Origin of the sequence: Natrinema pallidum DSM 3751 (assembly GCF_000337615.1) — an archaeon.
Lineage (GTDB): Archaea > Halobacteriota > Halobacteria > Halobacteriales > Natrialbaceae > Natrinema > Natrinema pallidum.
The window spans coordinates 1-56,562 of record NZ_AOII01000038.1 but is presented as its reverse complement, the minus strand read 5'-3'; the positions used below and the strand labels follow the sequence as shown (position 1 = coordinate 56,562).

Here is a 56,562-nt window from a genome sequence, read left to right as displayed (position 1 = left end):
ACGACATCCGTGGGGAGGTCCGCTGGAGGGGTCGGTGGCTTGTAGGACATGGGCCGATCTGTGTTAACCAACACAGAGGCAAGAGGCATAGTTTTGTTGGTTAAATCCGTAACCAACCGCTCACAACGGTCCTTCAGCAGCGGTAACACTACTCGAAACTCTGTATTAATGAGTTTCGTCTGATGTTACAGCCCTTCGAGTGTCCTCGAACTCTGGACGATTCTACGAGTTAGAGGGGAGTCGACCATCAGGTCGTGGGACCCGCCCCTGCTTGATCTCCTGATCGACTCGCCGGAGGTGTTTACAGCCCCCCTCGGGCGTACGCTTCCGCCAGTCTGGACACGTACACGACTCGCTGATCACGTCGACTTCGTACCAGTTTCCGGACGCCGATCGGACCTCATAGCGGCCACCCTTTTCAAGCAGCGAGACGGCCATCGATTCGTCGACGGCACGGCTGGTTCGCGGCTCGAGGTCGTCGTACTGGGGCGAGTGCTCCGTGACGACCATCCGATCGCGCACGTCGCCGGAGCGGCCGCCGTCTGAGGCAACCGCAGCTTCGGGATCCTGGAGCCGATTCGCAAGCAGGGCCTCGACCGGATGCCCCTCCGGCCACAGATAGTGGACTTCCCGCCGCTCGCGATGGTCGTAGGAGCCACAGGCGGCAGCGCTCCCGTTCCAGACGCGCCACGCCCCGAGTGCTGTCATCACGTCGACGATGACTCGCGGAACAGCGTCGTACTCGTCGGGGTAGAACACCCGGAATCGAGTACAAGCCTCCTGCGGCGGAACCGTCTCCCACCACTCAACGTCGTCGTCCCAACTGTTGCACATCGCGTCGTCCTCTCCGTAGCCGACAGTCACGCCGTCAATCTGCGGTATCTCCACAGATGTCTCGTCAGCCGCGCCTTCGAGCAGCCGAAGGACGGCGTACCGAAGATACTCGTGTTCCGGATGGTCCGAAGATTGGGCGACCTGCTCGTGGTGCTCTGCGACTCGCCCTGCCTCGTCGAGAACAGTCGTTAGATATCGGTCGGTCATAGTTCGTGGAGACCGGACTGCGCCTCCGCCCCTCGGCGGGCGCTGATAGACTTAACCAACGAATAGCGATCCATCGTATCCTCTGTTGGTTAATTCATCTCTGCTCAAATTCTAAGCCGGATCGGATTACCGGAGCCAAGAATAGTATATCTGTATAGAGATAACTCTATAGGGAATATGGGGGACAAGACTAATACCGTTAGATGCGATACCGATAACTAACGATGATGGAATACGTCGACGAGACCGCGGCGAAGATCATGGTCGCGGCCCGGCCGGGCGACTCGATCCGTCGGATCGCCCAGAAGATCGACGGCTCCTACTCGTGGGTCTACGACTGGATCGAGCGGTTGGAGGACGCAGGCTTCATCCGACGTGAGGACGGCGTCTACATCGAGAAGTACGCTGTCAGGGATCGCTACTACGATCTCGTCGCGGCCATTTCCCGCGCTGTTCCCCCCTCGATCGACGACGGCTACGTCATTCCACACTTCGCCGGGATGCCCTTTGCGTACACGAAAATCGACGGCGTCTACGTCTGGACCCACGGCGGCTATCAGATCGCCCGCGGCCACGACGACTACCCGATCTTCATCCAGGTCGCCGACCAGGATGTCGACCAGTGGACGGCGTTCTTTGATGAGTTCGGGGTTCCGAGCCGGATCGAAGAGCGGCCGGATGCAACCGACTACGATGCGACTGTCTCGTACGTGTTGTTCCCGACGAGTGGGGACATCACCCGTGAGTGGGTCGACGGCAATCCGGTCATTCCGTTGGATGAGGCAATCGAGCACATGTTGGAGTACCGAGTGAACTACGAGCCGGCGTTGGAGATGATCGCCGATGAGTACGACCGCGATATCGACGCATCCCACGAGGATCCGCGTCTCAATGCATGAGCCTCGGTGAACGCGAAGATGAATTGCTGGACACCCTGGAGGCCGTCATTGATGCTGATCTGCCGTACGTGCTCGTCGGTGGGTGGGCGATTGCGGCGTTCAATCAGCGCTTCACGACGGATGTCGACGTCGTCATTCCGGCACAAGCGTCGGCGACTACACCGAGCTTCTCACCGACCGCGGCTACGAGAAAACGGCCGATGTCGAGCGAAATGAGCTCTACGAGGGCCGTACCATCCGGTTTGAGAAGGACATCGGGAATCCGGTTCGATTCGACGCGATGGTCGACGCGCTGGGCTGTCGCCAGACGGAAGCTGAATGGTCGTATCGCTATCTGGCCCAGCACTCTGTCACTCAGGAACTGCGAACCGGGCGTCCGGTAAGAGCCCGGATTCCGGAACGGGAGTTGCTGTTTGCCGTGAAACTTCACAGTGGTCGCAAGGCAGACTCCCGGGATCTGGTGGTGCTGGCTGCTGGCGCGGATTTCGACCGGATCGCGACTCATCTGCATCGCGGGGAGTCCGAGAAGCTCGCTGGTCGCATCGAGACTGTCCTCGACCGACTCACGTCGGAGGATTTTGCGGACGCGTTCAAAGGGGTCTTCGAACAGCAAACGGTTCCCGAACAGGATATCGATGCAGTCGTTGAGTTCCTTCGTGACCAGCAGCGCCGAATCGATTCTGAACTATAACATCGACTGCCGGTGGGTATGTCTTGGGACCGATCGAAACACGCAGGAGCGGACGCCGAACGAATTAACCAACAGAGTGGACAAGATACCCCCAAGGCGTTGGTTAACAGCCGGGGAAGGCGTGTTCAGCTCTCGGCGACCGTCCCGATGATCTCCTGCGCGGTCGAACTGATCCGGCCGAGTCGCTCCTGAATGCTCTCCGCATCGTCGTCCTGCCACGCGGCAAGATAGAACGCTGACCCGCTCGTATCCAGGTTGAAATACCGCCCGACGATGTACGCAACGGCTTCCGCTTCGACCTCGCGTTTTGCGCGCTCGGGCTCGTCGTCGCCATCGAAATGAAGCAGCGCGTGGGCGTACTCGTGAACCAATGTCACCGCGAGATCGGCCTGATTTGAGCGGGCTTTCGCTTCGACGACGGGCTGGCCCTCGTGGAGAGTCCGGTGTTTGCAGACGCCTTTCGCGTCGCCATGCTCCCACTCGGCAGCGTCGACGACACGGACGTCGACATCGAGAGTAGCTGCCGCATCAAGGAGCGCTGGCACCAGGTCGTCGGCGTCACCAGCTGCCTCGGTTTCCAGCTCGGGTAGCGGTTCGCCCTCGGTTTGAGACACATCGAAGACTGCCGTTGGTTTGAATCCAACCAGTCCTTTCGACCACTCCTCGGGCGGTGTCTCGTCGTAGTCACAGTCGCTTTGCTCGTGGTAGCTCGGTGAGTTCTCGCACTCCGGGCACTGCTTCGTAATAATGGGTGCCCAGATCCAGATCGCCTGTTCGCCCTCTTGGACATGCCGGTCGAACTCCGATCTCCACGTATTGTAGCCCGCCACGCGGGTCGCCTCGGGATACTGGAGTTTGATCAGGAGGGTGTTGCGATGTGAGTAGTCATGGAATCGGGACTGGACATCGAGCCACTCCTGGAACTGTTGGCTGGCTTTTGCCTCGTCGACGTCTGCGACGAGCTCGTCGATCCAGTCTTCGATCGTACTGTGCATCTCGTCGTGTCGGGTGTCGGTTTCCTCGAACGAGACTCCCGACTCACTAGCTGTCATCATGGATTGCATCACATCGAGTACGACGACGTCTCCGAGAAGTCAGGACGCGCCGCACCCCTCGGGGGCGCACAATAAACATCGGCGCGACTTCGGGGGGTTTAGATCGGGGCTGCTATCGGAGCGCTGCTTTCTCGTCAGCGAAGCCGACCGTGACGAGGTACTCAAGGAACGCGTCGAACTGGTCGACATCGCTCGGCGTGTCCGTCGCGAGGTGTCGTGCCCACTCGATCGCCCACTGGAACGCGGGATCGGTCCCACCCTTGCCATGTATATACCACCAGCGGGCGGCCTTCAGGACGACGAGCGGATTCGTCGGCGGTTGCTCGCTTGCGAGTCCACGAGTGATCGATCGGATTTCCTCGGGTACCTCAGCGGGATCGACCTCGCCTGATTGGGTGTTCGATACGTCGACTGGAATATCGTCGATCGAGACGTCGTTCGGACGCTGTTGTTGACTCACGGAAAATCACCTTCTCGGAGGACTTTCTGGATCAAGCCCTCGCCCTCTCCGGGGCGCGAAAAACCACTCGTGGCGTCACGCCGGCGGAATGTACACGCTCTGCTCGCCGGCGATCTCCTCAAGGTTGTTCTGGTGGCGATGCGAGAAGTAGCACTCGTAGCTGCAGTAGCCACAGAGCATGCCGGTATCATATTCAGCGACGAAGGGACCGCGCCGAGTCGTCCAGACGTTCGCTCCGCATTCGGTACACGCAGCACTATCGAGGTCGGCTGGTGACGGGCCCTCGTACTCGATCTCGAAGGAGTTGTCCTGTGGTGTCGAGTCAGGCCAGACACCGTGAGACTGCCAGAAGGCCTTGATCCGGGCGAGACTGTGTCGGACTGTCTTCCGAACTGTGACGTGGTCGGTGTCGCGACCACTGTCGTTCCACCCGTCAGCTGTCCAGAATTCCCCGAACTGCGCGCCGCGATGTAGCCCGTTCCAGTCGAGGCCGACGATGTCGGCCGGTGGGTCGTCTGTGAGTGTCGGTTGGGTCAACTGCTGGATGACGTCCCACTGTTTCAGTGGGCTCCCCCCGAGAATGTGCACACGGCGGCCACGCCAGTCGGTCGGCTCGGAGAACTCGTGCGCCAACCGGTCGGCGTACCCCCGCGAGTAACCGAGCACAAGATCGTTCGGGATCGCGTCGATTAGCTCCCGGCACTTGGGGACGATGACGAGTTCCGTATCGGGGTAGCTCGCCTGAATCTTACGGGCGACGGCCACGTATTCGTCGACGTCGTCCTCCTCGTATGCATCTCCGATGACGCCGACCTCGGGTTCGTGCTCGAAAAACCGGGCGACGTATCGGTCCAGATCGGGATTCCGAAAGTCGTTATCCAACATCCCGACGGGGATGTCCAGGTTCTGATACTGGGTCTGCTGGTACCCACAGTCTTCTCGGAACCCGGGCAAGAATCCGAGCCGATACGCATCCAGAGCGAACGGCGCTCGATGGAGGAACGCCACGACGTCGGCTTGTCTGGCAGCGGCGATGTCGCGTTCAATGCTGCTGCTGCTGGAGTTGATTTTGAGCGACATGAATACGGGCTGTGAGGGCGAATCCAGCCGCCCTGCACCCTCTTGGAGAGGAAATAAACGGAGCCGCAGTCCGCTATTAACCAACACCAGTCTCCAGAACCCCCATATCGTTGGTTAATATAGAGACGACGTAGCCACCGTGTCCGCTCAGCGGAGTCAAGTCTTCAATCGAGTCGATGGGGAACGACACGATGCCCGCACGGCGCGACCGCTGCTTCACTCGACCCCGACGATCGTCACGCTCGCGATTCGGCGATCACAGATGGGACACTGCTGGTGGGCGTTCTCGTTTGCCATATGGAAACGCGAAAACGGATGACCGCGCTAGTTCGTCACCTGCTGGAACCGCTCGCGAAGCGCCTCTTCACGCGCTTCGAACTGCTCGACGTTGTCCTGCAGGTCCTCGTTCACACGCTCGATGCACGCGAGCGCCCGCTCGCCGGCGAGCGACGCCTGCGACCCGTCCTCGCCGTCAGCTTCCAGCTGCTCCTCGTAGGCTCGTTCGACGCGCTCGATGGTGCCTTCCGGGTTGAACAGGATGTCGTTTGCAACGCGGACGTACTGGTCGAGGGACGTGCCCTCTTTCCCTTGGAAGAAGTGGGTGAGCGCGTACGTCGCGCCGGAGTGCAGCGTCCACATATCGATCTCGAACGGCGACGTAGCGTTCGCCTCGGCATCCTCGGCAGCACGCTCTGCGAGATAGTCCGGGAATCCCAGCAGGCTGTAAAACTCGGTGACGGTGAACGGGAGCTCGGAGAACTCGAGATCAATCTCCTGCACATCTCGGATGAACTCGAAGAGATCGTCGGCGACGAGTTCGACCTGGGCGAGAATCTCCTCCCACCAAGTCCGGAAGTCCCGAACGTCCCCGACGTGCTTGATGACTTCCTTGTCGGTGAGCGAGCGCATCGAATTCGAGCAGTACCCGTCCTGAGCGAATCCCTCTACGTAGACTGCGTGCTCACCGAAGAAGTCGTAGCCGGAGGTCACGCCCATCGTGATCGGGTCCGCCCGGCCAGGAAGGCGCACCTCGAGGCCGTCGAACATCACGTCCATATGGACTTCGCCCCCGCCCCGGTAGCGCCGGATCTCGCCGAACATCACATCGCCGAGCGGCGTCCCGTCGATGGTCTTCTCGCGAAGAACCTCTTCCAAGGGCCTGTACACGTCGACCGGATTGATGATCGCGTAACTGTCCGTGGGGACGTGAAATAGTGGGTCTGCGTCGGGCTCATCGTCTGTCGCGTGGTCGCGCGCTCTCGTCGGCTCGACTAAGGCGTTGAAGCGCTCCGTTTCGACCCACTCGTCGGAGTAGGGATTCCGGTATGCGACTGTCGTCTCGACGGCCTGCGGGAGGTCACGAATCGTCTCGGCGAAGGATTTCGGTTCGTCGACCGTTTTCTTCCGGCGGTACCAGTCGGGTAGTTCTGTATCGGTTCGTCCGTCGACGCCCGCGAACACGGTTCTGGATTCTGGGTCTTTCATTGCAGTCACCTCGAAATCGAGTTCGTCATCCGCACCGGCGCTCTCATCACGCGCCCTGCGCCCCTCTCACGGGCGCAAAAACAACCATCCTTAACCAACATTCTACCCAAGAATCCAGTACTGTTGGTTAATAATCTGGACGGTCCCGACACCTGTCTTCGGCTCTTGAATTCACTCGTCAGCGTGGCGTCGACGGCGCACCTGTTCAGGATTCGGCACCCACGGATGTGCGTCCCAGCAGTGCAGGGCGTGCTCTTGTGCCGTGTCGAACAGCGCCTCACATGACCCACACTCGTAGGCGGTGTCGGGCCACGGTTCCGTGACGAACATCGCCGTCACCGTCGACCTGACTGGATCTGGTGCGGCCGACCGCTGAACGTAATCATAGCCAATCACCGTCCGTCGACGAAGCGCCGACTGCGCCAGCCGTTCGGGCCGGTCTGCTGGGAGATATACCCACCGGACGAACATGTCCTCTGAGTCCTTCGCTGAGGGTTGAAGGATGAACCACCGGTCGTGATCGTCGCGGAAGAGATACCGCTCAGTGCCCCGGTTCTGGAGATAGAGCGGATCCTCACGACCGGGAATCACCCGCAGACCGATGGATGGAGAGATCGGGGTGAGGAGTCGCTCTTCCAGCGTGAGCGATCTGGACTCTCCGGATGATGTCTCGCCCTTGAAGTAGTCAAGCGTCGCTTCGTCAGTCATGAGTCGCTGGGATTCGTCTCGTCTGTGTCTTTCCCAGCTGTTCGCTCGTGCCGATCGTTGTATCGCTCGAGTTCTCGGCCGATGCACTCCAGCGCTATGATGGCGCGTTCGATGAGTTGGTACGTGGCCCGCGAGAGTCGGATGTTCTCCATCAGATGTCCTCCTCTGGCTCGACGAGGTCGTTACTCTCAGCGACGAGTGCCGCCTCGATATCCTCCCCGATGAGGTGCCAGCAGTCGGCCGGACCATCACACACCAACTGACTGACTACTGCGTCGCGGAACTGGATGTAGTGTTGCTGGGCGACGGTTTCGTTGTCGGTATAATCGAGGAGGAGCGCACAGGCGAGCTGTGCCGGTCCGCTCCCAACGTAGCCCCAGTCGAATCCCGCCGGGCTATGCCGCACGAGGTCGAGACTTCGATTAGGGGAGAGGCGTTCGTGTGCGGTGAGATTCAGGACCACTGGTGTTCCGTCGACACGCATCCCGACGTACTCGACGCGGTCTGTACTCGCCTGACATCGCTCATCCGTATCCTGTACGACTGCTCGTGGGTCGGTAGTCGAATTCGTCTCCATCGGTTGAATGCGGGCGTTCGGATTCCCCGCACCCCTGCTGGGGGTCGAAAAACCACCACCGGCTATTAGCCCCTCAACGTCGCTTCAAAGTTAGAATTCAGTATAACAATTCATCAGACAACCAACTGATAGAGGCAAGCCTATTCTTCGAAGAGACAGCGAGCGGCTGCATCCTCTCCATTGAGGGTCTGCTGATCCTCGTTCGTATCAGCGAAGAGTGTTGACTGATCTCCCTCGGATGTTTGCTCAACTTCGGGTCGATCGTCGACGCCGAACTCACTCGCCTCGGGCTGGTCAAGACGCGAATCCCGGTCGCGATGATCCACGTCAGCGCCGAAGTCCTCAAGCGAGGTCTCGACGCTTGTTTCGGTTACTTCGAGTTGGCCATCGTCATCGAATGCGGTCTGTCGTTGAATCTCGATCTCTGGTCGATCGCTCATCTCATTCGAGCCTCCACCCACCGAGGCTCCGACAGACAGCCCCGAGTGCTGCGTCAATCGTCTTCTGCGCGAATTTCGCTGGCCCGCTGTTCAAGCCGGCGGAGGATCTGGACCCGTTGCTGATTCGCGTTCTCGTAGGCGACGCAGGCTAGCAGCGTCTCCATATCGTTGATCGTCACGATACCGGCGTTGATCAGTCGCGTATTCGGGGGTTCGAGCCGTTGTTCTGGTGAAATCTCGCTCACGTCAGTCGATTGACCGTCAGGATTGCTCACTGATGATCGCCTCCGTCACTGCTGAGGCGAGAAAAAACAGCCCTCGCCGTTACCCGTCTTCTTCCTCGGGTTGGATCTGGCGGGCGTCCTCAGCGAGATCGTGGATGTACTCCCGAAGAATCTCCATGTCCTCGCGAGCGTCTTCGAGGGTCTTGCCTTTCGCTTTGGCCACGATTTTGTCCTGATCGCGGGTGCCAGTCCCGCGAGTAAGCTTCACGGTGAGGGAGACGCCGACGTCACTGCGTTCGACGTACTCCGTTCGTGTCGTCTGTTCATTCGATTCAGCCGATTCGTCATCTGCACGAGATGGTGGGGTGTGTTCTGACATGGTTACTCTCGGTGATTAGTTCAGATGGACGGTGCGACCGGCTCGCCGGGTGTTTCGTGAAGGACTGCGTCGATCTCGGGTCCCGTGAGTCGCCAGCGTTCACCAGACCCAGCGCAGTCCAGCTGGCTCACGATCTCGGTTTTGAATGCCTGGTAGTGGTCGAGAGCGAACGCTTCGTCATCCGTGTAGTCGAGGAGGAGTGCGAGCGCGAGTTGCGCCGGACCACTACCACCATATCCCCATTCGAATCCCGAGGGACTGTGATTCACCAGCGCGAGACTCCGCTCTGGCGTGAGCCGTTCTTGGCCGGGACGTTTCTCAACGATAGCCTGCCCGCTCTGCCGATACCCGACGTAGGCGATGTCGCAGTCGCTCGCTGGGCGTGTCTGTTCAATCGAGTATGTGTCGCTAGATCTACTCATCGGTCTGTTCGGGAGCTACTCGTTCGAGCACCCCCGCACCCCTCAGGGGGTGAAAAACAGCCACAGGAACTGCTTTCCCCTACGCGAGATGGGAGATATCGGCTGGTTCGTCGACCTCATCGAATTCACCACGCTCGACCGGCTGCCAGTCATCGCAGGGTGCTGGACTCCACCAGTCGACCTCGTAGGCACCCGGTGCGCCGAGGATCTTCACCCGCGCCGACCCATCAGGCAGGTCGCGACGGAGCTTCTCGTCGACGTGGAGGTTCCACGTCGAGTGGGTGTCGAAGCAGGCGAGGACGGCCTCCTCGTAGCCGCGCGTCTCTCGGGATTCTTGGAGTTCGACCTGCGTGTTGCAGTTCTTGCAGAACACACCTTCGAACGGAATGTGACTAAATACCTCGTGCCCGCAGACGGGACACCAGAGGAACTCGAACAGTGCTTCGCTGTGACGGTCGATGATTTCCAGACTCATCTGTGGATCTGGCCCGATTGAGACGGGCCACCCATCCCGGCCCAGAAATAAACGTCATTCGCCGTGAGGGATGTCGATTGGTGCTGTACTGCTGGCAAAGGTTTATCAGACCACACTGTGTATGGTTTTGTATGTCCGCTCCCACGGCCGGAGAAGCCGGAGACGAAGCCGATAATGAGTCTCCTGAAGCTGTTTCTCCTGAGGAGGCACTTGAGATGCTGCCTGACGAAGACGAGTTTGAGGCCGAATTCTAACACTCGCCTTTATTACTCCTGTTTGCTTGCTGTTCGTATAGATGGGCCGACGATACGTCGTGTTCTTTGAGCCAGCTCTAGCGAATCTTGATGCGATGGGGAATCATATGGCGACACGGCTGGAAAACCAAACCACGGATTTTCTTGATGCTTGGCGTCCTGAGGCCGCTTTTGCAAAATCGCTGCAGAGTGATTTATGGCAGTTCAAATGGTCCCCTAGAAATGGTAGCGGTGCGAGAGCGTTTTCTGGGTACTTTGCCGGTGACGAACACAACATCGCGCTTGTGCTGGTAACGTTCAAAAAGAATAACGAAGACAAGTTCAATCTCCAACAGAAGGCATTCAATTCTCGTGCAAAGTCATTAAATAGAACACTTGATAGTAAGTCTCCTCCAGATATCGGCACTTGGCTGGAAGACCAGCGGAACAATTCCGATAGAAAAGTTCTCGACGAAACCGATCTTTAGCACGGTAAAGGCGGGATGTCCCTCAACGCTCGGCGCCGTACACAATCCTTGAGGGTGCTTCGTACCCACAGTTCCGACACTCGAACCAGCGTTGGACCTTCGCACCGTCAGCCGATTTATCACCGGCGACCACGTCGCCGTCCAGACACTCCCGACAACTCAGTTCGGGAGTAGGTTGGTTGCGGAGAACGTTCCTGAACGCTTTCGCGTCCTTTGTCTCGTACCCTTGCGACCACACTGGGTAGCCGTCGACGAGGATAGCGCCACGCCACTTGTAGCGGTAGGAGTCTGGCGCTCTGTGTAGGACAGCCCGAGCGCCAGTCTCGGTGTTACGATACTCGAGCGTCGGCGTGCGACTTTCGCGTCGCCAGTTTGTGATCCGGGACATCTGTTAAAAGTGGACGTCGGCAGGTACGATCCAGAGCTCCTCGCTTGCTTCGAGGATTTGATCCAGCTGTTCGCGGTGACGGATGCCGTTCGCGTGTTCGTTGTACAGGAAGACCGTCGGGCCGTCGTACGCACCAACTTGATGGAACGCGTGGCGGGCGAGGTCTTCGTCACGCATGATCTCCTCGTCGGAGAGCTCGTTGAGCGCTTCCTTCACTCGCTCAAGGTTGCGCTCGAACTCTTCTTTCGTCGCCTCCCAGCCACGCTCGAGGAGGTCCTGGCCGTCGTCGGAGTCGACAGGGGCTGCAGTCGGCAACTTACCCCATCGCGTCTTCCCCGCAACGGACGTGTCCTCCTCATCGAACGTCACGTGGTAGTCGAAGACGGCGCCAGCGTGTGGGTCCGCGCCGACCAGGCGGTCGAACACCGTCTTTCCGGTGGATAGTGCTTCGTCTTCTGTCGATGCTTCTACCAGGCTGTAAATGACTATGTGCATCTCGAACACCTCGAAGCGCCGACGCACCGGGAATGATTGCTCGCTCACTCCTGCTGCGCCGGCACCCATCGCCGGCGCTCGAAAAACCTGATCTAGCGGTCGGTTCTTAGGACTCGTTCGCTCGGTCGACTGTGATGGTTAGATCGCCCGACGCGTAGTCGGCCTCGAAGTCGACGGTGAACGCATCCGAGTCGTACGCGGCGTGGTAGGCACGATGTCGTTCGAGTGACCCCGTCGCCTTGAAGTGGAAGAACGCAGCTGCAGTGTAGGGCTTACTCTGAGTCTCGACCTGCGTCTCGACAGAGGCCGGGAGCGCGATTTGTGGTGTGTCCGTGTCGATACTCGCAGCGAACGCCTTCGCTTCCTCAACGGTCGCCTGCGAATGTGCGGGCGTCTCGCCGGTGAGCACGTTCACCGGTGTCTCCGTGTCGTCGGTGAACAGGACATCGTGGAAGGTGCGCGTCCCGAGGACTGCGTCGGGATCTAACTCGCAATCGTGGAATGGGTCATCGTCTGGTTTCTCGGGCATCCAATCACGAGCCTACGGTGGGGCTCAGTCCTTTCTGCCCCAGACAAACCACCATCTGCTTCGACGCAAATCGGCCTACGAGCGGCTGAGTGTCGCGTCCGGAGACGGTGCTTCACCGCCCGGGATACGCAATTCCTGGCGTTTACCGACCCACTCGCCGAGCTTCCGTTTCAGGTACTGCCTCGCCGTCGACGGCGTGAAGACGCCCTTGTCGAGCATGTCGCCGACGACGTCTTTGAGGGCTGCGAACTGCCCCTGCAGGTGGCCATCGCCGACCGGCTCGCCGTCGTGCCACCGAACGGTCGCAAGCGCCCCGTTCCCGACTGTCTCGCCGTGGTCGATCGTCTCTGAATCGTACTGGAGGCCGAACCATAGTGTCCGGTAGGCGGCTACCTCGAATGTCGTCGACACCACGAAGAACGCCTCGTGGTGGAGATAGTCGAGGTGATCATCGACGATCTCGTCGAGGGTGAGCCCGGTGGCGCGCGGCTTCGGCTCGACGATGGTCGACGGTCGATCCTCGCCGGCGAGGTAGCCGTCGACGGCATCTGCCTCGAGGCCATCGGCCAGTTCCGCCAGCAGCTGTTTCGCCCACTTCGAGTCGGTGTCCTCGCCACCGAACGGTGTTTCGACCGAGATTCGGTGCTTGAGCTTGAGATTCGCAGCGCCCCAATGAGAGTAGTGGAGTGTGTACTGTCCGTCTGCCCGTTCGTACGCAACAAGTGCGCGGTGGCCCATTGAACAATCACATCGCAGGACGACCCACGACTGGATCGCCCCGCACCCCTCCCGGGGGACGAACAACGCTACTCGTCGATCAGGTCAGGGGAACTGAGGTCCGCGTACAGCACCTCACCGTCGCAGACGACGTACCGTTTCGCCAGCACGGGAAATCGGCACTTGGTAAATCCGGCTGTCTGAATGTCGAATTCTTCGTTCGGTCCGAGATACTCCGCGAGCGACCGGAGGAACTCGTGGGTGACGATGCCACCGTCGTAGTCGGGAAGACCGTTCTCACGGGCCTCGTACACGTCGAAGCTGTCGTAGCCCCAGATGATCAGTTCGCCGTCGTCGTCCACCTCCCAGTTGAGCGTCCCGAAGCAGTGGTTCTCACAGAGCTCGCGGACTGCCTGTGGATCCGATACGAGCGCGCCGGTCGATGTCGTTGCGGCTTGGAGTGTTGCCATGGGTTGTTCTCGGGAGCGGTCTCGCGCCCCCGCACCCCTTCAACGGGGCGAACAACCGCTCACGCTGTGACGGCCACAGGACACTGCGTTGCCGACGCGTCGTGCTGTCAGGATTCTTCTTTGGCGTTACCGTCCCTCGTCGTATTCGGTTGGGTGAGAACATCTACCTGCTCGAGGAGCGTCGTCGCGGTGCTAATTCGCTCTTGATCAGCGGGCTCCAATTGGTCGGCGTCGATACTGGAGAGGCTGCTAAGCGCGCGGTGGAGTCGATAGCCGGGGGTGTCTCGTGGGTCCATGTGTGCGCCTCCGCCAATTTACGGCGCGAAAAAACACCGGCGGGCAGTCAGCGGGGCGGTTCGGGAGTGATCACGAACTGACCTCCAGTTAACCAACAGAACGAATCGATATCAGGATCCGTTGGTTAAACTGACGCCGTCTCTACTGACTGGCTTCGGGTTCGGGCCCATAGCGGGGTGTCCCGCATCGCTGACACTCCCACATGGGCTGCCCGGTCCACTCGTCATCGGGGATCGCCTCGAATTCGCGAAATCGATACTTAGTCTCCCGACCACACTCCCGACACTCGAGGTGGGTTCTGTTTGGACGCTCACGTAGTGGCTGTTCGGTATCGGTCTTGTCAACGGATTCCTGGAGCGCAATCGCTGGCACCAGCCAGAGGTCGTCGTCTGCGTCCTCACGTAGGCTTGCAAGACGAGCTTCGGTACAAACCTCGCTCCCGGTTTCGTCGTAGAGAAACGTCGCGTGCTCGCCGTCGTGACAGGACTGCGTCGTCTCTGTCCACGCCGTCCGCTCACGAGCAGCCGCGAGCAGCTGATTACCACATTCAGACGTGACCCGTGTCGCCGAGGGGAGCGAGGGCCACTGATCGACAAGCTGTGGGGCCGGTTCCTCGTCGAGATCATAGATTAGCTTGCAGTCATCGACTACTGGGTCATCATCTGCCTTCGCGAGGAGGGTGGCCGCAGCAGATCCCTTCCCGACGGCGCCGTAGAACGTCGACGCCTTAACGAGTAGCTGGATGACGTGGAGGAGAGTCCGTTCGGCAGTCGATGTGTCCTGATCATCGGCTGCTTCGAGATGGTTCGTGAGACAGAACCGGCACTTCGACTGGCCAGCGGGGATCGACGCTCCACAGGAAGCGCACTCGGTCGCATCTGCTGTCGGGTCGTCTGGATAGCCCGCGTCGACGCCACCAGAGCGTTGGCGCCGGGGCTCGCCACTACTACTGGCGAGTTGGTCATCGGGAACGTGGGTCGCTTCGCCGAGCGGTCGGAGGGCTTCGTAGTCGGCGTACTGGTCGGTCATAGAGTGATCTGGCCGTATCATGCTTCGTCTTCGGATTTAAACAATGGCTCTCACATCAATCAGCCTACAGACATACAACCGAAAATCGTATTGTGGCCTCTACACAGCCAGTTCGTCCAGCGCGTCGCGGTGGGTCCGCACGGTGACCACTGAGACGTTCGCAACGTCAGCGACGTCCGACTGGGTGAGCCACCGTCCGTCTTCGCGTCCGGCCTTGTACAGACAGGCTGCGGCGAACCCGGATGGCCGAACTCCCGTGGTTGCTCCGGTCGATTCGGATGCTTCCGCCAACTGCCGAGCCCGCTGCCGGATCTGATCGGAGACGTCAAGCTCCGAGGCCAACCGCGGAACGAACGCACTCGGTGTCACGGGTTGGGCTGGCAGGCCAAGTTCCGTATTCAGCGTCGTGTATGCGTTCGTCACCCGCGATTGCTCGACGCGCGCCGACTCGGTGATGTCGTCGAGCGTTCGCGGCCGCCCGTTACACCGACACGCGCCGTAGACACTCGCGGCGGCCATCGCCTCGACCGACCGGCCCTGGAGGAGGTCCTCGTTCTGAGCGCTGCGGAAGAGCTGGCAGGCCTGGTCACGGATCGTTTCGGATAGTTCGAGCACACTACTGACCCGGCGGACTTCACTAAGCCCGTGTGCGAGGTTGCGTTCAGCTTTCGATTGAAACCGTCCACGGGTCTGTTCACGCCGCATCCGGAACAGCCGGCGTCGCTTCTGTCCTGAGAGTTCGTTCCCGTTCGCATCGGTTCCGCGGCCGATCTCCGTCGACAACCCTCGATCGTGTCGTGCCGCCGTCAACGGAGCGCCCGTGCGCTCCCGTTCGTCTTCGTCGAACGCTCGCCACTCTGGCCCGTGGTCGATCCGCTGCTCGTCGATGACAAGGCCACAGTCTTCGCAGATGGTTTCGACTGCGTTGGTGGTGACCCGGCCGTCGCACTCGGGACACTGGTTCGCACTCGACTCCGTCTGGACGTCCTCGTCGAAGTCAGTTTCGTAGATGTCTCTGATTGCCATGGTTCTCACAGTGTTCAGGGACTTGCCAGTACGGCGAGCCCCTCACCCATTGAGGGGGAAATAAACGCCAATTGCTCCCAAAGCTCCATCATCCACTCTACTGAAACACGAGAAAGAGTAACTCAGCATGCCCAACGACACTGACCCACTCTCTCAGGCAATCCACGACCAGCTTCTGGAACTTCTCCAAGAAGGAGAACTCGATGAGGAACCCACCGAAGACGAGATCGCGGAAGCTACCAGCGAGGTCATTGAGGCTGTTGGGGATAGTATGTACCAGCAGGTCCGCGAGGATGACGAGGGATTGCGACGGCTCTATGAAACCAAGGCAGAATTTCAGCGCGGGATCGAAGATCGCTGGGGGGAACCTTTGGAACTGCTTGAACGGTTCATTATCTGGTCGCAGGAAACGGGTGATGCAATCAACTCGGAATATCGGCTCCAGGCAGCTCAGGAACAGGACTTCGTCTTTGACGCTCTGACGCGACTTCACGCACGGGCAGTACAGGTCGCGATGGAGATCCACCACCTGCTCAAAGGCGGATTTGCTGATGGAGCCTTTGCTCGATGGAGATCCCTTCACGAACTCTCAATTACCACTTCCTTCATCAAGCAAGCAGGCTCCGACACAGCCGAGCGTTTTCTGCACTACCGGTATCTCTGGGAATACTACTTCGCTCAGACGTATCAAGAACACGCAGACGACCTTGATGAGGAACAGATCGCGGATGAGACGATGGCCTCACTCGAAGAGGGGAAAGTGGAGCTGGTAGAGCGGTTTGGATCCGATTTCGACGATAACGGGTACGGAACCGGGTGGGCGGCAGACGCATACGAGGGTGGTGGCGGGCCGTCGATTAGGGGCCTCCAGGAAGCTGGCGATCTGGACCACTACCAGCCATATTACCGGTTAGCCAGCGAATCGGTCCATGGAGGGTCGAAGGGGACGCTTGACCGGCTCGGTATCATCGATATCCCCGACGTTGAACAGCCTGACCTCCTACTGGCTGGCCCGTCGAACGCAGGGTTCGCCCGTCCAGGCCAGTTAACGGCTGTCTCCTTGGCACAAATCACGTTTGCGTTCATCGAGTGGCAGTCGTCTGCGACTCATGTGGCAGAAATGAAGGGAATGGAACAACTCGTGAGCGACATCCAAGATACATTCGCAGCGGCTGCCGAAGAACTAGAGGAGGACGAACGAGACCGACTGGAGGAGTGGGCCGATCAAGATATCGTCGATATTGCTCTAAATCACGTGGGCGCGCCAGTGTTGTTCACCGATGAATTCGTACGTGAGCAGACCGAGTTCGAGTCACAATTGGCGTTTGAGAACGCGCTTCCGGTCAACCTTGACGAGATGACGGATGTAGACGATCTCCCAGAGGCCGTGGACACAACGATTCGAACTAATTCCGATTACAGCTCCCTCGAAGAGCTGGTTGATGCTGCTTTCGAAGAATGGGTTTACCGAGAGGTCGACCTCTCTGAGTTCGATGTCGATTCGTGATTGAGGTCGTGGCTGCGCGCGCAGCGACCGCAGGGAGCGAGCACGGAGCGGAGGGTGGGGCGGTGGGGCTTGGGTCTGGTCTGGCACACAGCAAAAAAGAAGGCTGCGTCAGCTGGCTACTCTTCCCACCAGCGGCCGCGCTCCGGGAAGTGGATATCCGACCACCCGGTCAGCGCGATTGAGCACCGGCCTTCGTACCAGTTCTTGGCTGCTGCCCGGAACCGCACTGTCTGACCTTCTCGCACCACCGTCTGCCCGGATTTCTCCCAGCAGGTGAACTTGATTTTCCCGCTCTCATCTGCTATCAGCCCGACTTGCTGGATGCTTGAGGAGGAAGGCTCCCAGAGGGTCTCGATTGTTCCTTCAACCGTCCCCTCCCCGACCGGGACGTCCGGCACATCCGCGATGGGCACGATTGCACCTGGGACCGCCTTTAGCTCCTCGAGCGTCTCCAGTACTGCCTTCGTCATGTCTTGGCCGCGCTGCACCTTCTCGGCCAACTGCTTCGCGACGACTGACCTCGACCAGCCGCCATCGACTTCCTCCTTAATCCGCATCGCTTGCTTGTTCACCGCCCCGAGGTCTTCCTGCGTTAGCTTCTCTCGGGGATCCGTGCGCTCCACCGGTTCGGGCTCGTCACGGCCACACTGCTCGACGACGACCTCCCGCGTCCGCTTCGCGCGTCCCTCCTGCTGACTGAGTTCCGCCTGGGCACTGATGTGCTCCAGCTCGGCCTCCCGTGCCTCGATGCGCTCTTCCTGTTCGAGGGTCTTCCCGAACAGGTGATCCGGACCTTCCTCGACCCGCGCGTCCGGATGGTTGGAATCGACCTTTGCCTGCACTTCCATGTCGACCGTCGCCCGGAACTCCGGGGTCTCGTCGACGACCTCAAATCCGTCCTCGTCGACCTCGGCTTCATCGTGTTTCTCGAAAGCCTGTTCATCGACCGAAACCTCATTACCGAAGACGTTCTTACTTGACATTGGAGTTAGTACAGCTCCGAAGGCGCTCACGCGCCCGACCCCGCGATGCTACAACATCGCGGATTTCCTCGACGACAACGACCGACAGAACCATCTGCGCGCTCTCGCTCGCGCCTTCGCGAGCGCCCTGTGGGCGCGAGCGAGAGCGCGCCCGAGGCGGACGATCATCCAGCACCGCGCGCCGACCCGCCCGGAGCGAGCGGCCAGCGGGATATGCCCGCTCGTGTCCGGCCCGATGTGCGGGTCCGTGTCCAGGGCGACTGTCGCCGAGAACGCGCGCCGCGGTGTGGCGCGCGACAGCGCAGGCGGCATAAAGCGCTGGAACGCGAAAGCCCGCAAGGGGCGCAACCGACGGGGATACCCGCTGGCGCCGAGGGCACATCCATTTTAGCCCGGAACGGGCGCGGGCGGTGCGGAGAGCGCCCGCACGCCCGGAATGGTCGGTCGCGAGCGACGCGGAGGGCGGAACGCGGCGAGCGGGGCGGGCCGTAGAGAAACACCGTTCAACCGAGCCCGACGCTCAGTGACACAGCCGATATCCTGGCGGACTCAGAAAGGGCGAGGCCGCCTCGGTCGTCCCCCGACCCCGCTAGCACCGGAGGAACGAGGAGCGCAGCGTGGGGCGCGGGATGCCGAGCGGCCGAGGGCTTTCACAGGCGGTACGAGGCGGATGCCCCGACCCTCGAGGTTGGGGAGGCCGACACCAGACAATACAAACCACGCTACGATGGCAGGCCAACTCGTAAACCCATAAGTAACACAAACTGTATATGTGAAAATACAGTGGAATACCGTCGTACCGCCGTCATCAAACTCGACACTCCCGAAGGAGTTGACGACTCCCTTCGAGAGACTGTCAAGCAGTTCAAACACTGCGCCAACACCGCGAGTGAGTGGTGCTGGCACGGCGACGACGGATACCACGTCACCTCAAAAGCCAAAGCGGAACGTGCCCTCTACGACCGACTCCGCGACGAAACCGACCTGACCGCGAATCTCGTCCAGAAAGGGATTCGGCGGGCGGTCGAAGCCGTCAAAAGCGGAGTCTCGCGTCTCGAACGTGGTGAGAACACGTCGCAACCGTACTTTTCTGCCGATAGCGCAGTCTACGACAAGCGGAGTGCGACATTCCACCGCGACCACGTTTCCCTCTCGACCATAAACGGGCGGGTCGAGTGCGACTACATCCTCCCCGACGACTCGGAGACACCGCCGACGAAGTACGTTTCCGACGAGGATTTCGAGTTTCGGATGGCGCACTTACAATACCGCGACGGTGACTGGTATCTCCACGCCTCAATGCGTAAAGTCGAAGCAAACGAGGAACCATCTGAATCCGAATCCAAGCACAGAACAGTCCTTGGTGTGGATTTGGGCGTGAACAATCTCGCCGTTACTTCGACGGGGCGATTCTGGTCGGCAGACGAGTTCAACCACTGGCGTCGGGAATACGAGAAGCGTCGTGGGTCGCTTCAGCAGTGTGGGTCTCGCCACGCCCATGAAACCATCGAGTCAGTCGGACAGAAAGAGTACGGGCGGTTCGAGATACACTTGCACACGGTGGCGAACGAACTTATCGAGGAGGCCGTCGAGAACGACTGTTCGCACATCGTGTTTGAGGACTTGACCCACATTCGGGAGAATATTCCCGAGGCGACGTGGCAACACGTCTGGGCGTTTCGACGCCTCTACGAGTACGTCGAATACAAAGCCAAAGAACACGGTGTCGAAGTCGTACAGGTTGACCCGCGCAACACGTCGAAGCGGTGTTCGACGTGTGGGTTTACCCACGGCACCAATCGATCGGGCGAGTCGTTCGAGTGTCAGCAGTGCGGGTATGAGAACCACGCCGACTACAACGCTTCGAAGAACATCGGTTTGCAGTATCTCCGTCGTCAGCAAAACGCAGACGATGGAGGCGCACCCGTAGATGTGCGCTTGAATCGCGGGACGCTGAACGTGAGTGGGGAACACGTACCCCCTGCCTCGGTTGAGGCATAGAACGGGAGTCCACGCGAAAGCCTCAGGGCTTGACCCTGAGGCGATTTACGAGACGCGTCTCAGTCGTCTCCCTGCGCGTTCAACTCCCGAAGGGTCCAGACAGCCGTCGTGCCGATCCGAACACCATCGAAATTGCGCATATCGAGGTTGACCGTGGCTGTCCGAAACGGATAGTGCTCAACGAGCACACGATGGATGACAGTTCTGACCGCCTCTGCACCATATCGATCAACGACAGCAGCCATCGCCTCGTCGAAGTGTGCGTTGTGGTGGTTCTCACGCGGGTCCCGTGCTCGCTCAAGGACAAGTGTGATCACGTCGTCGACCGACGCGTGGGCCGGATTCCCCGTCTGTTCTCGAACCTCGTAGAGCGCGTCGGTCTCGGTCATGGGTAGTACCTATCCACTGTCGACGTTATCAGTTGAGTCGGCCCCATCAGTCGTGAGACGACGCTGACGGCGAACCTCAGCGAGGGCGTCTTTGAGCGTCGTGAGGTCGTCAATCGCCGTCGCCTCGCTCATAATGTCGTCGAGAATCGCGGCTCGCTCGACAGCTTGGGTGTCTCCCTCGGTTGTCTCGATCGAGTCGATGGACACCGACCGCTCCTCACTCCATCCACACGCCCAGCAATTTCGGGCGACGACGATCTGCTCGTCTTCGTCAGCAGCAAGCAGTGCATCCGTCACTGATGCTGAGAGTGGATGGTCTGGCCCCACTTCCATCGTGACAGGGCCGCCACACGCAGGGCACTCCATATCGATACCGAATACCGCCGTCGCTTTCAATATATGGCGTCCGAGTCAAACAATCACATGGTCGTCGAGGAGGCGCTGCCGTAGCGAGATTGGGCGCCGTCAGGAAACGTGTTCGATGGTGATTTCAGGGAGTGAGTGCGCTGCTGGCTCCAGCTCGGCGAAGGATTCGTCGTTTGTGAGAATCGTCGGGTCGCGGTCACGGTGCTCAAACGCTAGCACGAGGATTGGAACGTCCTTCGGCTGGATCTCACAGACGCGAGCGAGCGTCTGCACGGTCGGAGCTGATCGCTGCTCTCGCAGGAGTGCGTCGCTCACATCACGACTCGACGGCGCCTCGATGAGCCCTGTCATTCGCGTCAGTCGCGTCAGAAACCTCGTTTTGACCGTATCACGGTCCGCCGCAGAGAGACTCTGTGTCCGGTCGAATGCGGCCAGCGCTTCTTGGACCATGTACGCGTTGATAGCAGACGTTGTCTCACCGCGGTCGATTTCAGCAAGCAATTCAGCGGCCTGCTCGTTGGTTCGCAGTGTCCCGAAGACCCACAGATTCGTATCGAGGATCTTCACGCGTCAGACCCGTACACCTGCTCAGACGTGTCCTTTCGTGCCTCTTCGACGGCCTGTTCGAGGTCGTCCGCATCGACTTTCTCCCCGAGTGCCGCGAGCTCTGCGTCGATATCGCTATCGGACTGGCGGCTCTGTTCTGCCTGCGCCAGCAGTTGCTCTAGCCGAAGCGCGGCGATCGCCGTGTCGTCATTGAGTTCTCGGAGATGGGACCGACATGCTTCCTTGATGAACTCGCTCTTATTCGTGTAGATCCCCGTTTCATCGAGGAATCGCTCGATTTCGGTGTCGAGTTCGACCGGGAACTTGACGCTGACACTCGCGTATTTCATGGTAGTACCATCGTGCTACAAATATTTAAATGACGGGCTCAGCCCGTGTTCCGGGGGGTACGTACGGACATCGCTTGTCCTCTTTATTTGCTGACTTCTTGGACAAGATGCTCCTCGAGGTCGCGCGTCCAGTACGTTGCAAGTCCGCCGGGATTACATCGCTCGCAAAATTGCAGCGGCCCCTCGAGATGGCCGAGTTCCACACGGAAACGCGTGAGCGCTGCGAGGGCGTCGACGACGAGCCCACACCCGTCGCAGGTGTGGTGGTCGCGCTCCTCGGGATCCGGCCGCTCTTGGACGGCACAGTCGACACAGATCGGGTGTGTCACCCGTTCGTCTTTCCCCCACGTATGCGCCTCGCCCATCTCTGACCCAGGCGGTGAATCACAGAACGCACACCCGGAAAGCGTCTGTTGCATCAGTCGTCCTCCGCGTCGGCGTCGGTCGCGGCCTGCCAGCCGCGATGGAACACGGCGAGCTGGGTGATCGAGTCGAAGGCCTCGTCACTCGGCTCGTGAACGAGGACGCGCTGGTCTGGGACCGGTGTCACCACATCGTCCTCGATGAGTTCATCAACGAGACGGCGGGCACTCCGCTCGTCGACGTCCGCCGTCGAGACCCGGGCCGCATCCCGGTTCTGGGCAACGAGTTCGGTTTCGAGTCGTTCGTAGTCGTCCGTCGTGTCGTCGAGGATATCAGGTCCAGTCATGGAAGCTCTCACTCTGGACGCGCTTCGAGCGCGCCTCGCCCCTTTGCGGGCGCGAACGACGATCACGGGCAGTCAGCTCGCCCGGCCGTTTGCGCCCTGCACTTCCTGGGCACGTACGCCGAACCCGTCCTCTCCTGCTGCTGATGGGCTAGCTCTCCACCGTCGATGGCACACTGCGTATTTCGGCGGATTGCAAGAGTCGATAGCGGGGAGGCTCTCTTCTTTCGGACTGTTAGAGTGCGATCACGAGGCCGGTCACGAGTATTACGAGTCCGAGTGCCAGCCACGTCGTTCGCGCTGCGAGACGCCGCCAGCACCGCTGCCCCAGCTGGCGGAGTTGATCACGGAGGGCTGCCCGCCGTTCTGTTTCGAGGACCGCGACTTCGTCGTAGTAATCGCGACGATCTGCGGGAAGCGTCCGGAGTGTCGTCTGGCACTCGCTGCAGGTGTATTCGAACTCTGCCCGGACGTGCTGGCGGCGGAACTCTTGCTCGCCGCCCTCGTCGTAGCCTGTGATCTCGTACACGAGGAGTTTTGAGACGAAGCGACGGTTCCCACACTCCGGACATTGGTCCATCCTGAGCGTTGGTGTTCCATCCTCGCTGCTCGTATCGTCTGGCCAGGATGTCTGTGGCTCTGTGTCCTCGGTCTCTCGGGGTGGGCTCGTGTGGTTTTCTGACGGCGATGCACTCGCTGTCTCGGAGTTACTGAAGGTAGACATGGATTCACCTGTGACTGCACTCAGCTGACTCCAGGCTGGACACCACGACGACTCTCGTGGTGATGCCCATCGGGCTGAGCGCCGTCACCCTTGGTCGGCGCGATAAACGCCACTGCGGGGGCAGTCGCTTATTCGTTCCACAGTACTGCGATCCGGTCTTCAATCTCGTCGAGGACGAGTCGCAGGACATCACGATGATCGGTCGGCCAGGAGTCATCGTCACCGGGCGTCGGGGCGGTGGGCGGGGGATGGAAGTGATCGCGCGTATTGTGGGGGTTCGGATGCCGATCCCATCGGCAGTCACAGGTGTGCTCCGAATGGACCTCACGATAGTGGATTGTGAAGTCGTCGTTCGTGTACCAGCGGACAGTCAGGGTTGCGTCGTCGACGGACGCTGGGTAGTATGACGATGCAAAGACGACCTGAAGCTCGAGATGGCCGCTTGCATCCGTGATGGCCGCGTGGGAGACTTGTCCGGTGGCTTGGAGCCGTGTCTGAAGGAACTCGAGGATGGGGAGATCGATGGGGGCGGGGCTCCCGCCATCGCCTGTCGGTGGCACCATCGAGCGGGCTACCCGGATGCCTGGTCGCGCTCGCCACCCGTGCGTTGCTGGCGCGCCCGTTCGTAGCGGTCTCGCTCCTTGCGGGCGGTCGCCCAGTCGCCGAGGTCGCCGTACACGTCGTCGATGGTCCGCTCGTCGCTGCCCTCCGCGGCGGCGACGGCGTCGACGGCGGCCGGTGACGCGGCGTCGTACGCCTCTTCATACTCGGTGATGCGCGTCGTGAGTTCACGAACGCGCTCCTGCAGGTCCTCGACGGAATGGTCGGCTGCGAGCTGGTTGATGCGTCGCCACTCGAAATACGCGTCATTCCGTTCGTAGGTGGCTGGATGTCCGTCGTACCGGGTAACGATGCCGAGATCGTCGAACCAGCTCAAATACTTCCGGGCGGTCTTGGGGTCACAGTCGGCGCTGTCGGCGATCGCGCTCGCCGTCGTCGGCTCGCGGGTCTGTAGGATGGTGCCGTAGATGCGTTGTTCGACGTCGTCGCTGGCGAACGCATCCTCGAAGGGGGGCGGCCCATCGGCGGCGTCTGACTCGGACATACGTGGGCTTGTAGACCAGAGGATATAGTTCTTACTTCGAGGAATAGTTTCCTGAACCACAATATCCTGCGGTAGCCCCCATTTCACGGCGAGACTCAGCGTAGTTAACCAACAAGCAGCGTGATATAGCGAGCCTGTTGGTTAATCTTCTCAGCTCACGGAATCAGAAGGCTCGAGGGAGGACTTCTCGGATGAAGGTGACGCGGCGCTACTACTCGGACTGGCCACCGAAGAATCGACTCAACATAGAGGGTGATTCTGAATCGTCATCGGTCTCTCTCGCAGTACCGGAGTCTTCCTCGTGAGACTGCGCAGTCTCCCGGTCACGGGTTGCGAGTTCGTCGGTGAGCCGCTCGACCTCTGCTTCGAGAGTCTCGATCCGCTCCGTCTTCTGTTCGAGTGTTGCTTCGAGCTCGTCGACGCGCTCGCTCAACAGTCGGTTTTTCTCCGCCAGATACGCATGACTCCGGTCTGCGTCGTCAGGAGTACTGCCAGCAGTGACCCCGCCAGGTGCGTCGTGGGAATCTGCGGCGTCGTCGCCGGCGTCCGGGTTGTAGAACTCCGAAGTAGTCGCGATCGCACGCTCGATGGTCTTCTCCCCGTACGTTGACCCATCAGCGTAGTGAACCTCGTCCCACTTCTCCCGCATCAATCCCGACTGGCGGAACAACTGTTCCATCTGCGTCCGGTCGCCGCCGGTCCAGAACGCTAGCAGACAACACAGCGCCATGTCGGCCTCGGACTGGCTGTCGTAGCCGGCCGTATTCCCGTTCCAGAGCCGCTCGAACTTCTCGCCGTTCGATGCGTTTCGCGCTTTCTCGAGGAGGTCCTCGTCGTCGAGGTCGACGTCAACGTCAGCTGCACCGGTCGTCGGTGACCGGTCGTCAGCGTCACCACGCTGTTCGGACTCGGGTGCTGTGTCACGCTCGGTGTCCTGGACGTACTCGCGATGAATCGCTGTGAGCGCGTCCTGCCGGCGTGCAACGCGAGTGGGTGTCCGGTCGACGTGGTCGCCAGTGACGGTGAAAAAGCGTGCTGTGTCGTACAGTTCGATGCTTCCGCGCCGGTTCCGCCCGTCTGGGAGTGTGCCGGTAATCAGGACGTGATAGCCGGTGCCGGATGGAGATATCTCCGTATAGGAGTCGAGTCGCTCAATGATGTCCAGCGCCGTATCGTCGATGTCGTCTGTCTCGGGATCGCGGCAGTCGTCCAGGTCGACGCCGACGATGGGATCGTCGTCAGTAAACACGAACCCGACACCATCAGCGTGCTTCGTCTCGGTGTACTCGAGTGCTGTCTCGAAACTCGCCCAGGTCTCTGACTCGGTTGCTGACGCGAACCCCCCAGCCCCCGGCGTCACCGGAATCTTCGTCGGTTTGCCGTCTCGCTCCTCTTCTCGCCAGCACACCCATTGGTCGCGTTCGCGTAACGACTCCGGGATCTGCTCCGGTTCGTCGATACTAATCTCACTCATCCTCACACAGTACCTCGCATGGCTCTCACTGGCTCTGAGCCAGCACAGACTTCACGCTGCTCTACGTCTCGATCCAATCCCTTGGTCCCAACGGGGACCCCCCGTTCTATCCTAGTTGGTTGTTGGGTGGAACACCCGCTATATCTGGTTGAAAATCCCTGGACGTGAGTGTGTTCCACCCATTTCGGTCGGTTCGTTGGTGTTCCACCCATTGAGAATTTGGGTGGAACATACCGCTGTCGGGTGATTCTCGACTTGTGAGTCTGGTGAGTTGAAATCATGATTCTGCTTGGGTGGAACAGGCCCCGAGATGTCGCGATGATATCGGGAATTGGACCGTGTACGTCCATTTCATGACTCTGATCTCTCTTCAGAGCGAATGCGGACACCAGTGTAATGCCAGACGGGTTCCCCGTCGATTCGCTTCTTCGTGGAGTCCACCTCGATGTGGGTGTTGAGCTTCCGTGTGAACCAGCTCTTATTCAGCGGATCATCGATGCCGTGTGCCTCTGCCCAGTCGTTGTAGAGGCCGAATACGTCATCTTTCGGCACGGCCCCATCCACGTCTTCGATAAGATATTCGTCGACGAACGATTCGAAAGAAGGTGGCGATTGGTCTTCCTGGTCTTCCTCGACAGTCTCATCTGCCTGTTCGATCTGACTAGGTAGTTCGTCAGCGGCCGCTGATTCGGGCGATGCCGGACGGAGCGGCCCGTCGGTGATTGCCGAGAGTGGACGCTTCTCATCGTTTTCATATACGACCGATTCCGCCTCATCGTGAAGGATAACGATGCCATACGTCGAACGTGTGTAGTCTGGTACGGGGAGTTCGGCTTCGGGGACGAATGGCTTCTTGATACGCACCCAGTCGCCCTCGAACGCCGATTTCGTCTCGTAGATGTGTTGCTCACCGTGCTCATATACGACGTACTCCTCGGCAGCGTGGTCGTAGCTGTAGATGGCTGGCACACGGTCTTTCGAGAGTTTCCCAAGCGACGGGAGGCAGATGTGTTCCGTTCCGCTGGTATCACGGAGGACGATCTCGTTGCCATCACGCAGCCAGATGTTCTGAGTCCCGTTCTCGTCGCCGTTCGCCGGTCGCACGGCCGTCACCCCGCCTTCTTCGGTCGCTCCGCCGTTGAACGTGAGATTCGAGTCGGTCGTGTAGAACCGCGTCTCACTGTTCTGGAGGGTACGGACGGGTGGTGTGAGAATGCCGTCGACACGCTTGGCCCACTCAGTTTCATCGTTTCCTGGTCGAACGACAAACAGCGGGATATCCCCTGCCTCTTGGGCTTTCCGGAGGTTCGTGAGCACTTTCGCGGGATTCTCAGGTGTCGTCGTTTCGACCTCGATGGCGAATCGGTCGGCAACGTCGGGGTGGCTCGCCCTCGCGTCAGGTTTCTCGCTGCCATCCTGGGCGAGGATTGAGACGGTGCAGCCGAGTTCGCTGAGTTCTTCTTCGATCTGGAGGAGTGCCGTATCGTGGTCATGTCCGCCGGCGGCTTGTACGTCCCCAGTCTCGGGTGTCGCGATGTCTTCGCCAGCGTCGGTCAATCGAATCCGTATTTCGTCTGCTTCGATATCGACGGTCGTATCGAGATGGCGTGACCGCTCGCGGATATCTGCTAGTTCCTCATACGACGGTGGTTCGGCATCAACCTCTCCGAAGAGCCGCCTGAGTTCCTCGTCAACCGCTTCGACATCTACCCAGCCGTTCTCTTCCCGACAGCCGTCTCGAAGCTGGCGGCTTCGAACCACCTTCGCTAGCGCGACGTCTAGGTCGTCGCTTTCGATGCTGAGTACCTCGTGTAATTCGGCAGGTGCGCTCGCTGTGGACACATTTGATTCCGCTGGCACCCCGTAGTCGTCACTGATGTCCTCGTGCATCGAGGCGAGCGTCTCAGTGAACTGTTCTTCTTCACGCTGTGTCAGCGGGTACTCACTCTCGGGATGGCCCGGCGGGATTTCGAGCGGTGTGAGACTGAACGGATACGGCCCGGTTTCTCCGAATGTTGGGCTCGGGACGCTGCCGATCCACTCGCCACGGGGTAACGAGCGAATCCGGTTGGCGAAATCGTCCGGGTCCATCTCCTCGTGGGCCATCGCCCGAGCCAGTTCTCGGTCGACGTTGATCTTGCTGACGAGTGAGGTCCCGATGTTGTTCAGGGCGTTCAGGTAGACTTTCCGCCCACCTTCAGCTTCCAGTTGCTCGGGGAACTGCATTGAGAGGCCCACTGAAAGCCGGAATCCTCGTCCTTTCTCGAGGAGGTCGTTCATGATATCGGAGACCACGACTGAGGCCGCTTCGTCGACGAGAAGGTTCACGACGTAGTCATCGGAGTACTGGGTGAGGTCGCGCTTGCGATCTTTGAGCGCGTCGTCGAGATTGGTGAGGATCATGCCCGTCATAATCCGGGCGGCCTCGTCGCGAAGATCGCCGAGGTCGAACAGGATGACTTGGTTATCGTCGAGCACTTCTCGGAAGTCGAACTGGCTCTCGGTGTTGTTGAAGATGCGGCGCAGGTGAGGGTTCTGTGAGATGTAGTTGAGGCGGTGCGTGACCCCACCCATCACGTTGTCGAAGGTGGTCGAATCGTGTTGGAATTGCCGCCGGATCATGCGGGAGACCTCCTCGTCGCTCGATCGGGGTGCGTCTGCGAGATTCGGCTGTGGCGGGCCGGCTTCCCACAGCTGGTCGATGACGTGTTCGAGCTGTCGGTGGGCGAAGTAATCGGTTGACTCCCGGTACTGGCCGTTTTCACGGCCGTATTCCTCGTCGAACAGCGCGGTGATGAGCGTCTTGATGAGGGTTGGGGCGACCGTCGCCCGCTTGTATCGGTCCTCGTCCATGACGAGCTTCAGGATCTCTTCGTAGTGGTCGGCTTTTCGCCGGACTGCATCCTCACGGCGGCGGCCACTCTCCAGCGAGGGTTCGAGATCGAAAAAGGAGAATCCGGGAAGCACGTCCGGGATCGGGAAGTGGACGACGTTCTCCTCGAGGTCGGTCATCCCGAATCGGCGCGCGTGGGCCCGCATGTAGTTCTGCGCCATCTCGTCGTTTTTCGGAAGGACGAGGATGGTCGGCCCCTCAGTGTTGTCGTACAACGAGAGCATATCGTTGAGGAGGGCTTTTGACTTGCCTGAGCCGGTGGTGCCGAATCGTCCGTAATGCATCGGCAGTAAGCGGGGCGGAATGTGTGTCGGGACATCTTCGGGGTCGCCAGTGTCGTCGAGGGCATACCCGATAGCCATCCCGTCACGGAACTCGCTCATAATGTCCTGGTGAGGCCGGGCGAGCGGATTCCGACTCTGTTGTTCCGCACGCGTTCCACGTTCGCCTTCCACGGAGAGTTGGTCCGAAGAGGGAACGACGAGGAAGTTCGCGAGTTCGCGGCCGCTCAGGACGAACTCGGGTCGAGTCTTGCCACGGCCGGTCGTAAGCTCGCGGTCCAAAAGCCGTTGCAGCGCGGTTCGTGCGTGCTGCTCTTTTTTGGCCTGCCGCAAGCCGTTGTCGCGCACCCGTTCGGCCTCCACTTCGTAGCACGGCCCATCGAGTGTATCGAAGACGGGGGCAAGTGATTCCAACCGCTCGTCGAGTTCCTCACGCTCGTCGTCACTGGATGGAACGCCAAGGGCGCGAATATTCGCGGTAAACGAGCGCTTCGCGTTTTTCGCTTCGATGGCTCCGACACGAGCTGTTTGTGTGTCACTCAACTCCTCCCGGCTTCGGCGGTCGGAGCCGTCGTCAAACTCCAAGAGTGGCCCCAAAAACCGCTGCGCCCAGGTATCCCGCCCCTCGATGATGTCTTCCGTGCGAACTTCAGCATCGCTCTGCCAGCTCGCCCGTCGCTGGAAGACGACGTGGAACGCTAGTGGGGCACTCGCCTCCGTCAAGTCATCGACGAGCGACGCGAGCGCGCCACCAGGCTGGTCGACGGCATCGGGACTATCGTCTACATCGTCGCCAGTGAACGGCGAGAGCGAAGACATCCAGTCCTGTTTCCGAGTCGCCGAGACCTGCCACCGGACGCCGAGTGGGGAGACGGTATCAGTCGCTGGCCGGGCAAGTACTGTTCCCTCTGACGTCATCGTTGGTTTCGCCAGCGTTGTCACCGGCTCATCTCTGGGAATCGTATCTGGTGGGGCGAGCTCGAGGGCAGTATCCCCGATCTCGATGATGTGGTCAACAGATGGGTTAGCGACCGTCTCTCCATCCGCGGCTGATTCGGCGTCTACTAGCTCGGTTTGATTGTTGTCGTCAGTCGCCAACTCGTATTGCTCGTCAGGACCGAATTCGTACTGGAGGTCGCCCGACTCATACTGCTCGACGAATGTCTCCTGGTCGAATTCGACGGGCTGCACGAGTCGCAATGCAACGTCGACCTCGGTGCGTTCGATGTCGAACGTCTCGGGATAGATCGACCGGAGACGCTTCTCGAGAGTGTCCAGATGCTCGTTGGCCCCGTAGTAGAATTCGACGGGCTCATCCGCACCGTCACTGAGTGCGAGGAATTCGAACCGGGGCGGTGTCTCGCTATGTAGTGGATTCAGTTTGTCGACCAGCCCTGTCGAGTCCGTTGCGGTCAGTTTGTGGAGGCTTTCCAGTTCCTGGGGCACACGCTCCGGCGTGAGTTGTTCGGATGTCGGCGTCACGCGAAGGTACTCACGCATTGTCATCACCTTCCTCTGAGCCCCCATCGGTCTCCGCTGGCGTCCGCTCGGGTGCAGTTTCTCCATTCCCGGTTGCTCGGGCTTCGAGGTCATCCTGGAATGTCTGGATATCCGGATTCACAGCGTCTTCACCAGCACCGGGGAGTGAGGTTCGCCGTTGCTCGGTCGGCTCGAAGTCGATGACCTGCTTCTCCTTGGCCATCGCTTTGACCTGGATGCCACGCCACTCGCCATCGACGCCCACCAGCGCCTCGGAGAAGCCAGCGTCCTCGTTGCCGGGCACGGCGTCCTGGACGAACCGCATCTGCGCGTAGTTCAGGCCGAACTCGTCGGCCCACTCCTCGTCCATCCCGTCGAGGCGGTGGAACTGCTTGACCGCGCACTGGTCCAGAATCGCCTCGGATTCGGCGTGCTCGAAGAACTCGTCGACGGTCTGCGTGACCAACCGGATCGAAAGGTCGTGATGCCGGTGGTGGCGGAACACCGTTTCGAGGAACGCCAGACTCGCGGCATCCTGCATAATGTAGCGCGCCTCGTCGATGTAGAACACGACCTCCTTCTCCGAGATTTTCGCCCGCTCGTACACCAGCGAGATGAGTAGCTGCATCGTCAGCGCCGTGCTGCTGTCGACGCTGCCCTCCTGCTGAGCGAGGTCGAGGTAGATGACCTTCTCGTCGCGAATGTCGAAGTCGGACTCTTGGCCGAGGTTGGCGTGCCGACCGTCGTCCTCGAAGGGGCGAAGCTGGTCGAGGAGCCACGTCGCGTCCTCCTTGATCTTCTCCGCCTCCTCGTCGGATCGGACGACGAACTCCTCGGGCTCGTCGACCATGTCCTCGAAGACGTCCATCATGTCCCGGATGGTCGGACTCGGGTTGTCGTGCGTCGAGATGTCGTCGGTGATGCCGTTGCGCTTGTACGCACGCTTGAGCCCGAGCTCCAGCGTCGTCCGGCGGTCACCGAGCGAGATGCCGCGGAGCGCGAAGAAGTTGGTGAGGAAGCTCATCGCGTCGTCGAGCTTCTCGTTGAACGGGCTCGCGTCCTCGCCCATCGCTCGCTGGACGTGCTCGGGCGTCTCGCGGATCTCCAGGGGGTTCAGCCCGAGCGTCCCGCCAACAGTGATCCGCTTGGCGTCAAGGGCTTCGGCGACGCCGGCCCAGTTGTTCAGCGGCTCGAGAATGATGCCGATGCGGTCCTTGCTCTGCTCGATCGAGCGGATGAAGTTCTGCTTCGAACTGAACGACTTCCCGGAGCCAGTGTCGCCGACGGTGAACATCGCATAGCCGTTGTCCCGAGCGAACGGGTCGATGACCACCGGGCTCTGGTTGTCCTTGTGAATCCCGAACTCGACGCCGCCCTCCTCGAGGATCGTCGCGTTGTGCGGCGAGGAGAGTAACGCCCCGACGGCGCCGCCGAGCGCGATGGACTCGCGGCCGAACTCGTTGTCACCGATCGGGGCTGCGGACTGGAGCGCGAGGTCCTGCCGGCAGATCGCCGTTTTCGGTGTGAGGTTCGCGGGGTCGTCACGGAGCGCACTCTTGACCTTCTGGACGGCGTCCCGGAGTTCCTCCTTCTCGTCGGCCCGGACGGTGATGAACATCCCCTGGTCGAAGACGTTCGCGCCATTCTCGACGGCCTTGTACGTCGCTGCGGCCTCGTTCGCTCGCTCCTGGAGATAGGCGCTACGGACGCTCTGTTCGATATCGGCGTCGACCTGCAGGTCGTCCGCGATGTCCTGCAGTTCGTTCCGGGCTCGCTGCTGATTCTTCGGCGTGATGTGAGCCGTGAGATCGAACTCGACGTCGGTTATCTCGAAGAGGTCGCTCAGATAGCCATCGCTGGGATAGTCGGCGTAGTCGGCGATGTACAGCGTCGTCGTCCACTGCTCGCCGACGTGGGCTGCTCGCGTCTCCCACTCAATGGCTGCCGGCGCAGTTACCGTCTTGTGCGACTCTGAGATGTCGTCCAGGATCTGCCCTTCTGCGTTGCCTTCCTCCAGCATCTCCTCGTCGAGGACGTCCGAGAAATCGACTTCCTCCTCGTCGTTAGTGCTGTGATATCGACCCCACAGAAGCTTGCCAGCGACGCCGAGAATGACGGCTAGAAGGACGTAGAGTGCTGCGCCTTCGGTCGACGTTGGATTCAGTAACCACTCGGCGGCCTGGTCGGTTGCCCCCCCACCGGCCTGGAGAAGGACGTTAAGCATCGGACTCGTCCTCCCGGCGCGAATGGCCGACGACCGATTGCTCGCGAACGACGCGCTCTGCGTCGTCGTAGTCGTGTTCCCGGCCGTTCCAGAAGTCCATGTTCAGCACGAACAGCTCAACCGTACTAAGGCGACGAGCGGACCAGCCAGAGGATTGCTGGATGAACTCGGCCCGCAGGTCGTTGACGCGACTGTCGAGCTTCTCAAACATCTGGGTACGTCGCTCGACGTCGGTGAGGTCCTCTCGTCGTGTTACGAACGGGTTGAACAGGAACCCGATAACGGGGAACTTAGTGAGCTTCTCAGCAGGTGTTCCCTCGTCTCGGTAGCGATCGTAGACCTCCAGAGGGCTGACCTCGACGCCGATGTAGTACCGGACCTGCTGAATGCCCCGGTCGCGCATTTCCTTCGGGCGCGTCTCCCGGTATTCCTCGAGCAACTCATGGAAGATCGGGTTCTGCGTGACGTCTTCGTCGGAGAGACGGTTTTCGATATTCTCGATGATTTGTTCGACCGGGAACGAGCGAGTTGTAGCGTGGACTTTGAGCTTCGAGTCGAGTTCCTTATTAGCGAATTCCTCGCCAGCCTCCTGGAGCTGTGCCCAGTCGTCGGACATGGCGAAATCCATGTTCCCCGGCTGGATCTCGACGAACGCCTCCATCGTCCCGTCCGCCCGCTGGATGGTACCAACGCCGGGCCACGCCCGCTTGACGTTCGTGAGGTCCTGGGTTCGTTCGTCGGGTTTGAACGGCGTATAGTTGGCGAACCCGCCCTCATTCCGTGTCGTCTCATTCGTGCCGCTCTCCGCGTTGTCTGGGGCGCTGAACGTGATCTGTGGTCGCTTGGCGTACCGATAGACGTCTTTCGTCCACGTCCAGGCGTTCAAGTGATTCGGTGAGACGTAGATGACGGCCACGCCGAAGCCCAAGCCGCCAGCTACGAACGGGAGGGCAAGTGACTCGATACCGGTGAGGCCGGCCACGAACAACCCGATAATGGGGAAGGCAATGAGAACGCCGACATCACCCTCCTCGATGTTGAGGTACGGGATACGACCTTCCTCTCCGAACTGATTCATGATTCGCCGTGCAGCTGCGTCTTTATCGGTTGACATAATTACTGGATCCCTCGATCAAACTCCATACCGCGTTTGTCATTCGATGTGTTCGCTGTCGGCTCGCCCGGGTCGTTCTCGGTTCTGCGGTACGACGGCTTACCGCTGCCCTGATCTCCATTGTCTCCTCGGGCGGCTGCTTTCTGGGCGACAGCTTGCCCTGCGGCCGCTTTCGGCCCCCACCGGGCGGCAGTCGTCGCGACGCCAGCACCACCGACGTAGGCTCCAGCAGCGACACCGCCGACGAGTGCCGCCCCTTTCGTAGCACCACCGACGACCTTGGCAGTCAGCGGAGTCGCGTATTTGAACGTCTTCCACGTGACATAGAGGGCAATCAGGGGTAGCGAGACTGCTACCAAGTACTTCAGAAACGCGCTATTTGGAGCAATTGCATCTTGCGAGTAGAGCAAATCGTATCCTTTGAACACTACTGCTGCCGGGAGGGGAAGAACTGCGAGCGGGACGAACCGTTTGGTAAATCCCATCGCGATATCGGAGAGAACCGGGATATTGCCGTAGCCAAGTGCGAACGCTATCGGCATTCCATACACGTAGACGTAGAGGAGAATCTCTCGAATGAAGTACAGTGCCTCTAGGGCCCACATCGAGAGACCGCCGAGAAGGGCGAATACGAGTGCAAGCCCGGGATTCGTTAGAGAGACTTCGAGGAAATTGAGCATCGCATCACCTAGTGAACTGAGACTCGGCATCAGAGCAATCGTGAATCCATCCACTATGTAGAGGCCCAGAATACTCACCCAGTACCAGCTGATAATAAGGAACGCTCCAACCCAGGCGGTCTTCTTCGTCCGTCTAGATTCGTATGCACTCCCGAGATTGAAAATCCGGATCGTATGCCGTCCTTGGACGCACATCAAAAGGAGGAGCAACGAAATCAGCATGATCTCACCGCCCACCAACGCATCTCGGATTGCCTGCCAGGGAGCGTTGATCGGGTCGCCGAAGACGAATGCCCCATCCGTCTCAGGCGTCGGCGTGCCAAACATCTCCTCTGTCAGAGTCTCGTAGCCAGCCGTCAGCCCCTCCATGAAGAGGCTAATGACCCAGTCGACGGCGTCTTTGAACCCCTCTAAGAAGACATCAATCAGGTCAACCATGGCTACGCCTCATTGATGGTGATATCACAGTTGTCAGACTCTGTTGAAGCCGAATACTGGATAGTGTACGTTTTCGAAACTTGATTTGCTCCAACCTGGGTTTCGAGGATGAGGTCGAACTCCCCGCTCTGTTGTTCGTCCGTGCAGGATGTCCCTCCGCCCGGGACGAAGGCGAACGGCGACCGAGAACTGTAGATCGTGATTTTCTCGCCTGCGGTTATGACAACTTCGTCAACCTCCGTATCCGCATCCGCATCGTATATCCCACTCACGTCGTCGTTGGCAGCATAGTTCGTGCCGTCTTCGTCTGAGGGATACGGCACGTCCCCAATGAAGAGTAGTTTCGTAATCGTCTCCGGACCACTGCCCTGATTCTCAACCGTCACGAATGCTTCTTCAGCTATTTCGTCGCTTGGCCCGTCCCACATCTTATCGGGCTGATTTCTTCCGATTCCCATCTCTACAATTCCAAGATCCGGCTGGATGGGAAGTGAGGTTTCGACGATGGTCTCATCGCCCTTCAATGCGAGCACGCGGTACTCACCGGGTGCGTAAGCGGTCCCAATTTCGAACGAAACCTGCTGGGAGCCTGTGGCGACTTCGCGCTGTCCGAACAGTTCCCCGTTCGGTTGAATGAGGTTGATCTGATCGACGTCGGCTTCCGCAGTGAGTTCGACGACGAGAGTTGTTCCATCGACGGCAACGCGCTTGAGCGTATTCTGGCCGTCTGGAGCGCCATTGCCATCATTGGGCGTCTCGGTATTCCCACCGTCGTCGAGACAGCCGGCAACGCTAGCAAGCGCAGCGCCGGCGACTGTTCGGAGGGCGGTACGTCTGCTGAGTGAGTTGTGTCGAGTCATGGATTGCTGTCGAAGATGTCGTCTGGGCCGAGCATCCGTAGGAGGTGGCGTCCCGCGTAGAACATCACGATGAACGGGATGAGCTGCCAGCCCACCTCGACGAGGAACGCAAACCAGCCGTCGATCGTCCCGAGTGGGTGCCAGCGGGCCGTCGCGGTATCACTCACGTACGCCGGGTCGTGACCGAGCCACGAACCCGGATGGTAGCGAGCCGTGTAGATGCCCGGTTCATCGATGGTTACAATCGCCACCCCCGAGGCATTGGTCTCGACGCGCTGGTCCGCGACCGTGATGTACCCGTTCCGGGTGGTGCCACCGATCGGATATTGACGGCTCTCGTCGAGCGTGATCGGTGCGCCGGTTTGATTGTCGCGAAGTTCGACCCTGAGCGTCGCTTGCGACTGATTCTGCTTGATGACTCCGACAGTGAGATTGCTGCGGCGGAGCTGCCGCTCAGAGCCCCTGTCTGGCTCAGCAATTGAGGCATTCACTCCGCGAACTATGCCCGCTACCTGGAGGGCCTCACGGTCGACGTTCTCGGCTCGAACGGCGACGCCGTACGTCGTCGTGTACGACTGGTTGACGATGTCGATGTTGATGTTCTCACCGATGGTGCCGACCGGTGACGGGCGGTCAGTCCCCCAGGTCTCGATGAGGTCCGGCCCATCTCGAACCGGCTCTGCACGCGGGCCGATCCGCGAGGGATACGCGTGAACGTAGACCGGAATCGCGTCCGACTGGACGGTAGCACTATCCGTGCGATTCGACCGGACGAGCGTGTCCCAGTTGGTGTTCCGAGCCGTGTAGAACCGCCAGATTCCACGGACCCGTGCCTCACCATCCTGCGTGAGCGTGTACCCCTGCCACGGCCGTGACTGGAAGATGGCCACGCCGGCATCGCCGTTCGGATACTCGGCGTAGTAGGGGGACGCCGAGAGGTCGTAGATCTCGACGGCGATCGAATCGGAGACGTTGCGTGATTCCGTCTGATAGGTGACGTCGACGTTCGTCCGGTCACCCAGGTCGGTCCTGACGGTCTTCTTCAGCCTGACGCTAATCTCCGCTTCCAACGTGAGGTTCGCACTCCAGTCATCCTCGATCTGGTAGTCGAGGGCCGGCGTATGGGCCCCGTCACGCTCGGCGATGGTCTCGCCGTCCTTCTTCAATCGGATTTCTTCGATCTCGTGCTCCGTGAGCGACCACGAGATAGTCGTGTTGCCGGAGGAACTCCCGTTGGGCACGCGAACGCGGTAATCAACGAACCCGCGCATCGTCCCATTCGGCGCAATGTAGAGTGGAGTTTCACCGGACTCGAGGTGTCCACGAGTAGATGGCTGGACCGCGAAGATCGTTGCGTGAGCATCTTCGATGAAGACGCCATCCTCGAGGTCTGCGTGCGGCGGATGCAGGGACGTATCTGCCCCGCCGGCGTCGAGGTCCTCAAAGTCGTTCCGCGTCCACGTCGTCGCAGTCGCCGGCGGCTGTTTGAACGTGATATCTGTCCCGTTTGCTACTTGATGGACAGCGGAACGGTTCTCGCCATACCGCTGGCGGTACTCCTCCTGGCCGATATAGTTGTCTGCGTCGCGAGACCACAGCGTGGCTGACTCGTTTTCTGTGAGACCGTTCCCCTCCGTCCCCGGTCGCGGCGGGTCGGCTGCGACGATACCCGTGACTAGGCTCGTCGCGAGCAAGCCGGCCATGAGCACGGAGAGCTCTCGGTGGTTCATAGGGCTCGCAACGGGGACTGCGGGGTGGTTACCAGGGGACGAGATCGACGCACTGTGCCAGTGGAAGGCCCATCATCGACCCGGCAACGGTATACAGCGGGCCGAGGACAACAAGGACGACCGCGGACTTCATCGCGGAGCGCTTGTGCCGCTTGAGGCCCTTCTTCTGCTCGGGATTGAGGGTGAACATCTCGATGAGGGAATCGGCCTGCCAGACGATCGCGAGGCCGACGATCCCCAGCGCGGTTGTCAGCTGGAAGAATCCCTCAATCATACTCGGGAGGTTGTCCGCGCTACAGACAGCGTTGTCCTGAGCGGCAACTGGCTCGACAGCGAACAGGCCCAGGAAGACGAACGTCAGCGCGGCCTGTCGGGGAATCCTACCCATCAGTAGTGACCCGGTGTCGGTGCGACGTTCAGAGTCGGAGGGAGTTTTGTCCTGTGGCATAGCAGGTCAATCCTCAGTGGCGTCTCCAGCCGGCGGCTGGCTCTGCTCCTCTTCGACGAGTGACTGGAGGTCGTCGAATCGGTTGGTGTTTTCAGCGATCTCTTCGAGTGTGTAGCCCTGCTCGCGGGCCCGTTCGAGGAGGTCGCGGAGTTCATCGGGATCAACACCGCGGACTTCCATTTCCTCGCGGAGGGCGCGGCGATAGAGGGCGGAGGCGTTGATGTGGTCGTTCCACATCAGGTACAGGTCATCGATGTCCTCGATGGTGACTGACCTCGTAATCATACATGTGGATATGTGTCTGCACCGGTTGAGTCCCGGTACACGTTGACGCGGTAGCTGGATGATACCTAAATGCTTTCTGGCTATCAAGTGGTGCAATAATGTTGGATGAATTATAATCGGATCACTGGTTCATGTCATAGAAAAAGACTTAACCAACAAACTGGGGAGAGTGAGTGACTGTTGGTTAAGGGTGAGCACCAGCTCACTTACTCGAGCTCCACAACTTCACCGCTTCCTTCGTCGAGGATTTCTCGTACCCCAGTCAAGAGCTCCTGACCTTCCTGGTGGAGTTTCGTGCCTTCATCGAGGTCACACTCGTCCGCGTCGAGCTGCTGCTCCAGCGGCTCGATCTCACTCGCAAGATAACTCTTTGCGGGAGTTCACGCTATACTACCCGGCGGCCGTCGGCGTGATCGTCCGGACATCCGCCACCTGATCCGCGAGTAGCCGGTCATCGGTGTGTCCAATCGCGGTGACCACGGGGGCATTCGCGGTGAAGATCGCTTCCGCGACACGCTCGGTGTTGAACGCCTGGAGGTTCGAATCGCTCCCGCCACCGCGGCCGACGATGATCGCGTCGACGTCCTCTGACCGGTCCAGATGGTGAATCCCGTTCGCGATGGACGTCGGCGCGTTCGATCCCTGGACGGTTGCGTCCTTCACCACGATGTCGACGGTGAGTCCTGCTCGTGAATCGCGTTCCGGATGTCGTACCGGGCGTCCCCTCGGAGGGACGTAACAACGCCGACCCGCTCCGAGAACGCCGGTGGTTGCTGTTTCTGTTCGTCGTCGAACCAGCTACGCTCTTCGAGTTCGCTTTGCATTCGCTTGACGGCAGCCGCCTGGTCGCCGTCGCCGCCGACGATCACCTCCCACGGTTTGAGGTCGATCTTCCCACCCTCGACCCAGTAATCGATATCGTCCTCGAGGTCGGCGTCCATCTCCCGGTAGCGGTTCGCCCAGATCGTACAGAGGAGCCCGGCGTCGTCGGTGAACGTGAAGTAGAGCGCCGTATTGTTCTGGTGGCGGTCAGTGACTTCGCCGATACAGCGGTCGCCGTTGAGGGCAGGCGTGTCCTGGACGACCGATGCAATCCGGTTGTTCAGCTGTGACACGCTAAGAACCTCTCGCGCATCGGGGATCGACCGCCTGTGATACTCCGGCCTACAGGTCGCGAGGTTGGACCGTCTTCCGGTCGTTGGCCTCAGCACGCTCTGCGGCGTCGTCGAGCAGTTCGGCTACCCCTTCGTTGAGAGCGTCGTAGAAATCTGCCGAGACGTTGTGGTCCGAGAGCGCGTCCTTCACGGCTGCTTTGACGATTAGGTCAGACATTCCATCGCGAAATTCTCCTGTGACCTATATAAAGGCTCAAAATATCCACGTAGGGTTTTGGCACATCATCACCCGGAACAGTCTGTATATCAGAGAGAACTGCTCTATTGAATTCGCAAACAGCGGCGGGATCAATCTGATGGCGACTAATCGTCTCCGGTTGCTCAAAGGGCCGGTTTAAGTAAAACACATACAGCAGACCTTTTGGTGACGCTGAGGACAGAAACAATAATGCGAATACTCGTCACTGGTGGTGCTGGCTTCATCGGCGGTCATCTTGCCGAGCAATTCCTCAGAGGCGGCCATGACGTGACCGTTCTGGATGCGATGCACCCTTACTATAACCTCCAGATTAAGGAACACACACTGGACGTACACCGATCAATTGCCGACGCTGAAGGATGTAACTACGCCTTCGTCGAAGGTGATATTCGGAATAGCAGTTTGGTTGATGAGCTTGTCAGTGAGACAGACATCGTATTTCACCAAGCCGCGCGTGCTGGTGTCCGTGACAGCGTCGCTGAACCACGAGTATACGACGAGGTGAATGTCGATGGGACACTAAACATTCTGGACGCAGCCCGCGAAACGGATATTGAGCGAATTGTGGTAGCCTCCTCATCTTCGGTCTACGGTGGGCGTGGTGAGTACGTCCCATTCGAAGAAACTGATCCGACACTCCCTGTGAGCCCTTACGGTGCATCAAAACTTGCTGCCGAGCGTTACGCAGCCGCCTATCACGAGGTATACGACATATCCACGGTGTCACTACGGTATTTCACGGTATACGGTCCGCGGATGCGACCGAATATGGCGATCTCGAACTTCGTGTCCCGGTGTATGAACAACGAACCACCTGTAGTGTATGGGAACGGGACGCAAACACGGGACTTCACATACATCGAGGATATCGTTGACGCGAATCTGACACTGTTGGGGTCAGACACGGCAGATGGAGAGGTTCTAAACATTGGATCATCGGACAATATTGAGATTCGGACGCTAGCAACGGAGGTCCGCGATCAGTTGGCTCCAGAGTTAGAGTTGGAGTATGCCGAGCGCTACGACGCCGATGCTGAACACACCCATGCGGATGTGTCGAAAGCAAGCGAGCGTCTAGGATACAGTCCGGAACATACAATTCGTGAGGGGGTCAGGAAATTTGTCGATTGGTACGGAGAGAATCAAGAGTGGTACGAGCCGCTGGTTCGAAAATCATGATCAAGTATTTCCGGTTCGTGCAGAATGGTGGATAATCACTATGTTTATGAATTGGATGCTACAGACCTTTGATCAGGTGATGTCCAGATGACGCTACCAGCATTCTCAGTATTGATTAGTGTCTATGAGAAGGACAATCCCGAACATTTCAAATTGGCACTCCAGAGCGTGATTGATCAAACTGTGTCACCTGGCGAAATCCTTCTCATAGGTGATGGTCCGCTAACCGATTCCCTTCACTCTGTTATTGATGATTTTCGATCTGAGTTTCCAGATATCGTTCGTATAGTTCAGCTCGAAACCAACCAGGGGCTTGGTACTGCGCTTCAGACTGGTGTCGAAGAATGTACTCACAAGATCGTTGCACGAATGGACGCGGATGACGTAGCTGTCAATGATCGATTTGAGCGCCAACTCAAATATCTCTCGTCGAATCCGGACGTAGACGTTGTTGGAGGATCTATTGGAGAGTTCAGAGACGATCCCGAAGATATCGTTCAAGTTCGTGAAGTTCCGATTGAGGCTGATGAAGTCGAGTCGTTTGCTCGCTTCCGGTGTCCGACAAACCATCCAACAGTAATGTTCCGGCGAGATTCGGTTCTTGAAGCTGGTAATTATCGATCACTGAGGACACAGCAGGATTACGAATTGTGGATGCGAATGCTTTCACAAGGATATACGATTGAGAATCTACCAGAGGTGTTAGTACGGTGTCGGGCTGGTGAGGAATTATATGATCGGCGTGGAGGACTGGAATATGCCCAACTCGAATATTCATTGCAACGAGAATTCCTTCAGCTCGGGGCAATCACGTGGTTTGAATTCGTTCGGAATATTCTTCTTCGGATCCCGATACGATTAGTTCCAAATAGAGTTCGAAGTGTGGTTTATAAAATTCTCCTTCGAAAGTGAAAATACAATCGTATATAGCAGAGTCCTAGTTAATGACCGACATTACGCGCGGTCATTTGACGGCGTTGATGCCGATGCAAGGCTCGATGCTGCTCTCTCTTCGTCGTCGGGAGATGGGGGATGTTATCCTTCCCGAAAATAGTGCATACGCTTTTGTGTGAAACATTATTGATACGATGCTGCCCTGCGATTCTGTGGCGAGTGCAATAGATCGTGAACTTGCATCTCAGTGGCTCTGGCGGACAGGTATTGACTTGATCCGACGATGGGAAGATATATCAACAATCTCCGTCACAAGAGCGTAGTGTGTATTCAGGGACTCGAACCGGGGGAGACTCGATCGATGAGTGAGTCGTAATGATTGGGACAGGAAAGCAAGGATTTGGTGATGGCCTACCTGTTGACTTGGTCATGACGGACATCAGGTTGCCACTACCGGCTTACGCCGGGTTTAAATACTCAAAATACGACGGTTTGGGCATAAGAACTTCCATAGGAACCGATGACACTCCAACAGAATTCACGACGAACTCAGGAGTCGGCACACGCTAACATAAACAGTTCAACGAAAGTAGTACACTACGAGATTAAATACCACCGCTATGTATTCACTGGCAGACATATATAATGGATTACGAGATCCGAAGAAAGTTGCCCGAGAACTCAATAGGAAAAAGTACAATATACAAAATGGGAGGTCCTTTAATAAGAAGGGGATAGATATCTTCGAAGAAGATTGGGATAATCTGATCATCTTAGATGCGTGCCGATATGATATATTCGAAAAAATAGCGGATCTCCCTGGTTCTCTTGATTATCGGATTTCCCGTGGATCGGCAACCTACGAATTTATTCCGGCTAATTTCAATGGAAGAGAATTGAATGATACCGTTTACGTGACGACAAACAGCTGGTATACTACAACACGAGATGGCCTCAACTCGAACGTATTTAAATTAATTGACCTTCAATATGGCCTCAACGACGCCTCCGCCCTCGATCCGTATTTCGAGACTGTGAAACCGGAATTCGTCACGGAAAAGGCTCAAGAAGCAAATGAGAAGTATCCGAACAAACGGTTGATAGTCCACTATCTACAGCCTCATCATCCGTTTATTGGTTCATTCGGACGGGAGAAGTTTAGACATAAATCCTCCTCGTTAGGTGAGGTTCTCAAACAAACCGAAGATTGGACAAGGGAGGACGTCCTCCGAGCATATAAAGAGAATATGGATATCGTACTCGAAGAAGTCAAGGAACTACTCTCTGATCTCCAAGGAAAAACAGTAATCACCGCCGATCATGGTGAAATGATCGGTGAACGTCACATGATACTCCCCCTTCGAGACTATGGCCATCCCAGCGGAATATACTATCCTTCTCTTGTGAAAGTCCCCTGGAATGTTTATCAAAATAATAAGAGAAAAGAGATCCAAGCTGATCCAAGTGAGCGTGATGAATACGTTGATCAAGAGAAAATCGAAAAACAACTTGCAAAGTTAGGCTATCGATAGCATACATACTAGCACGATGGTCTGCTCACTTCAGAATTAAAATAATACAATGCGACTAAGAACTAAAATAGAACAATGACTAGATCTTGGGAACAATTCGTATGGAATGGGATTGTGTACATTCTTTTTGCTTGCCTCTTTTTATCGACGTATTCCTCCCCTGCTCGGGGTTATAATCCAGTGGACCAAGTGTACTCTAAGTATTCATATTTCATTCTATTATTTATATTTTTATTCCTATTATTATTATCTTTCTCATCCCAGTTTGGGAAAATACCGGATACTTCCGTGACAGTCGGTGTGATTTTGTTTATAATCTTTGGGGGACTGATTATTTTATCATCTATCAATAGACCTTCCTCTCTTCGCTGGGTGCTTAGTCCCGTTGGTTGGACATTACTTTGGTTCCTAGTGATAGTAACAGGAATTAATTTTATTGATATGTCACCCAAATTCTATACATCTATTCTCCGTTGGTTTGTCATCCGATATGCTTTCATTTCTCTTGTCGTTGCACTCCTTGCGGCAGTCATTACGGAAGTCTCCATTGGTCCAATAAAAATTATCCAGTATCCCGATTACCCCCGTTTGGCTGGGTGGTACGTGAATCCGAACGGCCTCGCACCTGTACTAGTAACAGGTGTTCTCTGTACGATCTCCGCAGGGATTAACGAGCTAAACAAACGAGGCAAGGTATTGTATTATTCTCTTGCTATATTGTTCGGGTTAGGGGTAGTCCTAACTGGTAGTAGAGGGCCAGTTGGTGCTTTGATTATCTCTCTTTTTATATACGGGATGGTTTCATTCCGATCTAAATCCAAAAAACTCAAACTTCATCACTATATGATTGGTGCTTGTGTCCTTTTTGGGGGAGCACTGACTCTTGTATTCCTGCTTACCTGGATCGATCTCTTCCAGCGCAGTGACCCGTTTTCTCGGTTTGAGATTTGGCAGGGTACAACTTCTATTATCAGAACTGCTTCTACTCCAGAATTACTATTCGGACATGGTCATCGATATTTTATTGAAGTGACTGGTTCGTCACCTCACAGTGACTATATTCGTTTCCTTGTTAACTATGGTTTATTGTCAATTATTACATTAGCTTCGATAGCTGCCGTAACTATCCGGTCTATATTGCGATATCTAAGACATGAACACACAAGAAGAGGATTTGACATTGGATTGTTTAGCTCTTTATTAGTATATATCTCTATATACATGATATACGGCCAGGCGACTTTCCAAGTGAAATTTTCATCATTTATATTTGTTGCAGCTATTGCCCCATTACTGGCGTACGGGAACCCAATCATTAAATTGCAACACTTCTCAAAGAATAATTCAGCTAGTTCTGTCGAATAGAGATACAGTGCCGGAAGTCAGGCGGCTTGCGGACAGCAGGAATCTAATGCCGGGCAATTCCTGCTATTTTAATGTATGATATATTCGATGTCACCGATCTTCGACGTGATTAGTAACGATGAAGAGAATTTTCAATTTCCACAGTTATCTGAGGATTCTAAATGAATATCAGTCGAAATACTCTCATCCTTTTGTGATTGCTGGGCTGTCGATGGTTTTCGGCGGACCACATATCTCGCGGATGAGCGACGGCCGACACTACAAGTTCGACATGACGGTTGATGCCGAAGCGATGCAATTGGGGCCGTCTTGGTTTATACAGGCGATGAATCAACGTCAGGGGACCACACGGTCACAACAAGCAGTGACGACGCACATTTGCGATCAATCACAACTAACCACCATGGGTCGGTGTAGACATTGTTGTGCGGGAAATCGCTTTGGGCGTTACAGACAACAGGTCGGACAACGATACAAGCGCCCTCAACTGACCAATTCGGCGTGTTATAGAGCAACTGTTGACCAGTATCTTGATAACCTAGGAAAGACCGAATCCGGTAGTAATGACACAACTTCTCATCTCCAACCCAGGGGCCGTACATCTCGAGACAGGCGAACGCGACATCGTACTCTCTGGATCCCGCCCTAAAGTCGCAATTAACCAAATCACTAGAGATGGTGGTTTTGACTCAATTGTAGACGACTTATCGTCCCTCCCCGGAGAATACAGTCTAATTACCGTTGAACGCCAGTCCGACACAGTTGTCCGTGCATATCGTGGTATCTCATCCTCGTTTGATATTTACTATTCGTGCACCCCTGACGATACGGTCGTGGTTGGCGACCACTTCCGAGATGTGCTCTCAACCATTCCTATTGACGAACGGACGGTATCTGATTCAGTTGCTGGCGACCAAATCCTCTTTGGAACTCGTCCAAGCGGGTCCTACGTCAATGAAATCAATAGGCTCGGACACGGAGAGCGGCTCAATTGGCTGGTAGGTGAGCAGCCCGAGGTGACGCAGATCCAGCAACTATCCCAACCTGAGTCGCTGACGAGGTCCATAGCACAGCAGCGCCTCGATACATCTCTGAAAACGGTGATTCAAGATGACAACCGCCGTAAGTCAACCGCCACTATGCTATCCGGTGGTGTTGATTCCACCCTCCTTCATACGTATGCCAATACTACAAACTCGGTTTCGGGGGCAATAAATTCCCCAAAATATAACTCTGAAATCGAGTATGCTCACCAAGCAAGTGACCTACTGAACTCGAACCATGACCTGCTGGAATTCGACGAATCAGAGTTCGTCAAGCTGGTCGAAACTGCGACTGAGGCAACCGGCCATCCGCTCCTTCATTTACAAACAACGCATGTGTTTACCCCCATAGAGTTCCTGGCTGAGCCACTGAGACGGCTGAAAACAGCACCCTCTATTTGATTTATATATCTCTCNCGGCGGTCGAATTTTACGGATTTCTAATTGAATTCCCCGATTTTGAACCTACTGTCCTCCTGCGATTTCTGGGGGTAAACACATACCAAACAACATTATTAGAGCGGGTCTTCGCCAAAACGCCCTACGAGGCATACTATAATGGGGAGTTTGCAGATGGAATATTCGGAAAAGCCAATCTACATCACTACCAGATTGCGTCTTGGGCCAGCCCATTCCTTGACTACCTCCCCACGTTTCACCCAAAGATCGGGACGCTCACCAAAATGAAGGAGGAGATTGATCGGCCTGCAATCGATCCCGATGGATTCGGAATGAATGCATCCATCCACGCGGATGCTGATCTTGTTGAATCTATTCTCGGCCAGGAGACAGTCGTTCAGCGAAAACAGCGGCGGTTACAATATACGAAGTCGCGTGTAGACATCAACGAGCGTCGCGCACTTGAAGCACATCTTCACTTAGCTCATTTCATTTCGTTCTTCCAAGAAAATACTGCATCACTATGGCGGCACGCAGCTCATGCTCACGGCAAGGAACTGTTGACTCCTTATGCGGGTGTCGAATCTGTGAAGACTGCGCTGGCCCTGGATCCGTCTCGTCGATACATCTATCGCGGGGAAAGCAAATATCTTCTCAAGCAGCTGCTTCAGGATAGATTACCAGAGTATGAGTCGTCGAAGCAGAAGTTGGGGAGTGGGGTGAATGTCGCACGGTATCTTGAGGAAGGGCCGCTGTCGACCGTTTTCAACGACTACGATGTTCCCCAATTTGTCCCGAGCAATCATAGAGACCGGGTTCGGAATTCAAAGGACCATGTAGCCTGGTATGCGTTCGCCTTTGCCGTGTGGAAAGATCGTGTCTTCGATGCTCCGCTTGAGGTGTTCGACACAACTCGAATAATCGAGCGATAATGACCAATCATTAAGCAATTTTAAACATGATAAACTATGGGCGAGGCACTTGCTTGAGGATATGCCACGGTCGTAATCATCATTAACAGCTTCGTCTTATCCGGAGATACAGCAATCTCTTCGAGCACCTCAATCTGGACAGAAACCATTATTTATCCCAGGCAGATATTCTTAACAGGTTCGGATGGACATCTACTATTTATCAAACTCAGAGATACCCTCTCAAACTGCTAACAGCGTCCATGTAATGGAAATGTGCGAATCGCTCGCACATAAAAGTCATCGAATAAGATTGTTCGGGAGTTATGGCAGCCAAGATGTCAAAGATATTTACAACTTCTATGGAGTGGATGATTGTTTCGAATTAACCCGGTGTGAACGGCCATCGCTCGGGCGAGTGGGCAACTTAGGTTATGCGTATCGAGTTGCGAAGAAAGTCCGGAATGCGCCGACTCCAGACTTATTATACTCTCGTTATATTTATCCACTCGCTCTGCTACGAAATGAGTGTGCCTCGCTTATATACGAGGCCCATCAGCCGCCGATGCACAGGTTCGGACGAGCCACCGAGAAGTGGGTGTTCCAGAGCGAGGCCTTTGACTCCGTGGTCGTCATCTCGAATGCGCTCCGAGAGAAGTACAAAGAGGTCTTTCCGTTCCTCTCCGACGACGACATCATCGTTGCACACGACGCCGCTGGCGTCCCCGAACAATCGGACGAAACGGTTGTGGGAATTCCTATTCGGGACGACCGACTACAAGTGGGATACGTCGGTAGTCTATACGAAGGAAAGGGAATGGAAGTCATCATCCCACTCGCAGAACGAATTCCCGACGCGGATTTCCACGTTGTCGGCGGGGATGAGGAACGCGTCCGAAAGTGGGAAAATCAAACCGATGCGACGAACCTTCACTTCCACGGATTTGTCCCACACGGCGAACTCGGCGACTACTATGCCGACCTAGACGTGCTACTCGCGCCGTACCAGAGGACGGTACGACCGTCAAGCGGAAGTGGCGATCTCTCTCAGTGGATGTCCCCACTTAAACTGTTCGAGTATATGAGTGTAGGGAAAGCTATCGTCTCCTCGGATCTGCCTGTACTCCGTGAGGTCCTTGACCATGAAAAAAACGCCCTTCTAGTGCAACCAGACTCAATCGGCGAGTGGGTTCGGGCAATCGAGACTCTTCAATCAGATGAGAAACGTGAGACGCTTGGTCAGAATGCACGCACCGATTACGAAAGCCAATACACTTGGAATGCCCGAGTAGAACGTATTCTCGATGGAGCAAACGTCTGAAGGAAAAGTAGTTGTAATGTTCTGGATGAACTCTCTAATAACGTATTTAGAATGGATTTGGCGGTGGTGTAGTGATTTCCATAAGAAAGTGGCAGGACAAAATTGATTAATAAATAGATGGTCAATCTGATTGACAATCTTTTGTACTACGGTTACAATCCAGGGTGTCTAGATGCCGAGCTACCACCGGTAGTTAGAGAATCGGTATCTTCTGAAACGATTAACCTAGAAAGAGCTGAATTAATAGAGGAAGGGGTTGATGCGTTCAGAGCTGCGATTGACGCCGAATTAAAACAGGTGGACCAAAATGTATCTCATGTTGTTCCACTGAGTTCAGGCTTAGATTCTAGAGCAATCTTAGCCGCATTATTGGAACATCCAGGAATCGAAAAGGAGAAAATAAGAACAGTAAGCTTTGGGACTCCTGGGACATGGGACTATGAGATCAGTCAAGAGATCGCCGAAGCAGTTGGTATAAAGAACACAACACTGAATCTTGATGCGGTGTCCTTTGATTGGTCAGAATCGTCTATCCGTTCTTACGCGAGATCGCTAGATTGTCCTACACGTATATTTGAGGGATATGTGAATTCAAAAATCAACGAGTTATTTGAAGATGAATACGTCCTCTGGAGTGGTTTTTTTGGTGATCCATCTGCAGGCGGTCATCAACCGGACAATCCTTCTAAGAAATGGGAAAATGCACGCGTTCATTTTTCAGATTTTAATGCATATGCACCGTCTCTTGTAGATTCTTCATTTGACCCTATTGAAGTACTTCCAGATGAACCATATTTAGATTCTAACAAACTCAGCTATGAAGAACAATTGGACTTTGCACACCGGCAACAATGCTTTATTCGTCCATTAGTCATCCAAAATAATCATAGATACTTGACCCCGTTCATGCAAGAGGAATGGTTAAATTACATACTAAATGTCCCAACCCAACAACGACAGAATCGGTCAATTTTCATTGATATAATGATACAACAATATCCAGATTTATTTTCCCACCCTACAGACTCAAAGAATGGTCTTCCACCAAATGCAGGTCAATACCGGGTGTTAGCAGAACGGATAAAAATATCTATCATACGGAAGATCTCGGGACTCACGGGACAGAACCCCGTTCATCCAGGGACTAATTATTTGGATTTTCCATCTAAACTGAGACAAGAGTGCGAACTGCGTACTACAGTTCAATCACTAGTAGGTAACTTCGAAGATAGAACTGAATACGGTGTAAGTACCATCTGGAAAGATCATCAGCGGGGGGAAAATAACGCAGCTGAACTTAGGGCAATTGCTTCTGCAGAGCTATATTTGAGTGAGAGAAGTTCGCTATAACTATATCTATAACATCGGTGAGAATCCCACTATACACTTGCGAGTCACATCCCGGAACTGGCCATACCAGCTCCGGGAGCGAAGCTATTGACTGTCGTCGCGATCACCATTCTCGGCGGGCTTACGGTCCTTCTATGTCACGTGGTCGAACCTGACTACGAAGTCGGGGACGTCGTCGCCGACGCGAATGAACGTCGACACGAATCGGTGGAATACGTCGAGTTCGACGACGTGTGGTTCTCCTATGACGACGAGGAGCAGGTATATCGAGGGTTCGACTTCGAGGTTGAGAAGGGCGAGTTCGTCGCGTTCGTCGGCCAGTCCGGTGCCGGGAAGTCGACGGTCGTCTCCCTGCTCGCTCGACTGTACGAACTGGAACGCGGGGAAATCCGGGCAAACGACGCGCCGATCATGGAGATGGATGTCCACGAATGGAGCGAGCACGTCTCCGTAGTTCGACAGAACCCCTTCATCTTCAACAACACATTGCGGTACAACTAAACGATCGGTATGCGGGACATCACTGACGCCGAACTCAATCGAGTCTGTGAGATCGTGAAGGTCGATGATTTCTTCGACGACCTACCCAACGGATACGACACGCAACTCGGTGACGATGGCGTGAGACTGTCGGGCGGTCAGAAACAACGAGTGCTTTGGCTCGTGCGCTACTGGAAGATGCCGATCTGCTGGTCTTGGACGAAGCGACGAGCGATCTCGATTCGCAACTCGAACACGAGGTCCAGGAGGCGATCGAGGCGATGGATCGCGACTACGCAATGATTGCGATTGCGCACCGACTATCGACGATCGAGAACGCCGACCGTATTTACGCTGTTGACGATGGTGAAATCATTGAAGCCGGCCCCACCAGGAATTGGTTAACAAGGATGGCCAGTATGCCGATTTGTATGCCATCCAATCACAGTGAGATAAAAACACCTATATGTCATGATCTGCGAGTCCACACAGAGAAGAACCTAGCGTTTGGAACGAAATGATCATGAAATATACCATTGAACCATCTATCCTCAACGGCGAGGTCGACGTTAGTGGTGCAAAAAACAGTTATCTACGGTTGCTTGCCGCGTCCTTGCTGACGGATTCGAAGCTTACCCTCCACAACTCCCCGACGTCAATATTAGACGGGAAAATCCATCTCCAAATGTTGGAAGAGTTGGGGAAAGATACACAGATCGTTGACAGTGATACTGTCGTCGTTGACGAAGCTGCCGGGATCAAGTCTGAACTGATCTGGGAAGAACGGAGTATTCGAAATACGCTACTCATTCTGGGTGCGCTCACGACCAGAACTGGAAAAGGGAGTGTTCCACTGCCTGGTGGTTGTTCGATTGGGGAAGGACGCCCATACGATTTGCATGTGTACTTGCTGGAACAATTGGGTGCAGAGGTCAGGGAAACTGATACCCAACTTATTGCTGAAGCACCGGATGGCTTGGTTGGAAACGATATTCACCTGCGAATCCGATCTACGGGAGCAACCGAGAACTCTATCCTGTGCGGGACACTCGCGGAAGGGAAAACGACCGTCTGGAATCCACACATTCGCCCTGAAATCATGGATCTCATCTCGATGCTTCGAAAAATGGGGGCTAAGATCAAGGTGTTCGGCCAGGAGCGGATCGAAATCGAAGGTGTCGAGAGCCTCGATGGATGTGAACACACCGTCCTTCCTGATAACCTGGAAGCATTGACCTGGCTCGTCGGATCGGCGATCACGAATGGGGATGTTCAAATCAATAACTTCCCGTTCGATAGCCTTCAGGTCCCGCTCATCTTCCTCCGCGAAAGCGGTGCGAAAGTATTCCGGAATGGCGATTCTGCAATCGTTAGAAACAGCACACCGTATCCACTTGAATTGAGTACGGGCCCCTACCCTAGCGTCAATTCTGACATGCAACCGATTCTGTCCGTCTACGGATCGATGGGCGATGGAACGTCGAAAATCGTCGATCTACGATTCCCGGGGCGGTACGAGTATGCAGAAGAACTCGGGAAGATGGGGCTTGACTACGAGGTCGAAGACAACGTCTTGGTGGTCGATGGTCACGAAACGGGCTATTCCGGGACGGACGTCACTGCAACCGATCTGCGAGCTGGGGCAGCGTTGTCGCTTGCGGCGTGTGTCGCTGATGGGAGGACCACGATCACCAATGCGGAAGAGATTGAGCGGGGCTATGACAACTTCGTGGAGAAGTTCTCGTCCCTTGATGGGGGAATCTCCGTCCAAGAAGACTGACATGATCAGCTCCCTCGAAGAATTTAATACGATTGAACAAGAGGTGCCGCTAGCACCATATACGACGTGGAACATCGGGGGGTCTGCAGAGTACTTTTGGGAGCCAACGAAAGACGAGCTCTCGGACGTGTTACGATACTGTGAGCAAAACCACATTCCTGTTCACTTCCTGGGTCGTGGATCGAACGTATTGATCAGCAGCGATGGGGTAGACGGCTTGGCAATTTGCACGCGGTCTTCGCTTCAAGGTATCGAATTGCAGGATGACGTCATCCATGCCGAGGCTGGCGTGTCGATGCCGGTCCTTGCAAATTTCGCTGCCTCATATGAGATCGCTGGGTTCGAACACCTCATTTGCATTCCCGGTTCGATTGGTGCTGGAATCGCTATTAATGCAGGGCTGGCGGCCCATGGCAGGAAGGAAATCGGCGATTCCCTGATTGACGTTACAGTAATGAACCGATCTGGAACTGTATTCAAGGAACGTGCAGAGGATCTAGAATTGGGATTCCGTACGAGTAACATTCCTGATCGGGACCTGTTCGTGCTGTCTGCTCGGTTCGATGGCAGTGCACGTGGCACGGAAGGAGAAATCGCTTCAGAAATGCATACACATCTTCGCAAACGGAAATCCAAACAACCGCTATCAGTTCCCACCGCTGGGAGTACGTTTAAGAACCCGTCTAACGGGAAATCTGCAGGCTGGCTCATTGACCAAGCCGGACTGAAAGGTTATCAGGTTGGTGGTGCGAAGGTAAGTGAGGTTCACGCTAATTGGATCGAAAATACGGGTACTGCTACGTCCGATGACGTTCTGGATGTAATTAATCACGTCAAACGCGTTGTCGACGACGAGTTTGGGATCGAACTGGAAATAGAGATCCGCGTTCTTGAGTAATCGTATTCATTATGGGAGAAATCGTCGAGAATTCTATTGATCGAGAAAAGAAGGATATTGAGGTTGTCACCGTCTGGTATAATCGGGATCAGCACGTAGATCGATCTATCGATAGTTTGCTTCAACAGACTTCATCAAATTTCAGTATATTTGCAGTTGACGACGGATCTGATGACGAGACGTTCGATAAACTTGCCGATAAAGTAGATGATGCTGCTGACGCCGGTGTTCCAATGCGAGTGTGGAAAAAAGAAAACCAAGGATTTACAATTTCTATAAAAAGAGCGATAGAAGAACATAGTGATTCAAAAATCATTGCGTTGCATGGTGCAGGGGATATATCGAAACCATCTCGGTTGGAAAAGCAATATAGGTGTTTGGAAACAAATGCTGGCATTATTGCAGTCGGGTGCGAATGTGATGTAATTGATCATCTCGGGGAAATAATTGCAGAAAGGACAACACCAGAATATCCCGAACGTGATCTACAAGATGGCACAATCCCTCGTCCAGGTACTCATGGTGAGTGTATGTATTACAGGAAACAATATCAGAAATGTGGTGGTTACCGAGAACCGTTTGAGTATGGGCAAGACACTGATTTATGGCTACGATTGTATGAGCTTGGCGACTTCTATTCAATCCAGGACAAGTTGTACCAAAAATTAAAATCAACTGACACCATTCAAGGTGGGAGAGAATATGACAAACGAATCCGGCAAGTTATTTGCTCGGGGGCTGCGATTAAGTCAGCTGAAATCAGGAATTCAAACGGTGATGATCCTATCGGGGAATTAGACGACTTTCATTTCTCCGAACTGTGTTCAATCACGAGAATGGGTGAGATTCCTGAACCGACAATTCGGGGACTGATCCGGGTCTCATTCTACAACTTCATGGAAGGAAATATTCGAAATTCGGTTTCGGCCCTAAATATAATGAGATTAGATGATGTAAACACAGTGTTAAAACAGGTCCCTAAAGTCATTGCAATATCTATATATAAAAAATATTATAAATTGTGACTGCGATATTCATATCCTTTTTCGTGGCCAATCCCGATTCTATAATTATTCATCGACTGGTACGAAGCAAACCGGGAATGGTACGAGCCATTAGTGTGGGAATCGTAAGCGGATTAGTACGGACCGGTCACGACGACAAACGAACGCGTTTATTACCATGCCACCGTTCAGTTCGGATATCGTTGCGGTTGTATCTCTATGAGTACTGACAATACTGAACCGGTCTCCAGACGTGAGAAGATAGACGCCCTCCTGAATGTCGCGTGGTACAATCCCCGATTCACCACGGGAATCGTACTGCTCGGGATTGTCGCGGCAATCTTGGAAGGCGTTGGGCTAGGTTTTATCCTTCCGATTGTCGAACTCGTCCGGTTGAGCGACCCGGCATCGCAGGCGGACGGATTGCTCGGGTTGTTCGTCGTCGCCTATCAGACAGCCGGAATTCCGTTCACGCTGGGGTACGTGGTGCTTGGGGTGTCGCTCGTGATGGTCGCGCGGTACACGGCGAGCTTCGGGGTGACGTGGCTCCGTGAGGCGGTTCGGACCTACTACATCCGAGACCTCCAAGACCGGGCGTTTCGGAACGCGCTCAACGCGAAGGTCTCGTACTTCGACGAGGAGGGATCCGACGACATCCTGAACGCGATCGTGACACAGACGACGTACGCAGGCCGGGTGATTCAGCGAGTGATTCAGCTGCTCCAACAGGGATTCCTCGCGACAGTCTACTTCGTTGTCGCGTTCGTAATGGCGCCCGTGCTCACGATCGCGACTGGTATTATCCTGTGCGGGTTTACGGTCTTTTTCCGGCAAGTAATCGAGTCGGGGTATGACGTCGGAGATCGGGTGGCAGAAGCGAACGAGGAACGCCAGGAAGCTGTTCAGGCCGGGACACAAGGAATCCGAGACGTCCGAATCTTCGGCGTCGCAGACGAGTTGTATCGTGACTTTCGGGACGCGATCGAGAAGTTTACTGTCGAACGCATTACGCTTCGGCGTAACGAAGCAGCAATCAACAACTTCTACAATCTCGTCGTCGCCGTGTCAGTATTCGTGCTCATCTATTTCGCACTGACGTTCGCGGACCTCTCGCTCGGATCGCTTGGTGTGTTCCTGTTCGCGATGTTCCGTCTCGGTCCCCGGGCCAGCAACGTGAACCAATTATTCTATCAGGTCGAAAACGACCTTCCGCATCTGGTCCGAACGATCGCGTTCGTCGAGGATCTCGAGGAACGACAGGAACCTCAGGACGGAGACCTCGATGCGCCGGAGGAGGTCACACACGTGGAGTTCGACGATGTCCACTTCTCGTACGACGGCGACGAGCAGGTGCTTCGCGGAATCGACTTCGAGGTCAAGAAGGGCGAATTCATAGGCTTCGTCGGACAATCCGGTGCAGGAAAGTCGACGATCGTCTCGTTGCTCGCACGGATGTACGAGATCGACGACGGCGAGATCCGCGCGAACGGCGTGCCGATCGACGAGATGGCTCTGGAGGACTGGCGCGATCGGATCTCTGTCGTGAGACAGAACCCGTTCGTGTTCAACGACACGCTCCGGTACAATCTCACGATCGGGAACCGTGGCGTGAGCGACGCCGAACTGGATCGAGTGTGTGAGATCGCAAAGGTAGACGAATTCCTCGGGGAATTACCGAAGGGATATGACACAATGCTTGGTGACGATGGAGTGCGGTTGTCCGGTGGACAGAAACAGCGCGTTGCGCTGGCCCGAGCGCTGTTGGAGGAAGCGGACCTGCTAATCCTCGACGAGGCGACGAGCGACCTCGACTCGAACCTGGAGAAACAAGTCCAACAGGCAGTCGAGGAGATGGATCGCGACTACGCGATCGTGACGATCGCGCATCGGCTGTCGACAGTGAAGAACGCCGATCGGATCTACACAGTCGAAGAAGGGAAGATCACGGAGGCCGGAAAACATCGTGAACTCGTCGAAGAGAACGGGAAGTATGCGGAGCTGTATGGAATTCAGTCGAGCCAGTAGGCGATAACATGTACGCTGTAACCGGACTTCGTTTCGATTGATATGGATACAGTGGATTACGCGGCAGATAGCTGTACTCGTGAAACGAATTCATTGGTCACACCGGTAGAGGACTGATTTACTCTTGGACCTCTATTATATGTTCATACAGATCCAGATACTGTTTACTCATCTCATTTGAATTTAGATTGTCTAGAGCCAGCACCCTTGCGGCTGCATTTTGGGCCGTATACTCTCTCGTGGTGATCCTCTCCATCGCCACCGCCAGCGACCTAGTATCCCTCAACTCAAACTCGATTCCCGCGTCCGCATCGTGCTGGAGAATCTCTTGATGCGGTTGAATGTCGGACAACACGACCGGCAATCCCACGGCGAGTGCTTCCATGACTGTGTTCGGGAACCCCTCAGAGCTCGACGCCAAGACGAAGTAATCGGACGCCCCGAGATACTCGGAGACGTTGTCCACCCAGCCCTCGATCCGGACGCGGTCGTCGTCGGCCGCGAGGGATTCACACTCCGCCTGTAGCGGCCCGTCACCCAACATGAGCAACACGCCGTCCTCGATATCCGTCGCTTGGAACCCCTCGATCACGTCGAGGGGGTTCTTCCGCGGGATCAACGACCCCACCGAAAGGAAGACGATGGCCGACTCGGGAATCTCCAACTCCGACCGCATCCGAACTTTCTCCGCCTCGTCGACCGGCTAAAACCGGATATCTCAGACGTACGTGTTTACCCCGAGGTCTCGACAGCCGGCACAGCGTGAGCCCGTGAGAGCATCTCATTGCTGCTGATGACTCGACGAAGCTCTTCGTA

General features: G+C 56.6%; 62 protein-coding genes and 3 pseudogenes (1 of these 65 only partly in view). 19 read left to right on the top strand and 46 right to left on the bottom strand.

Annotated elements, in window-relative coordinates:
• Both C487_RS06065 and C487_RS06060 read right to left on the bottom strand, forming a co-directional pair.
• Positions 1-50: the 5' end (the start) of a hypothetical protein gene (locus tag C487_RS06065; protein ID WP_006184815.1), read on the bottom strand. The gene continues 274 nt to the left of window position 1, outside the view; only the first 50 of its 324 coding nucleotides appear in the window; its start codon is at positions 48-50; the stop codon falls past the left edge of the window.
• Between the two features lie 172 nt (positions 51-222).
• Positions 223-1,041 (bottom strand): hypothetical protein, encoded by an 819-nt coding sequence (locus C487_RS06060; RefSeq protein ID WP_006184814.1) that lies wholly within the window; start codon positions 1,039-1,041, stop codon positions 223-225.
• Between the two features lie 227 nt (positions 1,042-1,268).
• Between C487_RS06060 and C487_RS06055 the strand changes: the two genes are divergently transcribed.
• Together C487_RS06055 and C487_RS06050 are read left to right on the top strand one after the other, a co-directional pair.
• Positions 1,269-1,940 (top strand): helix-turn-helix domain-containing protein, encoded by a 672-nt coding sequence (locus C487_RS06055; protein WP_006184813.1) that lies wholly within the window; start codon positions 1,269-1,271, stop codon positions 1,938-1,940.
• Positions 1,937-2,631, top strand: a pseudogene (locus C487_RS06050) (nucleotidyltransferase domain-containing protein). The gene C487_RS06055 and the pseudogene C487_RS06050 overlap by 4 nt, the downstream one beginning before the upstream one ends.
• Before the next feature lie 125 nt (positions 2,632-2,756).
• Here the strand turns inward: C487_RS06050 and C487_RS06045 are convergent.
• The 12 genes and pseudogenes from C487_RS06045 to C487_RS05995 form a co-directional block, all read right to left on the bottom strand.
• A complete protein-coding gene (locus tag C487_RS06045) occupies positions 2,757-3,686 on the bottom strand; it encodes an ArdC-like ssDNA-binding domain-containing protein (protein ID WP_049907973.1) in 930 nt (309 codons plus the stop codon).
• Positions 3,687-3,798: 112 nt separating this feature from the next.
• Positions 3,799-4,146, bottom strand: a complete 348-nt coding sequence (locus tag C487_RS06040; protein ID WP_006184811.1) for a hypothetical protein — start codon at positions 4,144-4,146, stop codon at positions 3,799-3,801.
• A gap of 75 nt (positions 4,147-4,221) precedes the next feature.
• Positions 4,222-5,226 carry a DUF6610 family protein gene (locus C487_RS06035; RefSeq protein ID WP_006184810.1) on the bottom strand — a complete coding sequence of 335 codons (1,005 nt, stop codon included), beginning with the start codon at positions 5,224-5,226 and terminating at the stop codon, positions 4,222-4,224.
• Between the two features lie 324 nt (positions 5,227-5,550).
• Positions 5,551-6,711: a hypothetical protein gene (locus tag C487_RS06030; RefSeq protein ID WP_006184809.1), complete on the bottom strand. Its 1,161-nt coding sequence runs from the start codon at positions 6,709-6,711 to the stop codon at positions 5,551-5,553.
• Positions 6,712-6,882: 171 nt separating this feature from the next.
• Positions 6,883-7,419 (bottom strand): hypothetical protein, encoded by a 537-nt coding sequence (locus C487_RS06025; RefSeq protein WP_006184808.1) that lies wholly within the window; start codon positions 7,417-7,419, stop codon positions 6,883-6,885.
• Positions 7,416-7,571 (bottom strand): hypothetical protein, encoded by a 156-nt coding sequence (locus C487_RS20955; RefSeq protein ID WP_006184807.1) that lies wholly within the window; start codon positions 7,569-7,571, stop codon positions 7,416-7,418. Before C487_RS20955 ends, C487_RS06025 begins: the two co-directional genes overlap by 4 nt.
• A 44-nt stretch (positions 7,572-7,615) precedes the next feature.
• A pseudogene (locus C487_RS06020) lies at positions 7,616-7,996 on the bottom strand (DUF6166 domain-containing protein); the annotation flags it as partial.
• A gap of 140 nt (positions 7,997-8,136) precedes the next feature.
• Positions 8,137-8,436, bottom strand: a complete 300-nt coding sequence (locus C487_RS06015) for a hypothetical protein (RefSeq protein ID WP_006184805.1) — start codon at positions 8,434-8,436, stop codon at positions 8,137-8,139.
• 53 nt (positions 8,437-8,489) lie between these two features.
• Positions 8,490-8,711 (bottom strand): hypothetical protein, encoded by a 222-nt coding sequence (locus C487_RS06010; RefSeq protein ID WP_049907972.1) that lies wholly within the window; start codon positions 8,709-8,711, stop codon positions 8,490-8,492.
• Between the two features lie 49 nt (positions 8,712-8,760).
• A complete protein-coding gene (locus C487_RS06005) occupies positions 8,761-9,039 on the bottom strand; it encodes a DUF7389 domain-containing protein (protein WP_006184803.1) in 279 nt (92 codons plus the stop codon).
• Between the two features lie 20 nt (positions 9,040-9,059).
• Positions 9,060-9,461 (bottom strand): DUF6166 domain-containing protein, encoded by a 402-nt coding sequence (locus C487_RS06000; RefSeq protein WP_006184802.1) that lies wholly within the window; start codon positions 9,459-9,461, stop codon positions 9,060-9,062.
• Positions 9,462-9,540: 79 nt separating this feature from the next.
• Complete coding sequence (locus C487_RS05995; protein WP_006184801.1) at positions 9,541-9,936, bottom strand: DUF7567 family protein; 396 nt, start codon at positions 9,934-9,936, stop codon at positions 9,541-9,543.
• A gap of 131 nt (positions 9,937-10,067) precedes the next feature.
• Between C487_RS05995 and C487_RS21675 the strand changes: the two genes are divergently transcribed.
• Together C487_RS21675 and C487_RS20180 are read left to right on the top strand one after the other, a co-directional pair.
• Entirely contained in the window at positions 10,068-10,190 is a 123-nt protein-coding gene (locus tag C487_RS21675; RefSeq protein ID WP_255409719.1) for a hypothetical protein, read from the top strand.
• Positions 10,191-10,231: 41 nt separating this feature from the next.
• Positions 10,232-10,657: a hypothetical protein gene (locus tag C487_RS20180; RefSeq protein ID WP_152422479.1), complete on the top strand. Its 426-nt coding sequence runs from the start codon at positions 10,232-10,234 to the stop codon at positions 10,655-10,657.
• A 22-nt stretch (positions 10,658-10,679) separates the two neighbouring features.
• Here C487_RS20180 and C487_RS19375 read toward each other — a convergent pair whose 3' ends face one another.
• From C487_RS19375 to C487_RS05960, 8 genes are all read right to left on the bottom strand, one after another.
• Positions 10,680-11,045: a DUF7568 family protein gene (locus C487_RS19375; RefSeq protein WP_083864534.1), complete on the bottom strand. Its 366-nt coding sequence runs from the start codon at positions 11,043-11,045 to the stop codon at positions 10,680-10,682.
• A 3-nt stretch (positions 11,046-11,048) separates the two neighbouring features.
• Positions 11,049-11,540, bottom strand: coding sequence for a hypothetical protein (locus C487_RS05990; RefSeq protein WP_006184800.1), 492 nt, complete (start codon positions 11,538-11,540; stop codon positions 11,049-11,051).
• Between the two features lie 106 nt (positions 11,541-11,646).
• Positions 11,647-12,069 carry a hypothetical protein gene (locus C487_RS05985; RefSeq protein ID WP_006184799.1) on the bottom strand — a complete coding sequence of 141 codons (423 nt, stop codon included), beginning with the start codon at positions 12,067-12,069 and terminating at the stop codon, positions 11,647-11,649.
• 75 nt (positions 12,070-12,144) lie between these two features.
• Positions 12,145-12,807: a DUF6735 family protein gene (locus C487_RS05980; protein WP_006184798.1), complete on the bottom strand. Its 663-nt coding sequence runs from the start codon at positions 12,805-12,807 to the stop codon at positions 12,145-12,147.
• A 68-nt stretch (positions 12,808-12,875) separates the two neighbouring features.
• Complete coding sequence (locus C487_RS05975) at positions 12,876-13,256, bottom strand: hypothetical protein (RefSeq protein WP_006184797.1); 381 nt, start codon at positions 13,254-13,256, stop codon at positions 12,876-12,878.
• Positions 13,257-13,363: 107 nt separating this feature from the next.
• Entirely contained in the window at positions 13,364-13,552 is a 189-nt protein-coding gene (locus C487_RS05970; RefSeq protein WP_006184796.1) for a hypothetical protein, read from the bottom strand.
• A gap of 142 nt (positions 13,553-13,694) precedes the next feature.
• Positions 13,695-14,582, bottom strand: coding sequence for a biosurfactant protein 1 (locus tag C487_RS05965; RefSeq protein WP_006184795.1), 888 nt, complete (start codon positions 14,580-14,582; stop codon positions 13,695-13,697).
• A gap of 99 nt (positions 14,583-14,681) precedes the next feature.
• Complete coding sequence (locus tag C487_RS05960) at positions 14,682-15,608, bottom strand: transcription initiation factor IIB (protein ID WP_006184794.1); 927 nt, start codon at positions 15,606-15,608, stop codon at positions 14,682-14,684.
• 127 nt (positions 15,609-15,735) lie between these two features.
• On the opposite strand from C487_RS05960, the gene C487_RS05955 reads away from it, so the two are divergent.
• The gene (locus C487_RS05955) at positions 15,736-17,115 is read left to right on the top strand and encodes a DUF5677 domain-containing protein (RefSeq protein ID WP_006184793.1); all 1,380 of its coding nucleotides are present in this window, start codon (positions 15,736-15,738) and stop codon (positions 17,113-17,115) included.
• A gap of 116 nt (positions 17,116-17,231) precedes the next feature.
• Here the strand turns inward: C487_RS05955 and C487_RS05950 are convergent, their stop codons facing one another.
• Positions 17,232-18,098, bottom strand: coding sequence for a hypothetical protein (locus tag C487_RS05950; RefSeq protein ID WP_006184792.1), 867 nt, complete (start codon positions 18,096-18,098; stop codon positions 17,232-17,234).
• Positions 18,099-18,881: 783 nt separating this feature from the next.
• Between C487_RS05950 and C487_RS05945 the strand changes: the two genes are divergently transcribed.
• The gene (locus tag C487_RS05945) at positions 18,882-20,099 is read left to right on the top strand and encodes an RNA-guided endonuclease InsQ/TnpB family protein (protein WP_006184790.1); all 1,218 of its coding nucleotides are present in this window, start codon (positions 18,882-18,884) and stop codon (positions 20,097-20,099) included.
• A gap of 59 nt (positions 20,100-20,158) precedes the next feature.
• Here C487_RS05945 and C487_RS05940 read toward each other — a convergent pair whose 3' ends face one another.
• The 22 genes from C487_RS05940 to C487_RS05845 form a co-directional block, all read right to left on the bottom strand.
• A complete protein-coding gene (locus C487_RS05940; RefSeq protein WP_006184789.1) occupies positions 20,159-20,488 on the bottom strand; it encodes a hypothetical protein in 330 nt (109 codons plus the stop codon).
• Between the two features lie 9 nt (positions 20,489-20,497).
• Positions 20,498-20,854 (bottom strand): hypothetical protein, encoded by a 357-nt coding sequence (locus tag C487_RS05935; protein WP_049907971.1) that lies wholly within the window; start codon positions 20,852-20,854, stop codon positions 20,498-20,500.
• Between the two features lie 99 nt (positions 20,855-20,953).
• Positions 20,954-21,421 (bottom strand): hypothetical protein, encoded by a 468-nt coding sequence (locus tag C487_RS05930; RefSeq protein ID WP_006184787.1) that lies wholly within the window; start codon positions 21,419-21,421, stop codon positions 20,954-20,956.
• Positions 21,418-21,750: a ribbon-helix-helix domain-containing protein gene (locus C487_RS05925; protein WP_006184786.1), complete on the bottom strand. Its 333-nt coding sequence runs from the start codon at positions 21,748-21,750 to the stop codon at positions 21,418-21,420. Before C487_RS05925 ends, C487_RS05930 begins: the two co-directional genes overlap by 4 nt.
• A gap of 83 nt (positions 21,751-21,833) precedes the next feature.
• Positions 21,834-22,169: a DUF7558 family protein gene (locus C487_RS05920; protein ID WP_049907970.1), complete on the bottom strand. Its 336-nt coding sequence runs from the start codon at positions 22,167-22,169 to the stop codon at positions 21,834-21,836.
• Positions 22,169-22,459 carry a hypothetical protein gene (locus tag C487_RS05915; RefSeq protein WP_006184784.1) on the bottom strand — a complete coding sequence of 97 codons (291 nt, stop codon included), beginning with the start codon at positions 22,457-22,459 and terminating at the stop codon, positions 22,169-22,171. The genes C487_RS05920 and C487_RS05915 overlap by 1 nt, the downstream gene beginning before the upstream one ends.
• Positions 22,460-22,691: 232 nt before the next feature.
• The gene (locus C487_RS05910) at positions 22,692-23,036 is read right to left on the bottom strand and encodes a hypothetical protein (protein ID WP_006184783.1); all 345 of its coding nucleotides are present in this window, start codon (positions 23,034-23,036) and stop codon (positions 22,692-22,694) included.
• 272 nt (positions 23,037-23,308) lie between these two features.
• On the bottom strand, positions 23,309-23,743 hold the full coding sequence (locus C487_RS05905; RefSeq protein WP_006184782.1) for a hypothetical protein: 435 nt from the start codon (positions 23,741-23,743) through the stop codon (positions 23,309-23,311).
• Between the two features lie 8 nt (positions 23,744-23,751).
• Positions 23,752-24,285 (bottom strand): DUF7342 family protein, encoded by a 534-nt coding sequence (locus C487_RS05900; protein ID WP_006184781.1) that lies wholly within the window; start codon positions 24,283-24,285, stop codon positions 23,752-23,754.
• A gap of 211 nt (positions 24,286-24,496) precedes the next feature.
• Positions 24,497-25,759, bottom strand: coding sequence for a phage NrS-1 polymerase family protein (locus C487_RS20625; RefSeq protein WP_006184780.1), 1,263 nt, complete (start codon positions 25,757-25,759; stop codon positions 24,497-24,499).
• Between the two features lie 351 nt (positions 25,760-26,110).
• Positions 26,111-30,439 (bottom strand): primase-like DNA-binding domain-containing protein, encoded by a 4,329-nt coding sequence (locus C487_RS05890; protein WP_006184779.1) that lies wholly within the window; start codon positions 30,437-30,439, stop codon positions 26,111-26,113.
• Positions 30,426-32,636 (bottom strand): VirB4 family type IV secretion system protein, encoded by a 2,211-nt coding sequence (locus tag C487_RS05885; protein ID WP_006184778.1) that lies wholly within the window; start codon positions 32,634-32,636, stop codon positions 30,426-30,428. The genes C487_RS05890 and C487_RS05885 overlap by 14 nt, the downstream gene beginning before the upstream one ends.
• Positions 32,629-33,750, bottom strand: a complete 1,122-nt coding sequence (locus C487_RS05880; RefSeq protein ID WP_006184777.1) for a hypothetical protein — start codon at positions 33,748-33,750, stop codon at positions 32,629-32,631. The genes C487_RS05885 and C487_RS05880 overlap by 8 nt, the downstream gene beginning before the upstream one ends.
• Before the next feature lie 2 nt (positions 33,751-33,752).
• On the bottom strand, positions 33,753-34,868 hold the full coding sequence (locus C487_RS05875; RefSeq protein WP_006184776.1) for a hypothetical protein: 1,116 nt from the start codon (positions 34,866-34,868) through the stop codon (positions 33,753-33,755).
• Positions 34,869-34,870: 2 nt separating this feature from the next.
• Positions 34,871-35,728, bottom strand: a complete 858-nt coding sequence (locus C487_RS05870) for a hypothetical protein (protein ID WP_006184775.1) — start codon at positions 35,726-35,728, stop codon at positions 34,871-34,873.
• Positions 35,725-37,458, bottom strand: a complete 1,734-nt coding sequence (locus C487_RS05865) for a hypothetical protein (RefSeq protein ID WP_006184774.1) — start codon at positions 37,456-37,458, stop codon at positions 35,725-35,727. Before C487_RS05865 ends, C487_RS05870 begins: the two co-directional genes overlap by 4 nt.
• Positions 37,459-37,486: 28 nt before the next feature.
• Positions 37,487-37,906 carry a hypothetical protein gene (locus C487_RS05860; protein ID WP_049907969.1) on the bottom strand — a complete coding sequence of 140 codons (420 nt, stop codon included), beginning with the start codon at positions 37,904-37,906 and terminating at the stop codon, positions 37,487-37,489.
• Positions 37,907-37,912: 6 nt separating this feature from the next.
• Positions 37,913-38,191, bottom strand: a complete 279-nt coding sequence (locus C487_RS05855; protein ID WP_006184772.1) for a hypothetical protein — start codon at positions 38,189-38,191, stop codon at positions 37,913-37,915.
• Positions 38,192-38,397: 206 nt separating this feature from the next.
• Positions 38,398-38,532, bottom strand: a complete 135-nt coding sequence (locus tag C487_RS21440; RefSeq protein WP_241431069.1) for an exodeoxyribonuclease VII small subunit — start codon at positions 38,530-38,532, stop codon at positions 38,398-38,400.
• 49 nt (positions 38,533-38,581) lie between these two features.
• Positions 38,582-38,857, bottom strand: coding sequence for an exodeoxyribonuclease VII large subunit (locus C487_RS21435; RefSeq protein ID WP_152422476.1), 276 nt, complete (start codon positions 38,855-38,857; stop codon positions 38,582-38,584).
• Positions 38,851-39,306 (bottom strand): exodeoxyribonuclease VII large subunit, encoded by a 456-nt coding sequence (locus C487_RS21430; RefSeq protein WP_083864527.1) that lies wholly within the window; start codon positions 39,304-39,306, stop codon positions 38,851-38,853. Before C487_RS21430 ends, C487_RS21435 begins: the two co-directional genes overlap by 7 nt.
• Before the next feature lie 49 nt (positions 39,307-39,355).
• Positions 39,356-39,523, bottom strand: a complete 168-nt coding sequence (locus C487_RS05845; RefSeq protein WP_006184771.1) for a hypothetical protein — start codon at positions 39,521-39,523, stop codon at positions 39,356-39,358.
• 231 nt (positions 39,524-39,754) lie between these two features.
• On the opposite strand from C487_RS05845, the gene C487_RS05840 reads away from it, so the two are divergent.
• The 13 genes and pseudogenes from C487_RS05840 (at position 39,755) to C487_RS05800 (ending at position 55,746) form a co-directional block, all read left to right on the top strand.
• A complete protein-coding gene (locus tag C487_RS05840) occupies positions 39,755-40,744 on the top strand; it encodes an NAD-dependent epimerase/dehydratase family protein (RefSeq protein ID WP_006184770.1) in 990 nt (329 codons plus the stop codon).
• 87 nt (positions 40,745-40,831) lie between these two features.
• Entirely contained in the window at positions 40,832-41,656 is an 825-nt protein-coding gene (locus C487_RS19350) for a glycosyltransferase (protein WP_006184769.1), read from the top strand.
• A 602-nt stretch (positions 41,657-42,258) separates the two neighbouring features.
• Entirely contained in the window at positions 42,259-43,170 is a 912-nt protein-coding gene (locus tag C487_RS19345; protein WP_006184768.1) for an alkaline phosphatase family protein, read from the top strand.
• Positions 43,171-43,350: 180 nt separating this feature from the next.
• Positions 43,351-44,535: an O-antigen ligase family protein gene (locus tag C487_RS20160; RefSeq protein ID WP_152422475.1), complete on the top strand. Its 1,185-nt coding sequence runs from the start codon at positions 43,351-43,353 to the stop codon at positions 44,533-44,535.
• A gap of 563 nt (positions 44,536-45,098) precedes the next feature.
• A complete protein-coding gene (locus C487_RS20785) occupies positions 45,099-45,980 on the top strand; it encodes an asparagine synthase-related protein (protein WP_152422480.1) in 882 nt (293 codons plus the stop codon).
• Positions 45,977-46,909 carry an asparagine synthase-related protein gene (locus C487_RS05825; RefSeq protein ID WP_006184767.1) on the top strand — a complete coding sequence of 311 codons (933 nt, stop codon included), beginning with the start codon at positions 45,977-45,979 and terminating at the stop codon, positions 46,907-46,909. Before C487_RS20785 ends, C487_RS05825 begins: the two co-directional genes overlap by 4 nt.
• A gap of 544 nt (positions 46,910-47,453) precedes the next feature.
• Positions 47,454-48,209 (top strand): glycosyltransferase family 4 protein, encoded by a 756-nt coding sequence (locus C487_RS05820; RefSeq protein ID WP_006184766.1) that lies wholly within the window; start codon positions 47,454-47,456, stop codon positions 48,207-48,209.
• A gap of 117 nt (positions 48,210-48,326) precedes the next feature.
• Positions 48,327-49,559: an asparagine synthase-related protein gene (locus C487_RS20150; protein ID WP_152422474.1), complete on the top strand. Its 1,233-nt coding sequence runs from the start codon at positions 48,327-48,329 to the stop codon at positions 49,557-49,559.
• Between the two features lie 201 nt (positions 49,560-49,760).
• Positions 49,761-50,490: pseudogene (locus C487_RS05815) on the top strand (ABC transporter ATP-binding protein); the annotation flags it as partial.
• A gap of 72 nt (positions 50,491-50,562) precedes the next feature.
• Complete coding sequence (locus C487_RS05810; RefSeq protein ID WP_006184765.1) at positions 50,563-51,819, top strand: UDP-N-acetylglucosamine 1-carboxyvinyltransferase; 1,257 nt, start codon at positions 50,563-50,565, stop codon at positions 51,817-51,819.
• A gap of 1 nt (position 51,820) precedes the next feature.
• Positions 51,821-52,717, top strand: a complete 897-nt coding sequence (gene murB / locus C487_RS05805) for a UDP-N-acetylmuramate dehydrogenase (RefSeq protein ID WP_049907966.1) — start codon at positions 51,821-51,823, stop codon at positions 52,715-52,717.
• An 11-nt stretch (positions 52,718-52,728) separates the two neighbouring features.
• Positions 52,729-53,742: a glycosyltransferase family A protein gene (locus C487_RS19340; RefSeq protein WP_083864517.1), complete on the top strand. Its 1,014-nt coding sequence runs from the start codon at positions 52,729-52,731 to the stop codon at positions 53,740-53,742.
• A 198-nt stretch (positions 53,743-53,940) separates the two neighbouring features.
• Positions 53,941-55,746, top strand: a complete 1,806-nt coding sequence (locus C487_RS05800) for an ABC transporter ATP-binding protein (RefSeq protein WP_006184762.1) — start codon at positions 53,941-53,943, stop codon at positions 55,744-55,746.
• Positions 55,747-55,864: 118 nt separating this feature from the next.
• On the opposite strand, the gene C487_RS05795 is transcribed toward C487_RS05800, so the two are convergent.
• Complete coding sequence (locus C487_RS05795) at positions 55,865-56,410, bottom strand: glycosyltransferase (RefSeq protein ID WP_161605708.1); 546 nt, start codon at positions 56,408-56,410, stop codon at positions 55,865-55,867.
• Positions 56,411-56,562 lie beyond the last annotated feature (152 nt).

Excerpts from the sequence above, each read along its gene's own strand:
- C487_RS06025 (WP_006184808.1), bottom strand. The coding sequence starts at position 7,419 with ATGACTGACGAAGCGACGCTTGACTACTTCAAGGGCGAGACATCATCC.
- C487_RS05990 (WP_006184800.1), bottom strand. The coding sequence starts at position 11,540 with ATGCACATAGTCATTTACAGCCTGGTAGAAGCATCGACAGAAGACGAA.
- C487_RS05935 (WP_049907971.1), bottom strand. The coding sequence starts at position 20,854 with ATGGAGTGCCCTGCGTGTGGCGGCCCTGTCACGATGGAAGTGGGGCCA.
- C487_RS06035 (WP_006184810.1), bottom strand. The coding sequence starts at position 5,226 with ATGTCGCTCAAAATCAACTCCAGCAGCAGCAGCATTGAACGCGACATC.
- C487_RS06055 (WP_006184813.1), top strand. The coding sequence starts at position 1,269 with ATGGAATACGTCGACGAGACCGCGGCGAAGATCATGGTCGCGGCCCGG.
- C487_RS06000 (WP_006184802.1), bottom strand. The coding sequence starts at position 9,461 with ATGAGTAGATCTAGCGACACATACTCGATTGAACAGACACGCCCAGCG.
- C487_RS05925 (WP_006184786.1), bottom strand. The coding sequence starts at position 21,750 with ATGAAATACGCGAGTGTCAGCGTCAAGTTCCCGGTCGAACTCGACACC.
- C487_RS05905 (WP_006184782.1), bottom strand. The coding sequence starts at position 23,743 with ATGGTGCCACCGACAGGCGATGGCGGGAGCCCCGCCCCCATCGATCTC.
- C487_RS19345 (WP_006184768.1), top strand. The coding sequence starts at position 42,259 with ATGTATTCACTGGCAGACATATATAATGGATTACGAGATCCGAAGAAA.
- C487_RS05820 (WP_006184766.1), top strand. The coding sequence starts at position 47,454 with ATGCACAGGTTCGGACGAGCCACCGAGAAGTGGGTGTTCCAGAGCGAG.
- C487_RS05940 (WP_006184789.1), bottom strand. The coding sequence starts at position 20,488 with ATGACCGAGACCGACGCGCTCTACGAGGTTCGAGAACAGACGGGGAAT.
- C487_RS05970 (WP_006184796.1), bottom strand. The coding sequence starts at position 13,552 with ATGGACCCACGAGACACCCCCGGCTATCGACTCCACCGCGCGCTTAGC.
- C487_RS05975 (WP_006184797.1), bottom strand. The coding sequence starts at position 13,256 with ATGGCAACACTCCAAGCCGCAACGACATCGACCGGCGCGCTCGTATCG.
- C487_RS05845 (WP_006184771.1), bottom strand. The coding sequence starts at position 39,523 with ATGTCTGACCTAATCGTCAAAGCAGCCGTGAAGGACGCGCTCTCGGAC.
- C487_RS05985 (WP_006184799.1), bottom strand. The coding sequence starts at position 12,069 with ATGCCCGAGAAACCAGACGATGACCCATTCCACGATTGCGAGTTAGAT.
- C487_RS06060 (WP_006184814.1), bottom strand. The coding sequence starts at position 1,041 with ATGACCGACCGATATCTAACGACTGTTCTCGACGAGGCAGGGCGAGTC.
- C487_RS05955 (WP_006184793.1), top strand. The coding sequence starts at position 15,736 with ATGCCCAACGACACTGACCCACTCTCTCAGGCAATCCACGACCAGCTT.
- C487_RS05870 (WP_006184775.1), bottom strand. The coding sequence starts at position 35,728 with ATGACTCGACACAACTCACTCAGCAGACGTACCGCCCTCCGAACAGTC.
- C487_RS20180 (WP_152422479.1), top strand. The coding sequence starts at position 10,232 with ATGGGCCGACGATACGTCGTGTTCTTTGAGCCAGCTCTAGCGAATCTT.
- C487_RS05880 (WP_006184777.1), bottom strand. The coding sequence starts at position 33,750 with ATGTCAACCGATAAAGACGCAGCTGCACGGCGAATCATGAATCAGTTC.
- C487_RS20785 (WP_152422480.1), top strand. The coding sequence starts at position 45,099 with ATGACACAACTTCTCATCTCCAACCCAGGGGCCGTACATCTCGAGACA.
- C487_RS06045 (WP_049907973.1), bottom strand. The coding sequence starts at position 3,686 with ATGATGACAGCTAGTGAGTCGGGAGTCTCGTTCGAGGAAACCGACACC.
- C487_RS05885 (WP_006184778.1), bottom strand. The coding sequence starts at position 32,636 with ATGCTTAACGTCCTTCTCCAGGCCGGTGGGGGGGCAACCGACCAGGCC.
- C487_RS06005 (WP_006184803.1), bottom strand. The coding sequence starts at position 9,039 with ATGTCAGAACACACCCCACCATCTCGTGCAGATGACGAATCGGCTGAA.
- C487_RS05890 (WP_006184779.1), bottom strand. The coding sequence starts at position 30,439 with ATGACAATGCGTGAGTACCTTCGCGTGACGCCGACATCCGAACAACTC.
- murB (WP_049907966.1), top strand. The coding sequence starts at position 51,821 with ATGATCAGCTCCCTCGAAGAATTTAATACGATTGAACAAGAGGTGCCG.
- C487_RS19375 (WP_083864534.1), bottom strand. The coding sequence starts at position 11,045 with ATGTCCCGGATCACAAACTGGCGACGCGAAAGTCGCACGCCGACGCTC.
- C487_RS05810 (WP_006184765.1), top strand. The coding sequence starts at position 50,563 with ATGAAATATACCATTGAACCATCTATCCTCAACGGCGAGGTCGACGTT.
- C487_RS05995 (WP_006184801.1), bottom strand. The coding sequence starts at position 9,936 with ATGAGTCTGGAAATCATCGACCGTCACAGCGAAGCACTGTTCGAGTTC.
- C487_RS06030 (WP_006184809.1), bottom strand. The coding sequence starts at position 6,711 with ATGAAAGACCCAGAATCCAGAACCGTGTTCGCGGGCGTCGACGGACGA.
- C487_RS05800 (WP_006184762.1), top strand. The coding sequence starts at position 53,941 with ATGAGTACTGACAATACTGAACCGGTCTCCAGACGTGAGAAGATAGAC.
- C487_RS19350 (WP_006184769.1), top strand. The coding sequence starts at position 40,832 with ATGACGCTACCAGCATTCTCAGTATTGATTAGTGTCTATGAGAAGGAC.
- C487_RS05980 (WP_006184798.1), bottom strand. The coding sequence starts at position 12,807 with ATGGGCCACCGCGCACTTGTTGCGTACGAACGGGCAGACGGACAGTAC.
- C487_RS05915 (WP_006184784.1), bottom strand. The coding sequence starts at position 22,459 with ATGACTGGACCTGATATCCTCGACGACACGACGGACGACTACGAACGA.
- C487_RS05965 (WP_006184795.1), bottom strand. The coding sequence starts at position 14,582 with ATGACCGACCAGTACGCCGACTACGAAGCCCTCCGACCGCTCGGCGAA.
- C487_RS05910 (WP_006184783.1), bottom strand. The coding sequence starts at position 23,036 with ATGGACCAATGTCCGGAGTGTGGGAACCGTCGCTTCGTCTCAAAACTC.
- C487_RS20150 (WP_152422474.1), top strand. The coding sequence starts at position 48,327 with ATGGTCAATCTGATTGACAATCTTTTGTACTACGGTTACAATCCAGGG.
- C487_RS05950 (WP_006184792.1), bottom strand. The coding sequence starts at position 18,098 with ATGTCAAGTAAGAACGTCTTCGGTAATGAGGTTTCGGTCGATGAACAG.
- C487_RS05900 (WP_006184781.1), bottom strand. The coding sequence starts at position 24,285 with ATGTCCGAGTCAGACGCCGCCGATGGGCCGCCCCCCTTCGAGGATGCG.
- C487_RS05875 (WP_006184776.1), bottom strand. The coding sequence starts at position 34,868 with ATGGTTGACCTGATTGATGTCTTCTTAGAGGGGTTCAAAGACGCCGTC.
- C487_RS20625 (WP_006184780.1), bottom strand. The coding sequence starts at position 25,759 with ATGAGTGAGATTAGTATCGACGAACCGGAGCAGATCCCGGAGTCGTTA.
- C487_RS19340 (WP_083864517.1), top strand. The coding sequence starts at position 52,729 with ATGGGAGAAATCGTCGAGAATTCTATTGATCGAGAAAAGAAGGATATT.
- C487_RS20955 (WP_006184807.1), bottom strand. The coding sequence starts at position 7,571 with ATGGAGAACATCCGACTCTCGCGGGCCACGTACCAACTCATCGAACGC.
- C487_RS05920 (WP_049907970.1), bottom strand. The coding sequence starts at position 22,169 with ATGCAACAGACGCTTTCCGGGTGTGCGTTCTGTGATTCACCGCCTGGG.
- C487_RS06015 (WP_006184805.1), bottom strand. The coding sequence starts at position 8,436 with ATGAGCGATCGACCAGAGATCGAGATTCAACGACAGACCGCATTCGAT.
- C487_RS05865 (WP_006184774.1), bottom strand. The coding sequence starts at position 37,458 with ATGAACCACCGAGAGCTCTCCGTGCTCATGGCCGGCTTGCTCGCGACG.
- C487_RS05855 (WP_006184772.1), bottom strand. The coding sequence starts at position 38,191 with ATGATTACGAGGTCAGTCACCATCGAGGACATCGATGACCTGTACCTG.
- C487_RS05860 (WP_049907969.1), bottom strand. The coding sequence starts at position 37,906 with ATGCCACAGGACAAAACTCCCTCCGACTCTGAACGTCGCACCGACACC.
- C487_RS21675 (WP_255409719.1), top strand. The coding sequence starts at position 10,068 with ATGTCCGCTCCCACGGCCGGAGAAGCCGGAGACGAAGCCGATAATGAG.
- C487_RS05960 (WP_006184794.1), bottom strand. The coding sequence starts at position 15,608 with ATGGCAATCAGAGACATCTACGAAACTGACTTCGACGAGGACGTCCAG.
- C487_RS05840 (WP_006184770.1), top strand. The coding sequence starts at position 39,755 with ATGCGAATACTCGTCACTGGTGGTGCTGGCTTCATCGGCGGTCATCTT.